This is a genomic window from Pseudomonas sp. MPR-R2A5 (assembly GCF_058793055.1).
Genome location: NZ_JBXAFK010000025.1, coordinates 20442 through 76759 on the forward strand (window position 1 = coordinate 20442; position 56318 = coordinate 76759).

53 protein-coding genes and 1 other RNA gene (1 of these 54 only partly in view) are annotated in these 56318 nt (G+C 60.7%); 30 read left to right on the forward strand and 24 right to left on the reverse strand.

Going from position 1 to position 56318, the window contains the following annotated elements:
* Positions 1–569: hypothetical protein (locus AC1Q6I_RS18400; protein ID WP_492618402.1), on the forward strand; the 569-nt coding region annotated here is incomplete at its 5' end.
* Here the strand turns inward: AC1Q6I_RS18400 and AC1Q6I_RS18405 are convergent.
* A complete protein-coding gene (locus tag AC1Q6I_RS18405) occupies positions 566–1033 on the reverse strand; it encodes a TIGR02444 family protein (RefSeq protein ID WP_102624926.1) in 468 nt (155 codons plus the stop codon). The two genes, AC1Q6I_RS18400 and AC1Q6I_RS18405, sit on opposite strands and share 4 nt — an antisense overlap.
* A gap of 50 nt (positions 1034–1083) precedes the next feature.
* Between AC1Q6I_RS18405 and AC1Q6I_RS18410 the strand changes: the two genes are divergently transcribed.
* The 3 genes from AC1Q6I_RS18410 to AC1Q6I_RS18420 all read left to right on the forward strand — a co-directional run bounded on the left by AC1Q6I_RS18410 (position 1084) and on the right by AC1Q6I_RS18420 (position 4365).
* Positions 1084–2994 (forward strand): ATP-binding cassette domain-containing protein, encoded by a 1911-nt coding sequence (locus AC1Q6I_RS18410; RefSeq protein ID WP_024078045.1) that lies wholly within the window; start codon positions 1084–1086, stop codon positions 2992–2994.
* Positions 2994–3560 (forward strand): mechanosensitive ion channel family protein, encoded by a 567-nt coding sequence (locus AC1Q6I_RS18415; RefSeq protein ID WP_024078044.1) that lies wholly within the window; start codon positions 2994–2996, stop codon positions 3558–3560. Before AC1Q6I_RS18410 ends, AC1Q6I_RS18415 begins: the two co-directional genes overlap by 1 nt.
* A gap of 172 nt (positions 3561–3732) precedes the next feature.
* Entirely contained in the window at positions 3733–4365 is a 633-nt protein-coding gene (locus AC1Q6I_RS18420; protein ID WP_024078043.1) for a LysE family transporter, read from the forward strand.
* Positions 4366–4458: 93 nt separating this feature from the next.
* Here AC1Q6I_RS18420 and AC1Q6I_RS18425 read toward each other — a convergent pair whose 3' ends face one another.
* The 4 genes from AC1Q6I_RS18425 to AC1Q6I_RS18440 are packed head-to-tail and all read right to left on the reverse strand — an operon-like array spanning position 4459 to position 7605.
* Positions 4459–5199, reverse strand: a complete 741-nt coding sequence (locus AC1Q6I_RS18425; RefSeq protein ID WP_102624927.1) for a penicillin-binding protein activator LpoB — start codon at positions 5197–5199, stop codon at positions 4459–4461.
* 3 nt (positions 5200–5202) lie between these two features.
* Positions 5203–5790, reverse strand: coding sequence for a penicillin-binding protein activator LpoB (gene lpoB / locus AC1Q6I_RS18430; RefSeq protein WP_024078041.1), 588 nt, complete (start codon positions 5788–5790; stop codon positions 5203–5205).
* A 35-nt stretch (positions 5791–5825) separates the two neighbouring features.
* Entirely contained in the window at positions 5826–6197 is a 372-nt protein-coding gene (locus AC1Q6I_RS18435) for a YcfL family putative periplasmic lipoprotein (RefSeq protein WP_024078040.1), read from the reverse strand.
* Positions 6198–6207: 10 nt separating this feature from the next.
* Positions 6208–7605, reverse strand: a complete 1398-nt coding sequence (locus AC1Q6I_RS18440) for a COG3014 family protein (protein WP_069077257.1) — start codon at positions 7603–7605, stop codon at positions 6208–6210.
* Positions 7606–7921: 316 nt separating this feature from the next.
* Here AC1Q6I_RS18440 and AC1Q6I_RS18445 point away from each other — a divergent pair, with 316 nt between their 5' ends.
* Entirely contained in the window at positions 7922–9817 is a 1896-nt protein-coding gene (locus AC1Q6I_RS18445; RefSeq protein ID WP_102624928.1) for an FTR1 family protein, read from the forward strand.
* A gap of 2 nt (positions 9818–9819) precedes the next feature.
* On the forward strand, positions 9820–10275 hold the full coding sequence (locus AC1Q6I_RS18450) for a YaiI/YqxD family protein (protein WP_024078037.1): 456 nt from the start codon (positions 9820–9822) through the stop codon (positions 10273–10275).
* A 111-nt stretch (positions 10276–10386) separates the two neighbouring features.
* Here the strand turns inward: AC1Q6I_RS18450 and elbB are convergent, their stop codons facing one another.
* Complete coding sequence (elbB, locus tag AC1Q6I_RS18455) at positions 10387–11052, reverse strand: isoprenoid biosynthesis glyoxalase ElbB (RefSeq protein ID WP_041161052.1); 666 nt, start codon at positions 11050–11052, stop codon at positions 10387–10389.
* Positions 11053–11168: 116 nt separating this feature from the next.
* Here elbB and AC1Q6I_RS18460 point away from each other — a divergent pair, with 116 nt between their 5' ends.
* Positions 11169–12404: a sterol desaturase family protein gene (locus AC1Q6I_RS18460; RefSeq protein ID WP_069077255.1), complete on the forward strand. Its 1236-nt coding sequence runs from the start codon at positions 11169–11171 to the stop codon at positions 12402–12404.
* Here the strand turns inward: AC1Q6I_RS18460 and AC1Q6I_RS18465 are convergent.
* On the reverse strand, positions 12385–13032 hold the full coding sequence (locus AC1Q6I_RS18465; RefSeq protein ID WP_024078034.1) for a DedA family protein: 648 nt from the start codon (positions 13030–13032) through the stop codon (positions 12385–12387). The two genes, AC1Q6I_RS18460 and AC1Q6I_RS18465, sit on opposite strands and share 20 nt — an antisense overlap.
* A gap of 207 nt (positions 13033–13239) precedes the next feature.
* On the opposite strand from AC1Q6I_RS18465, the gene hemB reads away from it, so the two are divergent.
* Positions 13240–14253, forward strand: a complete 1014-nt coding sequence (hemB, locus tag AC1Q6I_RS18470) for a porphobilinogen synthase (RefSeq protein WP_069077254.1) — start codon at positions 13240–13242, stop codon at positions 14251–14253.
* An 18-nt stretch (positions 14254–14271) separates the two neighbouring features.
* A complete protein-coding gene (gene ppk1, locus AC1Q6I_RS18475; protein WP_024078032.1) occupies positions 14272–16500 on the forward strand; it encodes a polyphosphate kinase 1 in 2229 nt (742 codons plus the stop codon).
* A gap of 997 nt (positions 16501–17497) precedes the next feature.
* Here ppk1 and AC1Q6I_RS18480 read toward each other — a convergent pair.
* Together AC1Q6I_RS18480 and ppx are read right to left on the reverse strand one after the other, a co-directional pair.
* On the reverse strand, positions 17498–18739 hold the full coding sequence (locus tag AC1Q6I_RS18480; RefSeq protein ID WP_024078031.1) for a hypothetical protein: 1242 nt from the start codon (positions 18737–18739) through the stop codon (positions 17498–17500).
* Between the two features lie 228 nt (positions 18740–18967).
* Positions 18968–20470, reverse strand: a complete 1503-nt coding sequence (ppx, locus tag AC1Q6I_RS18485) for an exopolyphosphatase (protein WP_069077252.1) — start codon at positions 20468–20470, stop codon at positions 18968–18970.
* A 499-nt stretch (positions 20471–20969) separates the two neighbouring features.
* Between ppx and AC1Q6I_RS18490 the strand changes: the two genes are divergently transcribed.
* The 5 genes from AC1Q6I_RS18490 (at position 20970) to AC1Q6I_RS18510 (ending at position 26262) form a co-directional block, all read left to right on the forward strand.
* On the forward strand, positions 20970–21623 hold the full coding sequence (locus tag AC1Q6I_RS18490) for a DUF1120 domain-containing protein (protein WP_024078029.1): 654 nt from the start codon (positions 20970–20972) through the stop codon (positions 21621–21623).
* Positions 21624–21762: 139 nt separating this feature from the next.
* On the forward strand, positions 21763–22407 hold the full coding sequence (locus tag AC1Q6I_RS18495; RefSeq protein ID WP_102668432.1) for a DUF1120 domain-containing protein: 645 nt from the start codon (positions 21763–21765) through the stop codon (positions 22405–22407).
* A 98-nt stretch (positions 22408–22505) separates the two neighbouring features.
* On the forward strand, positions 22506–23222 hold the full coding sequence (locus AC1Q6I_RS18500; RefSeq protein ID WP_024078027.1) for a fimbria/pilus chaperone family protein: 717 nt from the start codon (positions 22506–22508) through the stop codon (positions 23220–23222).
* Positions 23223–23228: 6 nt separating this feature from the next.
* Positions 23229–25736, forward strand: a complete 2508-nt coding sequence (locus tag AC1Q6I_RS18505) for a fimbria/pilus outer membrane usher protein (RefSeq protein WP_256581275.1) — start codon at positions 23229–23231, stop codon at positions 25734–25736.
* 10 nt (positions 25737–25746) lie between these two features.
* Entirely contained in the window at positions 25747–26262 is a 516-nt protein-coding gene (locus tag AC1Q6I_RS18510; protein ID WP_158244166.1) for a DUF1120 domain-containing protein, read from the forward strand.
* A 4-nt stretch (positions 26263–26266) separates the two neighbouring features.
* Here the strand turns inward: AC1Q6I_RS18510 and AC1Q6I_RS18515 are convergent, their stop codons facing one another.
* From AC1Q6I_RS18515 to AC1Q6I_RS18530, 4 genes are read right to left on the reverse strand one after another with little or no spacing between them, the layout of a single operon-like run.
* Entirely contained in the window at positions 26267–27004 is a 738-nt protein-coding gene (locus AC1Q6I_RS18515) for an amino acid ABC transporter ATP-binding protein (protein WP_102625520.1), read from the reverse strand.
* Positions 26991–27641 (reverse strand): amino acid ABC transporter permease, encoded by a 651-nt coding sequence (locus AC1Q6I_RS18520; RefSeq protein ID WP_024078023.1) that lies wholly within the window; start codon positions 27639–27641, stop codon positions 26991–26993. The genes AC1Q6I_RS18515 and AC1Q6I_RS18520 overlap by 14 nt, the downstream gene beginning before the upstream one ends.
* Positions 27638–28306, reverse strand: coding sequence for an amino acid ABC transporter permease (locus tag AC1Q6I_RS18525; RefSeq protein ID WP_024078022.1), 669 nt, complete (start codon positions 28304–28306; stop codon positions 27638–27640). Before AC1Q6I_RS18525 ends, AC1Q6I_RS18520 begins: the two co-directional genes overlap by 4 nt.
* Positions 28307–28320: 14 nt before the next feature.
* On the reverse strand, positions 28321–29106 hold the full coding sequence (locus AC1Q6I_RS18530) for a transporter substrate-binding domain-containing protein (protein WP_024078021.1): 786 nt from the start codon (positions 29104–29106) through the stop codon (positions 28321–28323).
* Positions 29107–29361: 255 nt separating this feature from the next.
* Between AC1Q6I_RS18530 and AC1Q6I_RS18535 the strand changes: the two genes are divergently transcribed.
* The 6 genes from AC1Q6I_RS18535 (at position 29362) to AC1Q6I_RS18560 (ending at position 36635) form a co-directional block, all read left to right on the forward strand.
* Complete coding sequence (locus tag AC1Q6I_RS18535) at positions 29362–30057, forward strand: FadR/GntR family transcriptional regulator (RefSeq protein WP_024078020.1); 696 nt, start codon at positions 29362–29364, stop codon at positions 30055–30057.
* 122 nt (positions 30058–30179) lie between these two features.
* A complete protein-coding gene (gene trxA / locus AC1Q6I_RS18540; RefSeq protein WP_024078019.1) occupies positions 30180–30509 on the forward strand; it encodes a thioredoxin TrxA in 330 nt (109 codons plus the stop codon).
* Between the two features lie 233 nt (positions 30510–30742).
* Entirely contained in the window at positions 30743–32002 is a 1260-nt protein-coding gene (gene rho / locus AC1Q6I_RS18545) for a transcription termination factor Rho (protein WP_017845130.1), read from the forward strand.
* Between the two features lie 156 nt (positions 32003–32158).
* A complete protein-coding gene (locus AC1Q6I_RS18550; RefSeq protein WP_102625519.1) occupies positions 32159–34141 on the forward strand; it encodes an acyltransferase family protein in 1983 nt (660 codons plus the stop codon).
* A gap of 59 nt (positions 34142–34200) precedes the next feature.
* Entirely contained in the window at positions 34201–35667 is a 1467-nt protein-coding gene (gene ubiD / locus AC1Q6I_RS18555) for a 4-hydroxy-3-polyprenylbenzoate decarboxylase (RefSeq protein WP_024078017.1), read from the forward strand.
* The gene (locus AC1Q6I_RS18560) at positions 35667–36635 is read left to right on the forward strand and encodes a CDP-6-deoxy-delta-3,4-glucoseen reductase (protein WP_024078016.1); all 969 of its coding nucleotides are present in this window, start codon (positions 35667–35669) and stop codon (positions 36633–36635) included. The genes ubiD and AC1Q6I_RS18560 overlap by 1 nt, the downstream gene beginning before the upstream one ends.
* Positions 36636–36763: 128 nt before the next feature.
* Here AC1Q6I_RS18560 and AC1Q6I_RS18565 read toward each other — a convergent pair whose 3' ends face one another.
* The gene (locus AC1Q6I_RS18565; RefSeq protein WP_102625518.1) at positions 36764–37246 is read right to left on the reverse strand and encodes a sn-glycerol-3-phosphate transporter; all 483 of its coding nucleotides are present in this window, start codon (positions 37244–37246) and stop codon (positions 36764–36766) included.
* Between the two features lie 329 nt (positions 37247–37575).
* Here AC1Q6I_RS18565 and AC1Q6I_RS18570 point away from each other — a divergent pair, with 329 nt between their 5' ends.
* A complete protein-coding gene (locus AC1Q6I_RS18570) occupies positions 37576–39963 on the forward strand; it encodes a TonB-dependent receptor plug domain-containing protein (RefSeq protein ID WP_024078014.1) in 2388 nt (795 codons plus the stop codon).
* A 40-nt stretch (positions 39964–40003) separates the two neighbouring features.
* Complete coding sequence (locus AC1Q6I_RS18575) at positions 40004–40657, forward strand: gamma-glutamylcyclotransferase (RefSeq protein WP_024078013.1); 654 nt, start codon at positions 40004–40006, stop codon at positions 40655–40657.
* Here the strand turns inward: AC1Q6I_RS18575 and glpT are convergent.
* The gene (glpT, locus tag AC1Q6I_RS18580; RefSeq protein ID WP_024078012.1) at positions 40654–41991 is read right to left on the reverse strand and encodes a glycerol-3-phosphate transporter; all 1338 of its coding nucleotides are present in this window, start codon (positions 41989–41991) and stop codon (positions 40654–40656) included. The two genes, AC1Q6I_RS18575 and glpT, sit on opposite strands and share 4 nt — an antisense overlap.
* 295 nt (positions 41992–42286) lie before the next feature.
* The gene (locus AC1Q6I_RS18585) at positions 42287–43264 is read right to left on the reverse strand and encodes an NADPH:quinone oxidoreductase family protein (protein ID WP_069077247.1); all 978 of its coding nucleotides are present in this window, start codon (positions 43262–43264) and stop codon (positions 42287–42289) included.
* A gap of 150 nt (positions 43265–43414) precedes the next feature.
* Between AC1Q6I_RS18585 and AC1Q6I_RS18590 the strand changes: the two genes are divergently transcribed.
* Entirely contained in the window at positions 43415–43822 is a 408-nt protein-coding gene (locus tag AC1Q6I_RS18590) for a flagellar basal body-associated protein FliL (protein ID WP_024078010.1), read from the forward strand.
* 248 nt (positions 43823–44070) lie between these two features.
* Here the strand turns inward: AC1Q6I_RS18590 and AC1Q6I_RS18595 are convergent, their stop codons facing one another.
* The 4 genes from AC1Q6I_RS18595 to AC1Q6I_RS18610 form a co-directional block, all read right to left on the reverse strand.
* Positions 44071–45189, reverse strand: coding sequence for an ABC transporter permease (locus tag AC1Q6I_RS18595; protein WP_024078009.1), 1119 nt, complete (start codon positions 45187–45189; stop codon positions 44071–44073).
* Entirely contained in the window at positions 45189–47906 is a 2718-nt protein-coding gene (rbbA, locus tag AC1Q6I_RS18600; protein ID WP_102625019.1) for a ribosome-associated ATPase/putative transporter RbbA, read from the reverse strand. Before rbbA ends, AC1Q6I_RS18595 begins: the two co-directional genes overlap by 1 nt.
* Complete coding sequence (locus tag AC1Q6I_RS18605; protein ID WP_024078007.1) at positions 47903–48868, reverse strand: HlyD family secretion protein; 966 nt, start codon at positions 48866–48868, stop codon at positions 47903–47905. Before AC1Q6I_RS18605 ends, rbbA begins: the two co-directional genes overlap by 4 nt.
* A gap of 176 nt (positions 48869–49044) precedes the next feature.
* Positions 49045–49494, reverse strand: coding sequence for an EVE domain-containing protein (locus AC1Q6I_RS18610; RefSeq protein ID WP_102625018.1), 450 nt, complete (start codon positions 49492–49494; stop codon positions 49045–49047).
* 195 nt (positions 49495–49689) lie between these two features.
* On the opposite strand from AC1Q6I_RS18610, the gene AC1Q6I_RS18615 reads away from it, so the two are divergent.
* Positions 49690–49839 carry a hypothetical protein gene (locus tag AC1Q6I_RS18615; protein ID WP_102625017.1) on the forward strand — a complete coding sequence of 50 codons (150 nt, stop codon included), beginning with the start codon at positions 49690–49692 and terminating at the stop codon, positions 49837–49839.
* 7 nt (positions 49840–49846) lie between these two features.
* Here the strand turns inward: AC1Q6I_RS18615 and AC1Q6I_RS18620 are convergent, their stop codons facing one another.
* The 4 genes from AC1Q6I_RS18620 to AC1Q6I_RS18635 all read right to left on the reverse strand — a co-directional run bounded on the left by AC1Q6I_RS18620 (position 49847) and on the right by AC1Q6I_RS18635 (position 51266).
* Positions 49847–50476 carry a 5-formyltetrahydrofolate cyclo-ligase gene (locus tag AC1Q6I_RS18620; protein WP_102625016.1) on the reverse strand — a complete coding sequence of 210 codons (630 nt, stop codon included), beginning with the start codon at positions 50474–50476 and terminating at the stop codon, positions 49847–49849.
* A gap of 57 nt (positions 50477–50533) precedes the next feature.
* Positions 50534–50712: non-coding RNA, 6S RNA (gene ssrS / locus AC1Q6I_RS18625), on the reverse strand.
* Between the two features lie 30 nt (positions 50713–50742).
* Positions 50743–51060: a cell division protein ZapA gene (locus AC1Q6I_RS18630; RefSeq protein WP_010207385.1), complete on the reverse strand. Its 318-nt coding sequence runs from the start codon at positions 51058–51060 to the stop codon at positions 50743–50745.
* A complete protein-coding gene (locus tag AC1Q6I_RS18635; RefSeq protein WP_003177365.1) occupies positions 51057–51266 on the reverse strand; it encodes a TIGR02449 family protein in 210 nt (69 codons plus the stop codon). The genes AC1Q6I_RS18630 and AC1Q6I_RS18635 overlap by 4 nt, the downstream gene beginning before the upstream one ends.
* Before the next feature lie 138 nt (positions 51267–51404).
* Between AC1Q6I_RS18635 and AC1Q6I_RS18640 the strand changes: the two genes are divergently transcribed.
* The 6 genes from AC1Q6I_RS18640 to AC1Q6I_RS18665 all read left to right on the forward strand — a co-directional run.
* Positions 51405–51962 carry a YecA/YgfB family protein gene (locus AC1Q6I_RS18640; RefSeq protein ID WP_021492630.1) on the forward strand — a complete coding sequence of 186 codons (558 nt, stop codon included), beginning with the start codon at positions 51405–51407 and terminating at the stop codon, positions 51960–51962.
* Between the two features lie 20 nt (positions 51963–51982).
* Positions 51983–53305: a Xaa-Pro aminopeptidase gene (pepP, locus tag AC1Q6I_RS18645; RefSeq protein WP_024078003.1), complete on the forward strand. Its 1323-nt coding sequence runs from the start codon at positions 51983–51985 to the stop codon at positions 53303–53305.
* Complete coding sequence (gene ubiH, locus AC1Q6I_RS18650; RefSeq protein WP_024078002.1) at positions 53302–54489, forward strand: 2-octaprenyl-6-methoxyphenyl hydroxylase; 1188 nt, start codon at positions 53302–53304, stop codon at positions 54487–54489. The genes pepP and ubiH overlap by 4 nt, the downstream gene beginning before the upstream one ends.
* Positions 54482–54967, forward strand: a complete 486-nt coding sequence (locus tag AC1Q6I_RS18655; RefSeq protein WP_024078001.1) for a DUF4442 domain-containing protein — start codon at positions 54482–54484, stop codon at positions 54965–54967. The genes ubiH and AC1Q6I_RS18655 overlap by 8 nt, the downstream gene beginning before the upstream one ends.
* A 9-nt stretch (positions 54968–54976) precedes the next feature.
* Positions 54977–56194 (forward strand): 2-octaprenyl-3-methyl-6-methoxy-1,4-benzoquinol hydroxylase, encoded by a 1218-nt coding sequence (locus AC1Q6I_RS18660; RefSeq protein ID WP_168233073.1) that lies wholly within the window; start codon positions 54977–54979, stop codon positions 56192–56194.
* 105 nt (positions 56195–56299) lie between these two features.
* Positions 56300–56318 carry the 5' end (the start) of an extracellular solute-binding protein gene (locus AC1Q6I_RS18665; RefSeq protein ID WP_024077999.1) on the forward strand. It continues 986 nt past the right edge of the window, so the window shows 19 of its 1005 coding nt (coding positions 1–19); it begins with the start codon at positions 56300–56302; its stop codon lies beyond the right edge, outside the window.

Consider the following 56318-nt stretch of genomic DNA (forward strand, 5'->3'; position numbering starts at 1 on the left):
CCAAGCCAGCTGCCAAAACCGTTGCTGCAAAACCAGCCGCCAAGCCAGCTGCTAAAACTGCTGCTGCAAAACCAGCCGCCAAGCCAGCTGCTAAAACCGCTGCTGCAAAACCAGCCGCTAAGCCAGCTGTTAAAGCCACTGCTGCAAAACCAGCCGCCAAGCCAGCTGCCAAAACCGTTGCTGCAAAACCAGCCGCCAAGCCAGCTGCTAAAACTGCTGCTGCAAAACCAGCCGCTAAGCCAGCTGCTAAAGCCACTGCTGCAAAACCAGCCGCCAAGCCAGTCGCTAAAGCCGCTGCGGCAAAACCAGCTGCCAAGCCAGTCGCTAAAGCCGCTGCTGCGAAACCAGCCGCCAAGCCGGCCGTTAAAGCCGCTGCCGCGAAACCAGCCGCCAAGCCAGTGGTTAAAGCCGCTGCTGCGAAACCCGCTGCTGCCAAGCCTGCACCGGCCAAGCCAACGGCTCCAGCAGCGCCTGCTGCTAGCCCGGCAGCGACCACCGCTCCAACCGCATCGGCCAGCAGCACCCCTGCACCGGTAGCGCCAAGCACCACCCCAACCAGCGCTTCCTAAGTGCCGGTGACTTCGACGCGCAGCTGCTGCAGCGCGTCGGGGTCAAGGTTGGCGGCATCCTCAGTCGCCAGTCTTTCCAACCAATGCGGTTGACCCACGCCATCACCCGCCTGCCATCCCAGAACCAACGCCTCCAGGCGTGCCAGCAACTGTCGCTCGGCATCCAGCTCCAGGGCCTTGACCCGTTCCCGCAATGCCGCCAATGATTCATCCTGCTGTGCCAACTCTCGCCATTGCACCCGCACCCGACGCAAGGGTTCGATGACCTGCATCTGCCAAGGCCGGGCAATTTGTTGCAGTGCCTGCACGCGCTCGGGTACACACCCTACACCTCGTTGTTCCAGCCAGGCCCCGCAGAGCAACAGGCACACATCCGCTCCTTGTTCCTGGAGGCGCAGGCACGCGGCCTCCACGCCCGGGCGGGTGTAAGTCGAGAGGGCAAAGCTCCACAGGTCAGCACACATATTCACACCCAAGCCAGCGGCCTGCGAAGCTGGTAGACTCCGCCGCCATTATGATCCGACTTCAAAGCCTAACATTACAGCGTGGCCCGCAACGTCTTCTCGAAGACGCCGAGCTGACCCTGCACGCCGGTCACAAAGCCGGCCTGATCGGTGCCAACGGCGCCGGCAAATCCACGTTGTTCGCCCTGTTGCTGGGTGAGCTGACCCCGGATTCCGGGGACTGCCTGCTGCCGGCCGACTGGCGCATCGCCCATATGCGCCAGGAGATCGACACCCTGGACCGCATTGCGATCGACTACGTGCTCGATGGCGACCTGCGCCTGCGCCAGGTTCAGCACGACCTGGCCGAGGCCGAGAAAGCCCAGGACGGTGCCGCCCAGGCGCGCCTGCACTCGGAACTCGACAGCGCCGACGGTTACACCGCCGACGCCCGCGCGCGCAAGATGCTGGCCGGCCTTGGCTTTACCAACGAGCAGATGGACCGCCCGGTCGCTGACTTTTCCGGCGGCTGGCGCATGCGCCTGAACCTGGCCCAGGCGCTGATGTGCCCCTCGGACCTGTTGCTGCTCGATGAGCCGACCAACCACTTGGACCTCGATGCAATCCTGTGGCTGGAGGACTTCCTCAAGAACTACCAAGGCACCTTGCTGCTGATTTCCCACGACCGGGATTTCCTCGACGCCGTGGTCGACAACATCGCCCACGTCGAACAGAAGAAAATCACCCTTTACCGGGGTGGCTACACCGCGTTCGAACGCGCCCGTGCCGAGCGCTTGGCCCAGCAGCAACAAGCCTACGAGAAGCAGCAGGCGCAGCGTGCGCACATGGAAAGCTACATCGCCCGGTTCAAGGCCCAGGCCACCAAGGCCCGCCAGGCCCAGAGCCGGATCAAGGCACTGGAGCGCATGGAAGAGCTGTCGGCGGCCCACGTCGATTCGCCCTTTGATTTTGTGTTCCGCGAATCGGTGAAAATCTCCAGCCCACTGCTCGACCTCTCGGATGCGCGCCTGGGCTATGGCGACAAAACCATCCTCGAGAAGGTCAAGCTGCAGCTCACGCCGGGCGCACGCATCGGTTTGCTCGGGCCTAACGGCGCGGGCAAGTCGACGCTGATCAAGAACCTCTCGGGTGAGCTGCAGCCCCTGGCCGGCCGCCTGACCCGTGGCGAGAACCTGGTAGTGGGCTACTTCGCCCAGCATCAGTTGGACTCCCTCGATGCCAAGGCCAGCCCGTTGCTGCACCTGCAGCGCCTGGCACCGACCGAGCGCGAGCAGACCTTGCGCGATTTCCTCGGCGGGTTCGACTTCCGTGGCGCACGGATCGATGAGCCCGTGTTGAACTTCTCCGGTGGCGAAAAGGCTCGCCTGGCCCTGGCGTTGATCGCTTGGGACCGACCGAACCTGTTGTTGCTCGACGAACCCACCAACCACCTGGATCTGGAGATGCGCCTGGCGTTGACCATGGCCCTGCAGGAATTCAGCGGTGCGGTACTGGTGGTGTCTCACGATCGCCACTTGCTCAAGAGCACCACGGACAACTTCCTGCTGGTGGCCGATGGCAAAGTCGAAGAGTTCGATGGCGACCTGGACGACTATGCGCGCTGGCTGACGGATTACCGCCTGCGCAACGCACCGGTCAGCAACACCCCGGTCAACCCGGACAAGACCGACAAGAAAGCCCAGCGCCAGGCCGCTGCCGCGCTGCGCCAGCAGTTGGCGCCGCACAAACGCGAGGCCGACAAGCTGGAAGCCGAGCTGGGCAAGGTCCATGAACGCCTGGCCAAAATCGAAGCCAGCCTGGGCGACAGTGCCGTGTATGAAGCGGCCCGCAAGGACGAACTGCGCGACCTGCTGGCCGAGCAGGCCAAGCTCAAGGTCCGTGAAGGGCAACTGGAGGAAAGCTGGATGGAAGCCCTCGAACTGCTCGAAAGCCTGCAAGCGGAGCTGGAGGCGCTGTCCTGATGGATGCGTTGCAGCTGCCGTTCCCGGCGCAATGGGTCGAGCCGGTGTGGATCGGTGTGCAAATCCTGCTGATCCTGCTGGCCGGCTACCTTGCCCAGCGCTTTGTCGCAAAAGGCCTGACCCGCCTGGGTGAGCGTTACCCGTTCCCGCCACAATTGCTGATGCCGCTGCGCGGCGGCTTGCGCTGGCTGATCATGGGCAGCGCGCTGATCTTTGTGTTGGAGCGCCTGGGCGTTTCCGCCACGGTGTTGTGGACGGCACTGTCGGGGTTTGTGGCGGTGGCGGCGGTGGCGTTCTTTGCCATGTGGTCGGTGTTGTCCAACCTGCTGTGCGCGATCCTGATTTTCACGGTCGGGCCGTTTCGTCTCGGTGATATCGTCGAGCTGGTAGACACCGTCGACAAGCCCGGCGTGAAAGGCCGGGTGGTGGCGATCAACCTGCTCTACACCACGCTGATCGAGGTCGAGGAAGCAGGGACCGGCAGCGCAGTGGTGCAGGTGCCCAACAGCTTGTTCTTCCAGCGTTCGGTACGACGTTGGCGCGATACAAGCGTCTCACCTCTGTAGGAGCGAGCTTGCTCGCGAAGAACGTGAACGATACCGCGGGGAGCCTGACGCCCAGCGGCGCCTCTTGGCTTTTCGCGAGCAAGCTCGCTCCTGCAAGAAATCTATAGCCATTCCTTGGTCGTCGGAGTTAGCTTAAGGCACAACAATCGCTGACTCTTTCCTGAGGTGTGTAATGGCACTCGACACATGGCTGGCCTTTTTCCTGGCCAGTTGGATCATCTCCCTTTCCCCTGGCGCTGGCGCCATCGCCTCAATGTCCAGCGGCCTGCAATACGGTTTCCTGCGCGGTTACTGGAATGCCATTGGCCTGCAACTGGGCCTGGCGATGCAGATTGCGGTCGTTGCTTGCGGCCTGGGTGCCATTCTGGCGACATCTTCCACCGCCTTCTATGCGATCAAATGGTTTGGCGTGGCGTACCTGGTGTACCTGGCCGTCAAGCAATGGCGTGCGCTGCCCATGGACATGACCGATGACGCGGCGGTGCGCCCGATCGGCAAGCCGATGGCGATGATGTTCCGGGGTTTTCTGGTTAACGCCAGCAACCCCAAGGCGCTGGTGTTCATGCTCGCGGTGCTGCCGCAATTCGTGAACCCGCAGGCGCCGCTGTTGATCCAGTACCTGATCCTGGGTGCGACGATGATCAGCGTCGATATGATCGTGATGGCGGGGTATACGGGGTTGGCGTCGAAGGTGTTGCGGTTGTTGCGCACGCCTAAGCAGCAGAAGCGTATGAACCGCACGTTTGCCGGGTTGTTCGTAGGGGCTGCCGGCTTCCTCGCCAGCCTTCACCGCGCCACGGCATAACTGACGAAACCGAATCAAAACTGTGGGAGGGGGCAAGTCGAATCGTCGCACCGCCCCTCCCACATTAGTTTTGCGGTGTGTGTGAATAGGGCGTCAGCGCAGGATCTTCGGCGCTTCATCCCTTGGCAGGTTGTTGCGCAACACCGGCTGACCGGGGTCTTGATACCCTCCGCCCAGTTGCTCCGCCAACTGTCGCGCCACATCTTCACCCAGCGCTTTCGACACCTCCTTCACCACACGCGGCCGGTTCAGGCTTACGCGCACATCACGGCTGTTCACCAGCTTGGTGTCCTGGCCCTCACCCATGGCGGTGAACGCCGAGGTGATTTCGAAAGTGCGGGTGTTGATCAGGCTGAAATCCGCCACCAGTGTCAGCCCCAGCACCGCCGAGTAACTGTTGGTGTGGTCCAGGGCGTTGATGTCCTGGGTGAAGTCGATGTCTGACAGCGTGCCGAACAGCACGTAGTCCGCACCCTTGAAGTTGCCGGCCTTGATGCGTTTGATCACATCGTAGACGTCACCCTTGGCGTCGGCCGTGTAAGGCGTGCCCTGCACCAGCTGGAACTGGCGCGACTTGAGGATCTCGCCCTTGATGTCACCGCTGAATTTACGCAGCTCGGTCTGTTCGATGTAGCGGGTGCGGCTTTCGTACTCGCTGTAGTTCGACGCGCCACTGGCGTGGTAAGCGCCGGCCTGGAAGTTGTTGCTGGCCGAGACCTGGTGAATGTACTCCTCGACCTGCGCCTCATAGGCCAGGTCGGTCACCGCGATCTTCGGCGCGGCCGAGGCGCCAAAGGCGCACAGCAGGCCGATCATGCCGATCCATGCACGCATTGCTTAGCGCTCCGTGGTCTTGCGGATTTCTTTTTCGTCCATCCATTCGGCCAGGCCGCTCTCGACGTCGATCAGTTGCAGGCTGAACTTGTAGAACACGTCCTTGTAGTCCGAGCTGCGCTTGACGATGGAGCTGATCGAGCCTTCCAGGCGGTACTTGGCGGCGACCATATTGCCGGTCTTGCTCACGGTGGATTTCTTGTACAGGCCGCTCTGGTTCTGCAGCTTGAGTTGGTCGACCTGGCTTTGCATATCGGTGTTGTCGCTGGCGAACCGCGCGGTGCCGGTCTTCATCAGCTGGGTCTTGATCGACGTAGTGATCTCGCGGGTATCGATGTACTCGCTGGTCTTGTTCTTCACGTCATACACCTGCACTACCGGGCGCCCCTGGAGGATGCCGGACTGGGCCAGGGAGCGGGTCATGCTCTCGGCGATCATCTGCAGGTCGGTGGAACCGAATTCGTTGGTCACCAGTTCCACAGCCTTGGTATCGCCGTAGCTGATATTTTTGCCGCCCAATACCGGTGAAGTATTGGCGCAGCCGCTGGCCAGGACGGCGACCACGGCGAGCATCGAGAAGCGTGCAAACATGGGGATATCTCTCTGTAAGCGGAGGGAGGAGGGCTTCAAGGCGTCTTCACTTCAAGACGGAAGTCCGCCGCCTGGGGCAAATTGGCGATGGCCGGCAGGAACGTGGCCTGGTTGGCGTACAGATTCAGCACCTTCCAGGTCTCTTCATCGCCTACCGGGAAACCGTCGGCGCCCAGCCAGGCGAAGCGGTAATACATCATCTGGTTGCTGCTGGTGATGTTGCTCAACTGCACCTTGGCCGTTAGAAAACCGTTCTCGCGGGCGACGCGGATGGCACCGACGGCGATGCCCTTGAACTTGCCCATCACCACGATCTTGCTGGCGGCACTGCCGGGTGCCGGGGGCGGCGGGGTCGCGCAGCCGGCGAGCAGGACCAGCGCCAAGGCGCCGAGGATGAAATGACGCATAGCGCGCTCCTTAGGGTTGTTTGAGGGTGGCGATAGCCTGGGGTTGAGTGCTCGGGACCACATGGGCCGCGAGGCCGCCGGCGAACACCTGGTTGCCGACTACGCGCAGGGTGATCACCTGGTAGCGCTGATCGGCCTTGATCGTCACCAGCGTGCCGCCCAGGGCGTTGGGCAGGCTGACCTGGTGCTCGCCATGCTTGAGGCGCAGGCGCGTGACTTGGGTCATATCCGGCAAGGTGCGCCAGGTCCGGGTGTCGGCGCCTTCGGCCACGGCCGAAGCAATACCCAGCACCAGGCCCGCCATGGGGTTGGTCTTGTTCAGGTTGTTTTGCGCCACGCCACGGCTGATCGCGCGCACGGTGGTGCGCAGGATGATCCCCGGCATGTCGTCACGCAGTGCGCGACGGGACATCGCGGTGGTGCTGTTGAGCGCGGTGAGGTTCTGCTGCCGCCCGTCGACACCGATTTGGGCGAAGGCCGGAGTGGAGGTGTCTGCCTTGATCACCGGGAACGACAGTGGGGTGATCACCAGGTTGCCGTTGATCGGTATCGGCAAGGGCAGGCGGATCGAATCGCGGGCCGGTGCCAGGCCGCTTTGGACCACGATCAGCACGTCGGTTTCATCGGCGCCGACCTTGGATTTATCCAGGTCCAGCAAGGCCTGTTCCAGCAGCGGGGTATTGGGGCGCAACTCGGCCGCCTTGCGATAACCCGGTGCGGCCAGGTCTTTTTCACCCAGGGCTTCGTAGACGAACCCGGCGAGGTAATGGCTGAACGCACTCTGGTAGCTGTTCTTCAGGCCGACCACTTCGGGAGCGTCCAGGGCTTGCACCGGATAGCCGCGCAGGTCCTTGATCTGGGTGGTCACGCCCTGGCGCTCGGCTTCGTCTTCGCGCTTGAGGTACTCCTTGTCGCGCAGGTCGGCGATCACGGCTTCGCGTTCGTGGGTCTTCTTGATCTCGGTGCGCGCGCCGTCGAAGTCATTCAGGGCCAGCAGGTTCAGGGCCATCTGGGTGGTCAGCATGACTTTTTCGTAGTCATAGCCTTCATAGCGACGCACTTTGTCGTTGACCAGGAAACTGCCGAATTGGGAAAGGTACTTTTCGCTGTCGAACTTGACCGACTCTTCCCATTTGTAGACTTGCAGGTCGGCGCTGCGCCAGGCGGTCTGGCTGCCAGTCAGGTCGCCCCTGGCCCGCAGCAATTCCCCTTTTTCAAAGAAATAGAGCAGGTCCTTGTCTTCGCCGGTGTTGTTCTTTTCCAGCAGGGTCAGGGCGGCGTCGACATTGCCCGTGGCCAACTGCTGATTGGTGGCTTGCAGCTCGGAATCGTAGCTACGAAACATCGAGCAACCGGACAACACGGTGACCGCCGCGAGCGCTAGCGGGGTTAAGGCGCGAAATGCCATGACAAGCTTCTTCCCTGAACGTAATCAGCCGAGGTGCTGGTCGGCTCGAATCACCAATCGCAGGATGCACGGCGCGTCCTACTAATTCCTCATAAAAACGAGGAGCAAAATTCCCTTTCGCGATAACAGGGCGCGGCATTATAGGCGTCATTAATGGCAAAACAATGGCTTTTTGCTGTGATCTAATCGACAAAAAGCCATCATGGCTTTTCAAAAGGCTCGGTTCTTCTTCTGCTCTGCGAATCACATACGCCTTGAGTCAAAGCGCATAAACCTCAACAATGTGTTACTTCGTATTTCCCCTTGAGATTCATTCATGACTGCCCCCTTCCGTGTTCTCGCCTGGCTGGTGTTGCCGGCGTTGATGTCGTGCAGCTTCAACCTGTTGGCCGCGAGTCCTGAAGGCGCGCAAAAAGCCCTGCATTTGCTGGATTACATTGGCGCGGACTACCCCCCGACAGTGGCGGCGGGCAAAGTCGTTGATGAGTCGGAATACCGTGAGCAGGTGGAGTTTCTTGGGGTTTTGCAGGGCCTGGTCGCGGACTTGCCGTCGAAACCCGAGCACGCCGAGCTGGTAAAGGGTGTGGATGAATTACAGGCGGCCGTGACGGCTCGTCAGGATGGCGCGACCGTGGCCCGCCAGGCCCGTCAGTTGGGCGCCAAGCTCGCGGTGGCGTATGAAGTCAGCCAGGCCCCGGCAATCACCCCTGACCCAACGCGAGGTGCACCGCTCTATGCACAGCATTGTTCGGTCTGCCACGGCACGGCGGGTACCGGTGATGGCCCGGCGAGTGTGGGCATGACGCCACCTCCGGCGAACCTGCGAAATGCTGTACGCCTGGACCGCCTGAGCCTGTATGCGATCTACAACACCCTTGGCCTGGGCGTCGAAGGCACGGACATGCCGTCCTTCGCCGACCAACTGGACGATCGCCAGCGTTGGGACCTGGCCACTTACATCGCAGGCTTTACAGCCGATCCGGCCGCAGCCAAAAGCGAACACCCCTTCAACCTTGCCGACCTCGCCCGTCAGACACCCAATGAAGTGCTGGCCAGTGCCGGTCCGGCCGCTGCCGCGACGTTCCGGGCCCAGCGCGCGCAACCGCCGCAGGTCAAGCGTGGCCCGGCGCAGTTGCTCGACTACACCGCCGCGACCTTGGACAAGAGCCTTGCCGCGTTCCGCAACGGTGATCGTGAACAGGCCTACGACTTGTCGGTCGCGGCGTACCTGGAAGGCTTCGAGCTGGTGGAAAGCTCCCTGGATAACGTCAACGCCACTGTACGCAAGGACACCGAAAAAGCCCTGATGGCCTATCGGCAGTCGTTGCAGGATGGCTTGCCGATCGAACAGGTGCAGCAGCGTCTGGACATGGCCAAGGGCAAGCTCACCGAGTCTGCCGGTTTACTGGGCGGCGACGGTTTGAGTTGGTCGCTGAGCTTTATTTCCGGGCTGTTGATCCTGTTGCGCGAAGGGTTGGAAGCGATTCTGGTGCTGGCGGCGATCCTCGCCTTCCTGCGCAATACCGGCCAGCAATCGGCGGTGCGCAGCGTCAATATTGGCTGGGGCCTGGCGTTGTTGGCCGGCCTCGCGACCTGGGCGTTGGCGGCGTATGTGATTGACGTCAGCGGCGCACAGCGCGAATTGCTCGAAGGCTGCACGGCGCTGTTCGCCAGCGTCATGGTGCTGTGGCTTGGCGTGTGGATGCACGACCGGCGCCACGCGGCAGCCTGGCAGGACTACATCAAGAGCAGCCTGGTGGGCGGCGGTGGGCGGTTTGGCTTTGCGGTGCTGGCGTTCTTCTCGGTGTACCGCGAACTGTTCGAGGTGATCCTGTTCTACGAAACCCTGTGGCTGCAAGCCGGCCCGGCCGGGCACAACGCTGTGCTGGCGGGTGGTGCCACGGCGCTGGTGCTGCTGGTGGGCCTGGCGTGGGTGATCCTGCGCGGTTCGGCGAAGCTGCCATTGGCGCTGTTCTTCGGTATCAATGCCGCCTTGTTGTGCGCGCTGTCGGTGGTGTTTGCCGGGCATGGCGTGAAGGCGTTGCAGGAAGCGGGCATTTTCGGCACGCGGCCAGTGGCGTTCTTTGACTTCGATTGGCTGGGTATCCACGCCGATGCCTACTCGCTGAGTGCACAGGTGGTGGCGATCCTGGCAATTGTGGTGCTGTACAGCCGCAGCCGTGTGGCTGACAAGCGCCGATTGGCGGCCTGACCATGCGCGTGTGGATCGATGCCGATGCCTGCCCTCGGGCCGCCAAGGATCAGGTGGTGAAATTTGCCCTCAAGCGTCAGTTCGAGGTGGTGCTGGTGGCGGGGCAGAGCCAGATCAAGCCGAGCTTTGCCTGCGTGAAGCTGATCGTGGTACCCAGCGGCCCGGACGCGGCGGATGATTACCTGGTGGAGCACGCAGTGCCCGGCGAATTGGTGATCTGTAGCGATGTCCCCCTGGCTGATCGCCTGGTGAAGAAGGGGGTTACAGCCCTTGATCCACGGGGCAAGGAATTCAGCCCGCAAAACATGAGTGAACGGTTGGCGGTACGCAACCTGTTCACCGATCTGCGCGAGCAGGGCCAGATGGGCGGCGGCCCGCCGCCCCATGGGGAAAAGGACAAGCAGGCGTTTGCCAACGCACTCGACAGGATACTGACGCGGTTGATGCGCCAGACCTGATCCTGTGGAGATTGAGCGTTGTGGAGAAGGCGCTTGCTGGGGAGAGAGCTTGCTGTCGAGAGTGAGCTTGTTGTGGCAAGGGGGCTTGCCACAGAAGCCTATTCATCGCGACTAATCGTTTTCGTGCGTCAGCTCCAGCACTCGGTCCACCAGCTTGTTGATGCCTGACGCGACCTCGCTGATGTTCTTGCCGAGCATGTAGGCCGGGGTGCTCACCAGCTTGCGCGCCTTGTCCTCGACAATGTCTTCAACCCCGCATTCCTGGTGGGTGGCGCCCATCTTGTCCATGGCGGCCGCGGTGTCGGCATCGTTGCCGATGGTGCAGGTGACGCCCGGGCCATAGATCTTCGCCGCCAGGGCCGGCGAGATGCAGATCAAACCTATCGGCTTGCCCGCTTCGGCAAAGGCTTCGGCGAGTGCCAATACCTGCGGGTTGATACTGCAACCGGCACCTTCGACGGCGAAGTTCGACAGGTTTTTCGCCGCGCCAAACCCGCCAGGCACGATCAACGCGTCGAAGTCTTCGGCGTTGGCGTCACGGATGTCCTTCACGTTGCCCCGGGCAATGCGTGCCGACTCCACCAGCACATTGCGCGATTCAGGCATCTCTTCGCCCGTCAGGTGATTGATCACATGCAGTTGCGCAATATCCGGGGCAAAACATTGGACCTGAGCACCGCGCTGGTCCAGGCGCAGCAAGGTGATCACGCTTTCGTGAATCTCTGCGCCGTCATACACGCCGCAGCCGGAAAGGATCACTGCAATCTTTTTGCTCATGGGCATTTCTCCTGGGGTCTTGGCGTTAAATGTCTACTAATTTGTCATCTGTTGCCAATGGGAACTCTCGCCGCAGCACCTAATCTTGATGTAACAAAAATAGACCGGACTAGCCCATGGACTTCGTGCCTTACGCGGTACCGTTTTTCATCGCCTTGATCGTGGTTGAGTTGCTGGCCGATCGTTGGCGCAGCCAGCGTAACTACCGGGTGGCGGATGCCATCAACAGCCTCAGCACCGGCGTGCTGTCTACCACCACGGGCTTGTTGACCAAGGGCGTGGGGCTGCTGACCTATGCGTTCGCCCTCAAGCACCTGGCACTTATCGAGTTGCCTGCCCAGAGTGCCTGGACCTGGGTGTTCGCTTTTGTGTTCTACGACTTCTGCTACTACTGGCTGCACCGCATGGGGCATGAACGCAATATCCTGTGGGCCGCCCATTCGGTGCATCACCAGAGCGAGGACTACAACCTCAGCACCGCCCTGCGCCAGACCAGCACCGGCTTTCTGCTGAGCTGGATCTTCTACCTGCCCCTGGCCGTGCTTGGCGTGCCGCTGGTGGTGTTTATCAGCGTGGCTTCGCTCAACCTGTTGTACCAATTCTGGGTTCACACCCGCCATGTGCCCAAGCTTGGCTGGTTCGAGTGGTTCTTCGTCACGCCATCCAATCATCGGGCCCACCATGCACAGAACGCTCTCTACATGGATCGCAACTACGGCGGGGTGTTCATTATTTGGGACCGGCTGTTCGGCACCTTCCAGGAAGAAGACGACAACGAGCCGGTGATTTTCGGCGTGACCACGCCTTTGGCCAGTTGGAATCCGCTGTGGGCCAACCTGCAGTTCTATGCGCAGTTGTGGAGTGATGCGCGACGCACCGAACGCTGGTGGGACAAGCTGCGCATCTGGTTCATGCGTACCGGCTGGCGCCCGGCGGACGTGAAGGCCAAATACCCGTTGGCCAAGCCAGACCTGAGCCAGTTTCGTAAATTCGACGTGCCGCTGGACGCGCGCCAGCAGGTCTATATCGCCCTGCAATTTGCGGCGTATGTGGGGTTTGGCAGCTACTTGATGAATTTCGGCGAAGGTTTGCCCACGGCTGCGCTGATCCTGGGCTGGAGTGCAATGGCGCTGGGCCTGTTTACGTTGGGCGTGGCCCTGGAGAATCGCCCATGGGCGTTGAAGGCGGAGCTGGTGCGCCTGGCGCTGAACGTGCCCTTGGTGTGGCTGGCGCCGCTGCTGGGGCTATGGCCGGCCAGCTACCTGGGCTGGCTGGGGCTGCTCAGTTACAGCTTGCTCAGTGTGATCGGCCTCTACTGCTGCAGAGGCCGGCTTACTCGATTGGCGTCTTAGGCGCATCGACTTTAGCGGGCTCGGCCTGTTGCTGTTCGGCCAGTCGGGCCTTGGCGTCGGCGCACGCCTGGCGGGTGATGCGTGCGTTCTTGAAGCGGCGGCGCAGCCACAGGCCGAGGCCCAACAGCAATAATGCGCCCAGCACCCACAGCTCGTACTTCTTGACGCTACCCAGCATGCCTTCCAGCACCGCGCCGAAGTGATAGGCTGCGGCCCCGAGCGCGGCGGCCCAGACGGCTGCGCCTATCCCATTGAGGATCAGGTAGCGGGCCGGCGGGTAGCCTGACAAGCCAATCGCCACCGGCATCACCGTACGCAAGCCGTAGACGAACCGGAAGCTCAGCACCCAGATGTCCGGGTGCTTGCGGATATGTTCCAGGGCCTTGTCGCCCATCAATTGCCAGCGCGGCTTGCGCGCCAACAGTTTGCGGCCGTGCTTGCGCCCCAGGAAGTACCACAGCTGGTCGCCGGCGTAGCTGCCAAAAAAGGCAACGACGACCACCAGGTTGATATCCATGTATCCACGGAACGCCAGGAAGCCTGCGAGTACCAGGATGGTCTCACCTTCGAAGAACGTGCCTAGGAACAGGGCAAAGTAGCCGAAGTCATGCAGAAATTGTTGAAGCATGGTCTGGGTGCTGGCGAAATGAACGCGCAGCCTACGCCTTCGTGATCATTCATGAAAGTATCGAGATGTGTCACGAAGTGAACATTTCCTACAGAAACGACGAATGCGACTACAGGTCGCATCGATAAGCACAACTGTCATTCCTTCGTCATAATGGCCGCTTATAACTGCAACGCTCGCCCGTAAACACGGGCTCAGGAGTCTGTCGTGAGCTTTACCCCTGCCAATCGCCTGTTCCCTGCCACTCGTCTGCGTCGCAATCGCCGTGATGATTTCTCTCGCCGCCTGGTTCGTGAAAACGTGCTGACGACGAACGATCTGATCCTGCCGGTGTTCGTGCTCGACGGTGAGAATCGTCGGGAAGCGGTGGCATCGATGCCTGGGGTAGAGCGCTTGACCATTGATCTGCTGCTCGAAGAAGCCGCGAACTGGGTGGCGCTGGGTATTCCGGCGTTGGCGCTGTTCCCGGTGACCCCCTCTGAACTCAAGTCCCTCGACGCTGCCGAAGCCTGGAACCCGGACGGTATTGCCCAGCGCGCCACCCGCGCCTTGCGCAAACGGTTCCCGGAGCTGGGGGTGATCACCGACGTGGCCCTGGACCCGTTCACCACCCACGGGCAGGATGGCATCCTCGATGAAGACGGCTATGTTCAGAACGACATCACCGTTGACGCGCTGGTCAAGCAGGCCTTGTCCCACGCCGCCGCCGGTGCCCAGGTGGTCGCCCCGTCGGACATGATGGACGGTCGCATCCAGGCGATTCGCGAAGCCCTGGAACTGGCCGGCCACGTCAATGTACGGATCATGGCCTACTCGGCCAAATATGCCAGTGCCTACTATGGCCCGTTCCGCGATGCGGTGGGCTCGGCACTGAACCTGGGCAAGGCGAACAAAGCCTCGTACCAGATGGACCCGGCCAACAGCCATGAGGCCCTGCACGAAGTGGCGGCCGACCTGGCCGAAGGGGCCGACATGGTGATGGTCAAGCCCGGGATGCCCTACCTGGACATCCTTTACCGGGTCAAAGAGGAATTCAAGGTGCCGACCTTTGTCTATCAGGTCAGCGGTGAATACGCCATGCACATGGCCGCGATCCAGAATGGTTGGTTGAGCGAAGGGGTGATCCTCGAATCCCTGACTGCCTTTAAACGTGCGGGTGCTGATGGCATCCTGACCTACTTCGCTGCCCGCGCTGCCCAATTGCTTAGAGAGCAACAATAGCCCTCACAGGAACACTCGATGAATACCGAAGGACTCTCCGAAGTTGCCGTAAAAGACGCTCACCCGGTGGTTGAACAAATCGCCGAGACCCCGCCGGAGCTGGAGCCGGCCCCGCCCGTTGCGGTCGCCGAAGCGCCCGTGCCCGCGCCGGCACCGGTGGCGGTGGTGACCAACCTGGATGACAGCAGCCTGTACATCCACCGTGAGCTGTCACAACTGCAATTCAACATCCGCGTGCTGGAGCAGGCGCTGGATGAGTCCTACCCATTGTTGGAACGGCTGAAATTCCTGCTGATCTTCTCCAGCAACCTGGACGAGTTCTTCGAAATCCGCGTCGCCGGCCTCAAGAAGCAGATCACCTTCGCCCGTGAACAAGCCGGTGCCGACGGCCTGCAGCCACACCAGGCGCTGGCGCGCATCAGTGAGCTGGTGCACGGGCATGTCGATCGCCAGTACGCGATCCTCAACGACATCCTGCTGCCGGAACTGGAAAAACATCAGGTCCGCTTTATCCGTCGTCGTCACTGGACCACCAAGATCAAGACCTGGGTGCGCCGCTACTTCCGTGACGAAATCGCACCGATCATCACGCCCATCGGCCTCGACCCGACGCACCCGTTCCCGTTGCTGGTGAACAAGAGCCTGAACTTCATCGTTGAGCTTGAAGGTATCGACGCGTTCGGTCGCGATTCCGGCCTGGCGATCATCCCGGCACCGCGCCTGTTGCCACGGATCATCAAGGTACCGGAAGAGGTAGGGGGCGCTGGCGATAACTATGTGTTCCTGTCGTCGATGATCCACGCCCACGCCGATGACCTGTTCCAGGGCATGAAGGTCAAGGGCTGCTACCAGTTCCGCCTGACCCGCAACGCCGACCTGGCTCTGGATTCCGAAGACGTCGAAGACTTGGCCCGTGCCCTGCGCGGTGAGTTGTTCTCGCGGCGCTACGGCGATGCGGTGCGCCTGGAAGTGGCCGACACCTGTCCGAAGCACCTCTCGGACTACTTGCTCAAACAGTTCAACCTGGGCGAGAGCGAGCTGTACCAGGTCAACGGCCCGGTCAACCTGACGCGCCTGTTCAGCATCACTGGCCTGGACAGCCATCCAGAGCTGCAATACACGCCGTTCACGCCGCAGATCCCGAAACTGCTGCAAAACAGCGAGAACATCTTCAGCGTCGTGAGCAAGCAGGACATCCTGCTGCTGCACCCGTTCGAGTCCTTCACCCCGGTGGTCGACCTGCTGCGCCAGGCCGCCAAGGACCCGCATGTATTGGCCGTACGCCAGACCCTGTACCGCAGCGGCGCCAACTCGGAAATCGTCGATGCGCTGGTCGATGCGGCGCGTAACGGCAAGGAGGTCACGGCAGTGATCGAGCTGCGTGCGCGGTTCGACGAAGAGTCCAACCTGCAACTGGCCAGCCGCCTGCAAGCGGCCGGTGCGGTGGTGATCTACGGCGTGGTGGGCTTCAAGACCCACGCCAAGATGATGCTGATCCTGCGCCGCGAAGCCGGCGAGATCGTGCGTTACGCGCACCTGGGTACCGGTAACTACCATGCCGGCAACGCCAAACTCTACACCGACTACAGCTTGCTGACCTCCGATGACGCCCTGTGTGAGGACGTCGGCAAGTTGTTCAGCCAGTTGATCGGCATGGGCAAGACTTTGCGCATGAAGAAGCTGCTGCACGCGCCGTTCACCCTGAAGAAGGGCATGCTCGACATGATTGCCCGCGAGACCCAGTTCGCCCTCGAAGGCAAGCCGGCGCATATCATCGCCAAGTTCAACTCGCTGACCGATCCGAAGATCATCCGCGCGCTGTACAAGGCCAGCCAGTCCGGCGTGCGCATCGACCTGGTGGTGCGTGGCATGTGCTGCCTGCGCCCAGGCATTGCCGGCGTCTCGCACAATATCCATGTGCGCTCGATCATCGGCCGCTTCCTGGAGCACACGCGGGTGTTCTACTTCCTCAACGGCGGCGAAGAGCAGATGTTCCTCTCCAGCGCCGACTGGATGGAGCGCAACCTCGACAAGCGCGTGGAGACCTGCTTCCCGGTGGAAGGCAAGAAGTTGATTATGCGGGTCAAGAAAGAGTTGGAAAGCTATCTGACCGACAACACCCACAGCTGGAGCCTGCAGTCGGACGGGCGCTATGTGCGCAATACGCCAACCGGCAACCAGAACCCGCGCAGCGCGCAGGCGACATTGCTGGAGAGGTTGGGTAGCCCGATTCTGTCGGTGAACTGAGGCGGTATTCGGGCTTAGGGAATGCCCTCAAACAGTGAAGATAGAAGACGGGGGCGAAAGCCCCCGCTTTTTTTTCGATGTTGTTGGCGAGCTGTCAGTCGCCCGCCCTTACAGGCCGCAGGGTTATTTGCGTTGGGCTCAATGTCCAAAGGGGCACGCTCAGGTCGCTTCTCCAAACACTACCCCATTGACGGGAATTCAATTCTCCTCCCGTATTGAGTCCACCGCCGTGCCAACTCCCGGCTTCAGCAGATGGCGGCATTGTGATTTGACTGACGGCCCATAGACACAGGAGGCCGCTGACAACCATTCTGCATTTCATAAGTGCAACTCCTTCTTTCGGTGCATGCAGCGCCGCGATGGCTATTGATGTCCCGTAACTGCAGTCGGACGGGCGCTATGTGCGTAATACGCCAACTGGCAACCAGAACCCACGCAGCGCGCAGGCGACGTTGTTGGAGAGGTTGGGTAGCCCGATTCTGTCGGTGAACTGAGGCGGTACTCGGGCTTAGGGAATGCCCTCAAACAGCGAAGATGGAAGACGGGGGCGAAAGGCCCCGCGGTTTTTTCGATGTTGTTGGCTAGCTGTCAGTCGCCCTCGATGCTTTGGTTAAGGACTTAGCAATAGATTTTTGTGATGAAGTCGTCAGGGGTTACTCGCCCCCATCGGTATCCACCCTTACAGACGGCAGGGTTAGGTGCGGTGTGCTCAGTGACCGAAGTGCCAGGCCCTGGGTTCGAGTCTCCTGCTATGTTCGAGTCACTATTCCCTGGAGGGAATAGAGGGATATACCATCCTCCTCCTACATAGCCTCCTTTTGCATAGTATCTACCGAAGAACCAACGCCCGGCTTCAGCAGATGGCGGCATTGTGATTTGACTGACGGCCCATAGACACAGGAGGCCGCTGACAACCATTCTGCATTTCATAAGTGCAACTCCTTCTTTCAGTGCATGCAGCGCCGCGATGGCTATTGATGTCCCGCAAACCTGCTTTTCAGGGGAGCCGCGTCGTTACAGCAACAACGGTTTGTGTGCTGTCCATGACCACTCCGGCTATGTACGTTCCATTTTTGGAAATGACCGTCACCTGGTTGTTTTTGCCGCCGCCAATCGACGGCAGGCATACCGTTCCTGCCGTCGGTGTCCAGGTGCAACCCTGTGAGTATTGGTCGCTGGTAAGGATGTTCAACCCAACGACAGTACTGCTGGAAATCGCACCGGCTTCGCCCCATACGCTTCCACTCGGAAGAGGGATGATCGTGATGACCGGGATAGGGAGCACGGAGGGTACCCAGGTCATGTACTGGTATCGCCCATCTGCGGTGTTCTGGGACACCAGCACCAGGCCTTCCTCGTTGATATCGATGGCCATGTTTTTTGAGCCCGAGGACAAGTTCAGTACCAGGGGCATGGCATTCTTGCTGCTCCAGAAGGCACTTTTCGCCACGTTTACTGACGAGTTTGGATAAATGCATGTCCCCACAAACCTTGCAGTGTTAGTGGCGCTGCTGACCGTACAGTAACTAGCCCCAGTGGGCAGGGCCAAGTCAGTCAGGTTGTAGGATAGTCCGGTTTTTTCCGCGACTCGCGGGGTGGTATTACCTGCATTGTTCGGGCAATTGAGCGCGATTTGCGGGGTGCCGGTGGTGGGCCGGTTGATATCTGCGACGGTGCAATTGTCCCCCCAGCCGGACACGCGTTCAGGTGTCCCGCTGCCGGAGGCATAAAACACTACGGTTCCCCGGCTATCGGCATCGAAGCTTGAACCCGCCACGTCGCCTTGGTCATTGATCGCAACGCTTTCGGTAGCGACATCTTTGGGGCGTAGCAGGGGGATTAACAATGTAGCGGGTAGCGAATCCAGCTTGGTGGGCGCCGTTCCGGGAGACGCGGCGTCCCACACCACTGCAAAGTGGGAATTGCTGGCGTCCCTGCAATTGCCCGCCACTTTCCCATTGTTGGACACTACCCAAACGCTGCAGGGTTGCCCGCTCGCCAGAGGGGGCAGTGCCGTTTGGGGGCCGTGTGCGGAGCCGTCGGCCACCCATGGGATGTTGTTGGCGGTGGCGCTGGCCGGCTTGCAGTTGCCCACGGTCGTGCCACTATCGTTGATGTCGACCGGCGCGCATTGTGCACCTACGGTTGCGGAGAAAGGTGTCCATGTGGCTGCATGAGCAATGCTCAGGCCAGCAGTCCAGAGGCCTAGGCCTGTAAGCGTGATCGCTGATAATTTCATAGTGTGCCCTTCCCTGGAACGAGACGGTCTGTTGGCCCTTGGCGTTACTGCCTGTTACGCGAGGGGGTGAGCGTGAGTAAAAACTGATCGGCAGGCGTGCGCAACTGTCATATTTGACAGGTCTGTACGAGTGGTGACGGGGGGAAGAGCGAGGTGTCTTACGCGAGCCAATCTGGGAGGGGCGGTGTGCCCCTCCCAGATTTGGTTTGCGGTGTGTCTTGGATCGGCTCAGCGCAGGTTCAGGCTGAAACCCACCCGTGTCAGCCATTCCGCTTCCTGGGCGAAGTCCGCCTGGGTCAGCTGGTTTTCGTCCAGCCAGCCTTTCGGGAACACCACGTCCAGGCTGTCGCCGTTGGCGCGCAGGGTCACCTGGGGCATTTCCTGGGTGCCACGGATGTGGTGGAACAGGATTGCAAAACGCAGCAGCACACACAGGCGAATCAGCTTGATGCCTTCATCGCCGAACTCGGCGAATTTGTCCTTGGGGATATTGCGGCGATGGCCGCGCACCAGCAGCGCAAGCATCTGCTGGTCTTCCCGGGAGAAGCCGGCCAGGTCGGAGTGCTCGATCAAGTAGGCGCCGTGCTTATGGTAATGGTAGTGGGCAATGTCCAGGCCCACCTCATGCACCTTGGCCGCCCAGCCGAGCAGCTCGCGCCATACACCGTCTTCCAGATCCCAGTCCTCGGCCACCTGGTCGAAGGCATGCAGGGCCTTGCGCTCCACGCGTGCCGCTTGTTCAAGGTCGACGTGATAACGCTCCATCAACGAACTGAGGGTGCGCTCACGCACGTCCTCATGGTGATGACGGCCCAGCAGGTCGTACAGCACGCCTTCGCGCAGAGCGCCGTCACAGTGGTCCATGCGTTGCAGTTCGAGGGCGTCGAAGATCGCTTCGAGGATCGCCAGGCCGGCGGGGAAGATGGTGCGACGGTCCGGCTTGATGCCATCGAAGTCGATTTTCTCGGCATCCCCCAGCTTGAACAGCTTGCGCTTGAGCCAGGCCAGGCCCTCGGCATTGACCTCGCCGGTACCATGGCCACCGGCCTTCAAGGCCAGGCCGATGGCGCGAATGGTGCCTGAAGAGCCGATAGCCTCATCCCAGGTCAAGCGGTGCAGGGCGTGCTCGATGCTCATGATTTCCAGGCGTGCCGCCGTGTAGGCCTGGGCATAGCGCGCCGGGGTAATCTTGCCGTCCTTGAAATAACGCTGGGTATAACTGACGCAGCCCATCTGCAGGCTTTCGCGCAGCAACGGTTCGAAGCGCTGGCCGATGATGAATTCGGTACTGCCGCCGCCGATGTCGGCCACCAGGCGCTTGCCAGGGGTATCGGCCAGGGTGTGGGACACGCCGAGGTAGATCAGGCGGGCTTCCTCACGGCCGGAGATGACTTCTACAGGGTGCCCGAGGATCTCCTCGGCGCGGCGGATGAATTCGCCACGGTTGCGTGCTTCGCGCAAAGCGTTGGTGCCGACGATGCGCACGGCGCCCTGGGGCATGCCGTTGATCAGTTGGGCAAAACGCTTGAGGCAGTCGAGGCCGCGTTGCATGGATTCTTCATTGAGCTGGCGCTCATCGTCGATCCCGGCTGCCAGTTGTACTTTCTCGCCGAGCCGCTCAAGGATGCGGATCTCGCCGTTCTGGGCCTTGGCCACGACCATGTGAAAACTGTTGGAGCCCAGGTCGATGGCGGCGATCAGGGACAGATTCTTGGCTTGGGATTGCGGCATGGTTTGGGGGTCTCGGTCGATAACCTGACCATCGTGCCACGATCGACCGCTGGAGCCAACGCGTAGTGCCAGGGGATTTTTGCTGCGTGCTCGGTAGGGCAATTGAGTAAAGGATGTAAGAAATGTTCATAAATATTGTATTGCAAGGCGGATAGCCGCTGTAAGACATGTTCCGCTACCCGTGAATTTACTGATTTATTGGCTAAGTCCTACTTGATTTATCTTTGTACCTTATTGGTGGCGCTTTTATTCGTACGGCTCTGGTTGAAGGTTTCGCGTTACGCGGCTGATGGTTCTTACGGAAATTGATATTTTTTCCGGCTTTATCGCCGATGTGAAGCGTTGATACTTCCGACCGGCGATTGTGCCGTGGTGTTATTGATCTATCGGTCAGCGTTTCAGGAAGAAGATATTGGTAGGCGTCGTCGCCGGGCGCGCATGAGGAGCTTTTTGATCTTTATTGATACACCCTCTAATTCTTGATTAAGGTGCGCTTTAGATGAAGAAGAATATAGCAATATTCGCAGGTGTATTTTTGGCTGTTGCTGGCTTGACAGCTCAAGCGGCAGATCTACGCGTAAAAGGATCCATTGCTCCTCCCAGCTGCAGCTTTACTATTACTAACTCGGTTATTGATTATGGCAGTATTGATCCGAATACACTGAGTGCAACAAATTACACCAAGCTCGCAAAGAAAAGCACGCCGTATGCAATAAGGTGCGGATCTCACGCCAAGGCCAAAGTGGGCATCAAGGCAGTCGATAACCGTGCCAGTACCCGCATCCCTAACTTGATGGTGTCTCAGTTCGGTAGTAGCTACACGGATACTTACAACTACGGCCTGGGCGTTAATTCCAAAAATCAGAAGGTTGGCGGCTATGTTGTTCACCTGCGCAATTCGGTAGCGGATGGTAAAGCGGTCGGCGTTCTGACCTCCACCAATAATGGTGCAAGTTGGTCGGCGGGTGGCCAAGCCTTGGGGCTCGTTTCCAATGTTGCCTCGTGGTACTCGGGCACCGCTACCCCTATTCAACTCAATACCCTTTCCGGAAACCTGGAAGTCCAGGCCGTCATCAATAAAACGTCCGAGCTCGACTTGAGTAGCCGGGTAAGCCTGGATGGTCAGGCCACACTGGAGCTGCGCTACCTCTAAGACGTGTGCCCACCTGCTACAGGTTCCTGTCTCGTGAACGTTCCCTTTAACAGTATTGGATTTCATTACCTGTCAGAGAGGCGTGATTGGGGCAGGACTACAAAACCTGCAACAGACAGTCTTATGAGCGGTAAATTGTATGAAAAAAATAGTTGCAGTGATGACGGGCATATTTCTGGTTGTCGCAGGTTTTAATGCCCAGGCTATTGATGTGCGTGTAAAGGGCTTTATTGTGCCTGCAAGTTGCAGCTTCACATTGGTCAATGCGGTCATCGATTATGGCACCATTGACCCTCAACTATTAAGCGCTACAAACTACACCACGCTGGAAGCGAAAAGTACGCCTTATAACATTAAGTGCTCTTCTGGAACCCAGTTGGCTGTGACCGCTGTAGATAATCGCGCCGCCAGTAAAATTCCGGACATGATGAGACGTCAGTTCGATCATCCGGTTACTGATCGCTTCAATTTCGGGCTTGGGTTGACCGCGGCGAATCAAAAGATTGGTGGTTACATAATGCAATTGCTTAATTCCACCGCTGACGGAAGGCCTGTTTTGCCTCTTTATGGGGACGGTCAAGGACGCTGGGTGGGGGGTGAGGGTGCGCTGGGGCAGGGGGGACATTTAACCAGCTGGTATTCAGGAACAATGGCGCCTGTGCGGCTTACTGTTATTTCTGGATATCTACAGTTTCAAGCCGTCATCAATAAAACCTCCGAATTGAATTTTAAGGATGTGGCCAGGTTGGACGGTCTCGCGACTTTGGAGTTGCGCTATCTCTAAGGGGTAGTGGGTGTGGTCAGGGCAAATCAGTGCTCTTGCGTGGCGTGCTGGAAGTTGCACCAATCGTTTTGATGCTCGTTAAATGAAGGGAAGAACAAATGATAATAGTGTCAAAGGCAAAGGCTCTCCTTTCGTTGTTTGTATGCTTCAACTTTCTTTTATGCAGCGTGGCGGTGGGCGATGGCATGCAACCTGAAACCACTGTCGTCGTTTTGAATGAGGCCGATGGGGAGGCCAGCATCAATGTGACAAATACGGATGCCCGACCCGCGTTGCTGCATTCGACCATCGAGGATATTCCAGAAGATCTTGAGCCCCTGGTGGTGTTGACCCCGCCGGTTGCACGGGTCGATGGTGGTGAGCGGCAAATGGTGAGGTTCCTGATAACCGCCAAGGAACCGCTCAAGACCCAGCGGTTGAAGCGCGTTTCCTTCGAAGGCATTCCCCAGGCTCAACCCGGTTCGGGTGCAACCATCGGTATCAGCCTTCGACAGAATCTGCCGCTGATCCTGCATCCGAAGGGACTGCCGCGGCACGAGGCACCCTGGGAGTTGCTGGCATGGCAACTCCGGAACAAAACCTTGAGTGTGCGTAACGACAGCCCCTATGTGGTTCGTTTGGCGGCTGAAGTACGGCTCAATCCACAGAAAATCAGCACCAGCCTTCCCCGTACCTACATCCTGCCGGGCGAAGTATTGAGCGTGGAGTTGAAGACAGCGGCACCAGGGGCGACCTCCGTCACCCTCGAGCCTGCCACCGTGTATGGTTTTTCCGTCGATAGCTACGAAGCGTTGCTCGTAGCGAACGCACCGTAATCCGCCATGAGTGATATCAACGGAGTCACCGGCACGGTTCGTAGTCGTTCACGTGAAAAACAAACACCCCAGCCGCTGTTCAGCGTCAATGGCCTGAGCCTGTCGGTGTGTGTAGTGATGATGTCGGGGGTGGCGACGGGGTCTTATGCGGCACCGACATCGACCATCGCGGGTTTTGATCTGGCGACGTTGCAGGCGCGTGGCATCAGCCCTTCGGTTGCCCAGTATTTCCGTAGCGCCCCGCGTTTTAGCGAGGGCCTGAGGGTCGTAGACCTGACCGTGAATGGTGAACGTATTGGCTTGACGGATGCACGCTTCGATAGCGAGGGCGAATTGTGTTTTACCCGTGCCTTGCTGGAGCGCGCAGGCCTGCGTGTGCCTTCCTCGGTGATTGACAAGGGGGCCGACGCTGATCACGCCTGCCATGATTTTCGGGCCGAGTACCCCAAGACGGTCACGACCCTGCGTCCTGGAAGTGAAGAAGTGGCGTTAGTGGTGCCCACGGACGCGCTGCACGATGGTCAGCGAGGTTCCGGCAGCTACGCTCGGGGGGGCACCGCCGCACTGCTCAATTACGACATTCAGGCAGTCAATAGTCACTCGCGAGCAGACACCAACCGTTATATGTCCGCCTCCACCGAGGTGGGTTTCAACCTGGGCGACTGGATTGCCCGCAGTCGCCAGCTCTACATCGCCAACGACCGTAACACCACGTCCGAGCATCTGTACGCCTATGCACAGCGCGACTTTGCGCCGCTGGCTTCTACATTCCAAGTCGGACAGGTTTCTGGAACCAGTCCTGTGTTTGGTGGCGTGCAACTGATGGGGGCACAGCTGTTCCCTGACGGTATAGAAAACCGTGCGGCCAACGCAGGCGTCCTGGTGGAAGGGCAGGCTCTTAGCCAATCACGGGTCGAGGTGAGGCAGTCCGGTGCCCTGATCTACACAACAGTGGTGCCAGAGGGGCCTTTCGCCTTGAAGAACCTGCCCTTGCTCAATGGCACCAGCGATCTTAACGTCACCGTCATCGACACTCGCGGTGGCCAGCGCAGCTTTGTGGTACCCGCCGCCTCGTTTCGTGCGGCAGTGCCCGTCAAGTCGGGCTACGCCGCGTCGGTGGGCAAGATTCGCGATGTCGAGCGGCGAGGCGCCAGGGAGCCCTTGATGGCCATGGGGAGTGGCACTTGGGCGGTGGGCAGGAACAGCGCGCTCAGCGCAGGTGTGCAGGCCACTGAAGGCTATAACTCGTTGGGATGGGCGCTGGACAGTAATTTCTCCCAGCGCTTTTCCGTCGGGGTGCGTAATAACCTGTCTCGAGACCATTCGAAAAAAGTACAGGGCGCCCGAAGCAGTATTTCCGTAGGCGCTGCATTGCCCTGGGATGTGCAGATGGCGTTGAGCGCCACGACCCAGACGCAGGGTTACCGGGACGTACTCGATGCCGTATCCCGTGAAGGGCATGAAGGCTCGCGCTTCAAGAACCAGTACACCGCGGGTTTCAGCTGGGCGGACCCGCTATTCGGTGGCTTCTCTATCGGCTATACGCGTGGATCGCATTTCAACAGCCGCACTTCCGAGCACGTCTATGGCTCATGGAACAAGAACTTCTTGTACGCCAACGTGGGCGTGACGGTGGACTCGCAAGTAGGCCAATCCAGCCAGGCAAAGGACAAGGGCCGAAACGACGACGGCGTAGGTGTGCGCTTGCAGGTCAGCGTGCCCTTGGGTGGCGATCGTTCCCTGAGTACGTATGCCCGCCGCCAGGGCCTGCGATCCAGCATCGGTACCGCCTATGACGAGCGCGTCGATGAAACGCTGAACTACCAGGTCCGCAGTGATCATGAGCTGGGTGAGCCTGCTGGAAACACACTGGGCGCAACGCTCAATACGACATCCCGCTATGCCCAGGTGGGCCTGGGAATCAACCGCGATTCTTACAACACCAGCTACAGCGGACAGGTGCAAGGCGGTGTGGTTGCTCACTCGGAAGGCGTCACGCTATCGCCTTACCCTGTCGAGGACACGTTTGGCGTGGTCTCGGTCGGCGATATCCCTGGCGCACGGATTACCACGCCGCAAGGCCCCGTATGGACCGACCCATGGGGCAATGCGGTCATTGCCGCCTTGCCGGCCTATCAAACCAGCCAGTTGGAAGTCGAAGGCAAAAGCTTGCCGAAACAAGTGGATATCAAGAATGGCACCAGGACCCTGGAGGCAGGGCGAGGTTCGTTCAGTCAGGTCAACTTCGATGTGGTGAAGGTGCGACGAGTGCTGCTGCGTGCCACCGACTCGGGGGGTAACCCTTTGCCCCAGGGCGCTGCGGTCCTGGGAGCTGACAATACTTTCCTGACCACCGTAGTGGGTGACGGCATGATTTTCCTGAGTAATGCCGATGCGTTGAAAACCCTGAAAGTATCCTCGTCGAATGCGACTTCTTGCGTACTGAAACTCGACCTCGCGGAGCAAACGAATGATGGCCAATTTTATGAAGCCGCTTCGGCGACCTGCCGCTAGGGCTGGCGCCTTGAAGCGTGCTGGTGTGCTGCTGGCGGGGCTGTTGCTGGCGGGTGAGGCCAGTGCGGCTTGTCGTTTGTCCTTGAGCCAGCCGCTGGTTGACTATGGCCTGCTGCGAAGTGACGGGCAGTCGGCCAGCCAGGCCGTTTCCATGGGCAAGCGCACAGTGCGTTTGAATGTGGTGTGCCCTGGGGCAACCGTGATTGCGCTGCGTTTTGACGGTACGCCCGCCAACGCTGAGGGCTACAGGTTTGGTCGGCAAGACTATTTCAACCTGACCCTCCAGCATCCCCTGCTGGATGGGAAGCCCGTGGAGCTGGCGCAGTTGTACAACCACGCCGAGCGAGGCGGGGCCCTGCGCCCAGGGCAGGTGCTGGTTGTGTTGGCAGGTGGGTTGCCTGCCACCGGGCGTACCTTTTCAGCGCAGGTGCAGGTCGACACCTGGCTGTCGAGTGCGGCCATTGCCGTTCGCGATAAAACCACGCTGGAGGGCAATGGACGATTCGAGCTGGTGCCAGGAGGCTGACGGGTCAGGCGGAGGCCTCGGTAGTGCCGATGAAATTCGCGAGCTCGGCAGTCTGAGGGTTTGCAAACAGCCCCTTGGGATCACCGACTTCATGCACCTTGCCCTGGTGCATGAACACCAGCTTATCCCCGACTTCCCGGGCAAAGCGCATTTCGTGGGTCACCATGATCAGGGTCATGCCGTCCTTGGCCAACTGGCGAACCACACTGAGGACTTCATTGACCAGTTCCGGGTCCAGCGCCGAAGTGATTTCATCGCACAGCAGCACCTTGGGCGACATCGCCAGCGCACGAGCGATGGCAACGCGTTGCTGCTGGCCGCCTGAAAGGCGATCGGGAAAGGCGTCGAACTTCTCGCCCAGGCCAACGCGTTCCAGCATCTGTCGCGCCAATTGTGTCGCCTTGGCCTTGGGCACTTTTTGTACGACCTGTGGCGCAAGCATGACGTTTTCGCCCACCGTAAGGTGCGGGAACAGGTTGAACTGCTGGAACACCATGCCCACTTTCTGCCGAAGGCTGCGCAGGTCGGCACGGGCGGCGTCGAGGTATTCGCCGTCAACTTCAATCACGCCGTCGTTGATCGATTCCAGGCCATTGAGGGTTCGCAGTAAAGTGGATTTACCCGAGCCGCTGCGGCCGATGATCGCCACCACCTGGCCTTCTTCAACCGTCAGGTCGATGCCCTTGAGTACGTGGTGATCGCCGTAATACTTATGCAGGGCGGAAATTCTAAGCAGAGGCATGCAGTCTCCTTTCCAGGTAGCGCGCACTGAGGGACAAGGGGTAGCAGAGCAGGAAGTAACCGAGGGCCACCAGGCCGTAGACCATAAAGGGCTCGAAAGTGGCATTGGCGAGCATGCCGCCGGTCTTGGTCAATTCGGTGAAGCCGATGATCGAGGTCACTGCGGTGCCTTTGACCACCTGCACCGAGAAGCCCACGGTGGGCGCCACGGCAATTCGCAGGGCCTGGGGCAGGATCACGTAGCGCAGTTGCTCAAATGGGTTGAGGGCCAGGCTGGCCGAGGCTTCCCACTGCCCGTGGGCGATGGAGTCGACGCAGCCACGCCAGATTTCGGCGAGGTAGGCGCTGGTGAACAGCGTCAAGGCAATCGCCGCGGCCAGCCAGGGCGAGATATCCACGCCAAGCAGGGCGATGCCGAAAAACACCAGGAACAGTTGCATCAACAGCGGCGTGCCCTGGAACAGTTCGATGTAGGTGCGCGCGACATTACGCGGGAAAGCCTTGCGGCTGATGCGCATCGTCATCACCAGCAAGCCGATCAGGCCACCGCCGACAAACGCCACCAACGACAACAACAATGTCCACTGCAGGCCGGTGGCCAGGTTGCGAACGATGTCCCAGAAGGAAAAATCACTCATCGACTGTTCCTCATCACGAAGCGGCGGCCAATCCAGTTGAGGAACTGGCGAATCATCAACGCCATGCACAGGTACACCAGGGTGGTCAGGGCATAGGTTTCAAACGCGCGGAAGTTACGCGACTGGATAAAGTTGGCGGCAAAGCTCAGTTCCTCGGTGGCGATCTGCGAACACACCGCCGAGCCGAGCATCACAATGATGATCTGGCTGCTCAAGGCCGGCCACACCTTGCCCAGCGCCGGTAGCAGCACCACATGGCGGAATGCTTCGAAGCGTGTCATCGCCAGCGCTGCGGCGGCCTCCAGTTGCCCGCGCGGGATGGCCTGGATACCGGCGCGGATGATTTCGGTGGAGTAGGCCCCCAGGTTGATCACCATCGCCAGCACGGCGGCTTGCCACTCGGTAATCTTCAGCCCCAGGGACGGCAGGCCGAAGAAGATAAAGAACAACTGCACCAGGAACGGCGTGTTGCGGATCAACTCGACATACACCCCAAAGAACCAGGCGAATGGCTGGATTTTCCACGCCCGCACCACGGCCCCCACGGTGCCCAGGGCGACCCCCAGGATCGCGCCGATAGCGGTCAGCTCAAGGGTGAACAGGGCACCGCGCAACAGCAGGTCGGTATTGGCCAGCACCGGCACAAAGTCGAATTGATAGGCCATCAATCAGCTCCGCTTCAGAGGTCAGCAGGCAGTGGTTCTTTGAGCCACTGCATCGCGTTCTTTTCCAGGCTGCCGTCCGCCTTGGCCGCGACCAGGATCTGGTTGACCTTCTCCAGCAACGCCGGCTCGTTCTTGTTCACGCCCACGTACACCGGCGAATCCTTGAGCTTCACTTTCAGCGCGGGCACGCGTTTCGGGTTGCGCTCGCTGATCGCTACCATCACCACGTTGCCGCTTGCGATCAGGTCGACTTGGCCGGCCAGGTAGGCGGCGATGGTCGAGTTGTTATCTTCGAAGCGCTTGATGGTTGCCTCTTTGGGGGCGACGGCGGTCAGCTCGATGTCTTCGATGGCGCCACGAGTCACGCTGATGGTCTTGCCCTTGAGGTCGTCAGTGCTGGCGATGGGGGCGTCAGGCGGGCCGAACACCGCCAGGTAGAAGGGGGCGTAGGCCTTGGAGAAGTCGATGACCTTTTCACGCTCGGGGTTCTTGCCCAGGCTGGAGATCACCAAGTCGACCTTGCCGGTGGTGAGGAACGGAATGCGGTTGGTGCTGTTGACCGGCGTCAGTTCCAGCTTGACCTTGAGTTGGTCGGCCAGCAGCTTGGCGGTGTCGATATCCAGGCCGCGTGGTTTCATGTCGGGGCCGACCGAACCGAATGGCGGGAAGTCCTGGGGCACGGCGACCTTGAGGGTGCCACGGGCGACGATGTCGTCCAGACCGTTGGCCTGGGCGGGTGCCTGGCTCAGCATCAGGCTGGCAAACAGGGCAGTGAGCAGGGCGCTGTAGCGCTTGGTCATGGCAACTCTCCGAGAAGGGCGAAGGGAATTTCTGGATTTGCCCAGTGCACAGCCCATGCCATGACCGTCGCAATGGCCTGCAACGCTCGGATTTGTTGAGTTTAAGTGGTCTTACTGGTCTGAACAGTTGGCAGGCATTTCGCACCCTTTTCGGGCGTCGACAAAACCTGGCGAGCCCCTTTGGGGCGTAGCTTGCCGCCGGCTGCGAATAGCTTTACAACTAGCCGCTCAGTTGTCTGGAACCTTGAGTTTTTTATGAATTCCATCGCCCAAGCCGTACCGGAAGCGGCCCTGCAGGCCATCCGTAAACTGATCAAGGAGCAGGGCTTCGGGCCGGGTGATGCATTGCCATCCCAGCGCGACTTGGCAGTGCAGTTGGGCGTGAGCCGGGCGTCTTTGCGCGAGGCATTGTCGTCCCTCAGTGCTTTGGGCGTAGTCAGTGTGCAGCCAGGCAAGGGCGTGTTTGTGCAGGAGGTACAAGAGTCGCCGGGATTTGCCTGGCCCTTCGCGGCCCAGGCCACGCCGCTGGATATCTTCCAGTTGCGCTACGCGCTGGAGGGGTTTGCGGCGGGTTTGGCGGCAGTGACATTGACCCTCGATGAGCTGGATAGCCTTGAAGACAATGTCGAGGCCATGCGCAAAGTGCTCAAGGCCGGTGACTTCGAAGCTGCCGCCCGACTGGACTTCGAATTTCACCAGCGCATCCTCCTGGCCAGCGGCAATCAGGCGATGGTGAGCATACTCAGCGCCAGCGCCGAGGTGTTTCTGGAGAGCCAGAAACTACCGTTCATCCGGCCGGAGCGGGCCATGGAAACCTGGCAGGAGCACCGTCGAATCCTGCGTGCCCTGGCACGTCGCGCCAGTGCAGCGGCACAAAAAACCATGCAGGAACACGTGCGCAACGCGGCATTGCGTACTGGCATTGCCTTTGTGACTCCCGTAACGCCCTGAGTTGGGCCCATACCCAAACTCATGCACCACCATAGCAAGACTCAATCAGAGACGGCTTCCTGAACGGGGGAAGGGCAGCTATGATGGGCAACGTTTTTTTTGCTTACAATCCGGAGACATCCATGAGCAGCGATCTTATCAAGCACGTCACCGACGCGACCTTTGAGGCCGAAGTACTCAAGGCTGCTGGCCCGGTGCTGGTTGACTACTGGGCTGAATGGTGCGGCCCTTGCAAAATGATCGCTCCAGTCCTGGACGACATTGCGACCACCTACGAAGGCAAGCTGACCATTGCCAAGCTGAACATCGACGACAACCAGGAAACCCCGGCCAAGCACGGCGTGCGTGGTATCCCGACCCTGATGCTGTTCAAGGACGGCAACATCGAAGCGACCAAAGTAGGCGCGCTGTCGAAGTCCCAGTTGCAAGCTTTCCTCGACGCGCACATCTAAGCGTCAGCAAAAAGCCCCGCAAATCGCGGGGCTTTTTCGTGAAACAGGGCTAGACGCTCCGAAACTCAGGTGGTACATTCGGCCCCGCACTGGTTTCTCCACTGCCCCCTGCAAGCCGTCGCCGACGCATTCCTTTCGATTAGTACGCGATCCTGTCGCCTTCTCTGCGGCGCGGCCTCATTAAGCCAAAAGCTTAATTTCCCCCCCTCCATAAATGATTACGTCATTCCTATATGAATCTGACTGAACTCAAGCAAAAGCCGATTACCGAACTGCTCGAATTGGCCGAACAGATGGGCATAGAAAATATGGCCCGTTCGCGCAAGCAGGACGTGATTTTCTCCCTGCTGAAAAAGCACGCGAAAAGCGGCGAGGAAATCTCCGGTGATGGCGTGCTGGAGATTCTCCAGGACGGCTTCGGCTTCCTCCGCTCTGCAGACGCCTCCTATCTCGCCGGCCCAGACGATATCTATGTCTCGCCGAGCCAGATCCGTCGCTTCAACTTGCGCACCGGTGACACCATCGTTGGCAAGATCCGCCCTCCGAAGGAAGGCGAGCGTTATTTCGCCCTGCTCAAGGTCGACACGATCAACTTCGATCGTCCCGAGAACGCGAAAAACAAGATTCTCTTCGAGAACCTGACCCCGCTGTTCCCGACCGTGCGCATGAAGATGGAAGCCGGCAACGGTTCCACCGAAGACCTGACCGGTCGAGTCATCGACCTGTGCGCTCCCATCGGCAAGGGCCAGCGTGGCCTGATCGTCGCACCGCCGAAAGCCGGTAAGACCATCATGCTGCAGAACATTGCAGCGAACATCGCACGTAACAACCCTGAAGTTCACCTGATCGTATTGCTGATCGATGAGCGTCCGGAAGAAGTTACCGAAATGCAGCGCACCGTGCGCGGCGAAGTGGTTGCCTCGACGTTCGATGAGCCGCCAACCCGCCACGTGCAGGTTGCCGAAATGGTGATCGAGAAGGCCAAGCGCCTGGTCGAACACAAGAAGGACGTGGTGATCCTGCTCGACTCCATCACCCGTCTGGCTCGCGCCTACAACACCGTGATCCCGAGCTCCGGCAAGGTATTGACCGGTGGTGTCGATGCCCACGCCCTGGAGAAACCGAAGCGTTTCTTCGGCGCCGCGCGGAACATCGAAGAAGGCGGCTCGCTGACCATTATCGCCACCGCGCTGGTTGAAACCGGCTCGAAGATGGATGAAGTGATCTACGAAGAGTTCAAGGGTACCGGCAACATGGAATTGCCCCTGGACCGTCGCATCGCGGAAAAACGCGTGTTCCCGGCGATCAACATCAACCGCTCCGGCACCCGCCGCGAAGAGTTGCTGACCGCCGACGACGAACTGCAGCGCATGTGGATCCTGCGCAAGCTGCTGCACCCAATGGACGAAGTTGCGGCCATTGAGTTCTTGATCGACAAGCTGAAAACCACCAAGACCAACGACGAGTTCTTCCTGTCGATGAAACGTAAGTAATACGACGTTTCAGGTCCGAAAGAATGGCGCCCTCCGGGGCGCCATTTTTTTTGTGTCGAAAAAGGGAGGTTTGAGCGCGTCAAGTGTCAGTTAAGAAACAAAAAAGGTGAGCGAGGCTACGCTCATCCCCATTCGTATCTGGCTGACTCTAGATTTATGACCTCTCTTGCTTACCGAAGAGACATTGATGGCCTACGTGCTGTCGCTGTCCTTGCAGTCGTACTGTTCCACTTTGGCGTTCCAGGCGTTACTGGCGGCTTTGTGGGGGTAGACGTTTTTTTTGTGATTTCCGGCTTTTTGATTACTTCGATCATCTGGCGCGAACGCCAGGCCGGGCGTTTCAGTTTCGTCGACTTCTGGGCTCGCCGCGCCCGGCGTATCCTGCCGGCGTTGTTCATGATGATGGCCGCGACACTGGCAGTGGGTTGGTTCCTGTTGGCACCCAAGGACTACGAAGAGCTGGGACGGTCGGCGCACTACCAGGCGATCTTCACCTCCAACCTGCTATTTTCACGCCAGCACGGTTATTTCGACGCCTCCTCTGACATCAAGCCATTGCTGCACACCTGGTCGCTGGCGGTGGAGGAGCAGTTCTACATCCTCTTCCCGTTGTTGCTGACCCTGCTTTCCAGCCGCTTGAAACACTGGCGCCTGGCCTTGTTCGTGGTGTTGCTGGTGTCGTTTGGCCTGAGCGTCTGGGCCGTCGACCACCAACCGCAAAAAGCCTTCTTCCTGCTACACCTCAGGGCCTGGGAACTGCTGGCGGGTGCGATGCTGGCGGTGATGCCCAAGCGTGACTGGCGCGCTTCACCGGCACTCGCCCAGGGGGTCAGTCTGGTGTCCATGGCGTTGATCCTGATTGCCATATTCGCTTTCGATGCGTCCACGCCATTCCCCGGTGCCGCTGCTTTGCTGCCGGTGCTGGGTGTGGTTGGTTTGATCTGGGCCAATGGGCAGCGGCAAACCTGGGTCGGGCGGTTGCTCAGTTCGCGGTTGATGGTGGGCCTGGGGCTGATTTCTTATTCCTGGTACCTGTGGCATTGGCCGGTGTTCGTGTACGCCAACTATGCCGCGGTTGATGGCTTGGGCACGCTTGATCTGACCGGGTTGTTATTGCTGAGCCTGGTGCTGGGTTATGTGTCCTGGCGCTTCGTGGAGGCGCCGTTTCGGGAAAAGCGCTTGCTGGCTGGGCGCAAGGCGATCCTGGCCGCTGCCGGGGCTGGCATCCTGTGCCTGGGCTTGACGGGCCTTGCGGTGCGCGAAGCCGATGGCGTGCCTTCACGCTTGTCCGAACAGGCGTTGCGGTATGCCCAGGCTAAGAAATGGAGCCCGGAACTCATGGCCTGCCTGGCGGACAAGGACACGCCCGATGAGCGACTGTTCTGCCACTTTGGCCCCAAAAGTCTGTCGGTGTCCGCGCTGGTGTGGGGCGATAGCCATGCCACCGCGTTGATTCCGGCGCTTGAGGATGGGGCCAAGCGCCACGACATCAGCCTGGTACAGGCCAGCTTCGCCGGTTGCGTGCCCTTGGACGGTCTGGAGAATATTTCTCGGTGTGCGCATTTCAATCGCCGCGTCGAGAAGGCCTTGGCCGGTCAGTCGTTCAGTGATGTGGTACTGGCGGCGCGCTGGAGCCTTTACCTCTATGGGCAAATGTCGGGCGACAAGGAGCACGCGCTCAAGGACCCGAGCACCGGTGAGTACGTGCGCGCCGTGGCCGAACAACGCTTCGCCGAGGGCCTGCGCGAGCGCATCAAGGGGTTGCGCGCCGCCGGGCATCGCGTGTGGTTGGTCAAGGAAGTCCCGCTGCAGCAAATCATCGTGCCTTACCGCCTCAGTCGCCTGGCCATGATGCACCGCCCGGTGGAGGGAGAAGGGCTTGCGGTGGAGGAGCATGAGCGGCGCCAGGCTTTTATCACCCAGCTATTCGACGAGTTGGCGGCTGCCGACAGTGGCGTGGCGGTACTGGACCCGGCGCCCCTGCTGTGTGGCGTCGACGGTCTATGTCGGGTCGAACTCAATGGTCGCGCGCTGTACACCGATGATAATCACCTCTCCGAGGTCGGTGCGCGGCACATCGAAGCCTTTCTGGAGCCACTGTTCAGTTCGCTGCAATCACGGGGGCTGACGGCCAATTAAGCTGCCAGCCGCGGTCAGAGCAGGTAGGATGTACGCCTATTTTACGGGTGGCATGGTTAATGAAATTCAAGGATCTTCGGGATTTCGTGCAGCAACTTGAGCAGCGCGGAGAGTTGAAACGTATCCAGGTACCGGTTTCCCCGGTGCTGGAAATGACTGAGATTTGCGACCGTACCCTGCGTAACAAGGGCCCGGCGCTGCTGTTCGAGAACCCGACCGGCTTTGATATCCCGGTGCTCGGCAACCTGTTCGGCACCCCCGACCGCGTGGCCTTTGGCATGGGCGCCGAATCGGTCAGCGAATTGCGCGAGATCGGCAAGCTGCTGGCATTCCTCAAGGAGCCCGAGCCTCCCAAGGGCTTGAAGGATGCCTGGTCGAAGCTGCCGATTTTCCGCAAGATCATTGCCATGGCGCCCAAGGTGGTCAAGGACGCGGTGTGCCAGGAAGTGGTCATCGAGGGTGATGACGTCGACCTGGGCATGTTGCCGGTGCAGACCTGCTGGCCCGGCGACGTCGGCCCGCTGATCACCTGGGGTCTGACCGTCACTAAGGGCCCGAACAAGGATCGCCAGAACCTCGGTATCTACCGTCAGCAAGTGATCGGCCGCAACAAAGTGATCATGCGTTGGCTGAGCCACCGCGGCGGTGCCCTCGATTTCCGTGAGTGGTGTGAAAAGCACCCGGGCAAGCCGTTCCCGGTTTCCGTGGCGCTGGGTGCCGACCCGGCGACCATCCTCGGCGCCGTGACGCCGGTACCGGACAGCCTGTCCGAATACGCATTCGCCGGCCTGCTGCGCGGCAACCGCACTGAGCTGGTGAAGTGCCGTGGCAACGACCTGCAAGTACCGGCCACCGCCGAAATCATCCTCGAAGGCGTGATTCACCCCGGTGAAATGGCCGATGAGGGCCCTTACGGTGACCACACCGGTTACTACAACGAAGTCGACAGCTTCCCGGTGTTTACCGTTGAACGCATTACCCATCGAATCAAGCCGATCTACCACAGCACCTACACTGGCCGACCACCGGATGAGCCGGCGATCCTCGGCGTGGCGCTCAACGAAGTGTTCGTGCCGATCCTGCAAAAGCAATTCCCGGAGATCACCGACTTCTACCTGCCGCCGGAAGGCTGTTCGTACCGCATGGCCATTGTGACCATGAAGAAGTCGTACCCAGGCCATGCCAAGCGGGTCATGCTGGGTGTGTGGTCGTTTTTGCGACAGTTCATGTACACCAAGTTCGTTATTGTCACCGACGACGACATCAACGCCCGTGACTGGAACGACGTGATCTGGGCCATCACCACGCGCATGGACCCCAAGCGCGATACGGTGATGATCGACAATACGCCGATCGACTACCTTGATTTCGCCTCGCCGGTGTCGGGGCTGGGGTCGAAGATGGGCCTGGATGCCACCCATAAGTGGCCGGGTGAAACCACCCGCGAGTGGGGGCGGGTGATCGTCAAGGATGAAGCCGTGACGGCGCGTGTCGATGCGATCTGGAAAGAATTGGGAATAGATTGATGCGTGTAACCCTGCAACCTTCCGGTGCGGTACTGGAGTTGGTCCCTGGCGAGCGAATTCTCGAAGGCGCCCGCCGCCTGGGCTACGAGTGCCCGCAAGCCTGTCGCAACGGCGTGTGCCACGTGTGTGCGGCGCTCCTGGTGGAAGGCCGCGTGCAGCAGGCCGGCGAGGTGCGCGACCATGGTGAGTTCTATACCTGCATCGCCGAGCCACTGGAAGATTGTGTGGTGTTGTGGGATGGCGTGCTGGCACCGGGTGAGTTACCGCTGCGCAAGTTGGCGTGCCAGTTGAGCGAGTGCGTGGAGGTCGGTGGCGATGTGTGGCGCGTGCGCCTGCGCGCCCCGGCCGGCAAGGCAGTGCGTTACCACGCTGGGCAATACCTGATGATCGAGCGGGAGAACGGCGAGAAGTCGGCGTTTTCCCTGGCCTCCGCGCCCCATGCCGGGCGCGACCTGGAATTGCACGTGCTGGCCCGTGAGGACAGCGCGCGCAACCTGCTGGAGCAGTTGCAGCGCAACCGGATGGCTCGCATTGAGCTGCCGTTTGGCGACACCCACCTGGCTGAGCTGCCAGACGGGCCGCTGGTATTGATCGCCGCCGGCACCGGCATGGCGCAGATGCACAGCCTGATCGAGCATTGCCGCGCCTCGGGCTTCAAGCACCCGGTGCACCTGTATTGGGGCGTGCGTCGTCCAGAAGACTTCTACGAGATCGAGCATTGGGATCAATGGGCTCAACTGCCCAACCTGTTCCTGCACAAAGTCGTCAGCGACCTGTGTGGCTGGCAGGGTCGCTGCGGGCTGTTGCATGAGGCTGTGTGCGAGGACATTGCCGACCTGAAGGCGGTGCATGTCTACGCCAGCGGTTCGCCGGCGATGATCTACGGGACCTTGGACGCACTGGTGGAGGCCGGCATGGATGCGCACCAGATGCGCGCCGACGTATTCGCCTACGCCCCGCGGCCCTGACGCGATCAAACGGTGGGAGGGGCGGTGCGACGATTCGCCTTGCTCCCATAGCGGTGTATCAGTCCAAATGAGCTGGCTGGCACTTCCCTATCGGGAGCAAGCCACCCGCCACAATGGTTTGTGCCGGCTCAGAATCGTACTCCGGTCGTCACCATCGCCGCATTGAACCCCAGCAATACCAGTTCCGCCGCCACCGGCCCGTAATGGGCGCCCACGGACGGAATGATCACCGGCGCCACGCCAAAACGGTTCAACGGGATCTTGTCGCGATATTCGCCGCGATAACCCTGGATCGCCCCGCCTGTCAGTTTCACATACACCGGATAGTCAGCCATGTCATAGCGCTTGCCCGCGTAGACGTAGTACGAGCGCTGGCTGAACGAGTTGCGAAACGTCGCGCCGCCATATACCAGGCCTGACGGCTCATTGCGTTCCAGCCCGATCAAGTCTTGCTGGTTATTGTGGTCCGGGTCCGGCGCGAAATGGCGGGTGTAGACACTGGTCTGCGCATACCAGAAGCCATCGTCGTCATTGGCGGGCGGCGCTTCGGCAGCGAGGGCCGTGGCGGCCTGGGCCAGGAACAGCAGGCCGGGCAGTCGATATTTTTTCATGGAGGCGACCTCGATAGTCGGTGTGAGAGGCGGCTAAGTGGGTCGTGATGTGCACGCTATTTTGACGGCTTGACGTGCGCCCAGGCTGAACCAGGGCTGAAAGTAGCGGGATTGCTGCCCTGAATCCTGACGAAAGGGCGGGGGGGCTTATACTTTTGCTTATTCTTTTAAGGTATTTAATTTATTTGATAAATATCTTTAAGCTATATATCAACGGACTACCGAACGACAGACACTAACCAATCACTGACCGCCACCGCCCGCCAGCCGGATCGATCGTACGCACTCAGCGCAATGAAGTTCTGAGTGTTGATTCCAAGGGGAGCGGTATGGGGAGCTACAAGAAACACGCGTTGTACTCAGCGATTTTGTCGGCCAATTTGCTGACCGCAGTGGGATTCAATCCAGTCCAGGCGGCTGAAACGCCTGCCGCCGATGTACCCAAACTCGACACGGTGATCGTCACCGGTACCCGTGCCCAGGAGCGCACGGCCAGCGCTTCACTGTCGCCTATCGATGTGATTTCCGGTGAGACCCTACGCAGTACCGGCTCCGATGAGCTGGGGGCGGTGCTGGCGCGCCTGATTCCGTCGATCAACTTCCCTCGCCCAAGCCTGGTGGACGGTGCCGAGCTGGTACGACCTGCACAGTTGCGCGGCCTGTCGCCGGACCAGGTGCTGGTGCTGGTCAACGGCAAGCGCCGCCACACCAGTGCGTTCGTCAACCTGGGCGGTGCGGTAGGGCGTGGTTCGGCCCCGGCGGATTTGAATGCGATCCCGCTGTCGGCGGTGGATCATATCGAAGTGCTGCGTGACGGCGCTTCCGCGCGCTACGGCTCCGATGCCATCGCGGGTGTGATCAACGTGATCCTCAAGCACGCTGACCATGGCGGCTCGATCTCCACCAAGTTTGGCGAATACAAGAAGGGCGATGGCATCCAGCGCAATATCAGCGGCAACACTGGCCTGGCTTTGGGTGACAACGGCTTTATCAACCTCTCGGCCGAAGGTGCCGACAACGACTACACCAACCGCGCCGGGGATGATTTCCGGCCGGGTAGCGTGGGTTCCACCACCTACGGCCAGCGCGTGTTCCGACAAGGCGAGCCGGCGACCAATGAAGGCAAATTGCAGTTCAACTCCGAATATTCCTTCAACGATGCGGCCGAGTTCTACTCTTTCGGCGGTTACAGCAAGCGACGCGGCGAGACGGCAGCGTTCTACCGGGCGAGCAATGCGTCCAACAACATCCCGGCGCTCAACCCCAACGGCTACCTGCCGCTGATCAAAGGCGACCTGGAGGACACCTCACTGGTGGTGGGCCTGCGCGGCTTGCTGGCCTACGACTGGCATTACGACTTCTCGGCCAATTACGGCAAGAACCAGTACGCGCTGAGCACCGAAACCATCAACACCTCCCTGGGCCTGGCCACGCCGCGCAAGTTCGATAACGGCACGTTGAGCAACGACCAGAAGCAAATCAGCCTGGACCTGTCTCGCGAGTTCGACGTGGGTTGGCTGCCTTACCCGGTGTCCGTGGCGTTTGGTGGTGAATACTTGCACCAGGGGTATGAAATCGAGGCGGGAGAGCCCGCCTCTTATTACCAGACCGGCAGCTCGGGGTTAGGTGGCTTTCGTGATGCTGATGCGGGCACCAGCACACGGCATAACTGGGCACAGTACCTGGACCTGGAAACCAACTTCACCGAAAAACTCAGTGCCTCGGCCGCCGTGCGCCATGAGGACTACAGCGACTTTGGCTCCAATGTCAGCGGCTCGCTGTCAGCGCGTTACGACTTCACCCCGCAAGTCGCGGTGCGCGGCAGTATTTCCAATGGTTTCCGCGCACCGTCCCTGGCCCAGCAGAACTTTGCCTACACCTCCTCGCAGTTGATCGGCAGTACGATCCAGGAAGCCGGCACCTTCCCGGCCAACAGCCAGGTGGCCCGTCTGCTCGGTGCCGAAGACCTCAAGGCCGAGAAATCGCGCAACTACAGCCTCGGCCTGGTACTGGAACCGGCCGATGACTTGACCGTGACGCTGGACGTGTACCGCATCGATATCCGTGACCGCATCAGCCTTTCGTCCAACCTGAACCTCAACCCGGCGGCGATTGCTTACCTGCAGGCCAATGGCGTGGGCAATATCAACTACACCAGTGCGCGGTACTTCACCAATGCCACCGACACCAGCACCGACGGCGTCGACCTGGTGGCCAACTATCGCTATCAACTCGATAACGGCATCCGCTGGAACAGCACCGTGGGCTACAACTACAACCACACCAAGGTCACCGACGTGAAAGCCAACCCGGCCGTCCTCGATAGCCTGGGGGTGAACCTGCTGCGGGTGGACCGTCGCGAGCGCATCGGTTTGCTCGGCGACACCACGCCCCAGCACAAACTGAGCCTGGGTAACGACTTCACCTTCGGCCGGTGGGCGTTGCACAGCAACCTGGTGCGCTATGGTGAATTCACCAGTTACCAGGCCGACAAGGTCAACGACCAGACCTTCAAGGCGGCCTGGGTGCTCGACCTGTCGGTGGACTACAAGCTGAAGAACTGGACCTTCACCCTGGGCGGCGACAACGTTACGGATAAATACCCGGAGAAGGTCAACGCCTTCGCCAGCAGTGGTGGCAATTTGGCCTATAGCACTTTTTCGCCATACGGTTACAGCGGCGCGTTCTATTACGGTAAAGTTGCTTACAACTGGTAACAGCTTTTCGCAGCAACACAGGAGACCTAAGCGATCCGCCATGACCGTTATTGAAACCGATCTTTTGCAATTGGCTTACCCTCCGCGGCTCGATCTGGGGCCGCAACTCACTCACGAACAGTTGATGAGCTCAATGCAGGCCACCATGGCCAGGCATAAGGGTGGGCCGGTCTGGTTATTCGCTTATGGTTCGCTGATCTGGCGCCCTGAGTGCTCCTCGACCGAGCGCGTGCGGGCACGGGTCCACGGTTATCACCGGGGCCTGTACCTGTGGTCCCACGAGCATCGGGGTACACCGGAACTACCAGGGTTGGTGTTCGGGCTGGATCGGGGCGGTTCGTGCAGCGGGTTTGCCTATCGCCTGCCGGAAGATCAGCTGGAGGCCTCGCTTTATGCCCTGTGGCAGCGCGAGATGCCATACCCCTCCTACCGGCCGCACTGGCTCAGTTGCCGTCTGGAAGATGGCAGCCAGGTACAGGCGTTAGGGTTTGTCTTGGAGCGGCATTTACCCAGCTACGCCGGCAACTTGCCCGATATCGTGCTCAATCACGTATTGCAAAGCGCTTGCGGGCGTTACGGCACTACGCGCGATTATGTCGAGCAGACCGTCAACGCCCTGCGTAGCCACGCCATGCCAGACAAGAATCTGGAGGCGCGGCTCAAGCGTTGTGCAAAGGATTGCTCAGGTGATTAACGCGCCGAGCTGACACTGTTGGTGTGCCATAAGGTTGGGATCAGGAAGGCGATGGCCAGCAGGCACGCGCCGATCAACAGCACAAAGCCACCGTCCCAGCCGAAATGGTCCACCGTGTAGCCCATGGCCGCGCTCGCCGCCACCGAACCGCCCAGGTAACCGAACAGGCCGGTGAAGCCCGCTGCCGTACCGGCGGCTTTCTTCGGCGCCAGTTCCAGCGCCTGCAGGCCGATCAGCATCACCGGGCCGTAGATCAGGAAGCCGATGGAGAACAGCGCGATCATATCGACCATCGGGTTGCCCGGCGGGTTGAGCCAGTAGACCAGGGTGGCCAAGGTTACCAACGTCATGAACACGATGCCGGTCAGGCCTCGGTTACCGCGGAAAATCTTGTCCGACATCCAGCCGCACAACAGCGTGCCTGGAATACCGGCCCATTCGTAGAAGAAGTACGCCCAGGACGACTTGTCGACCGTGAAGTGCTTGGCTTCTTTCAAGTAGGTTGGCGCCCAGTCCAGTACGCCATAGCGCAGCAGGTAGACGAACACGTTGGCGAAGGCGATGTACCACAGCATTTTGTTGCGCAGCACGTACTTGACGAAGATTTCCTTGGCGCTGAATTCGTCTTCGTGGCTGGCGTCGTAGCCTTCCGGGTAGTCGTTCTTGTACTGCTCGATCGGCGGCAGGCCAACCGATTGCGGGGTGTCGCGCATGGTGATGAAGGCAAACGCCGCCACCAGCAACGCTACGGTTGCCGGCACATAGAACGCCGCATGCCAGTCGTTGAACCAGGCCATGCCCAACAGGAACAGCGGGCCGATCAGGCCTCCGCCGACGTTATGCGCGACGTTCCAGACCGAGACTACGCGGCCGCGTTCTTTTTGCGACCACCAGTGCACCATGGTGCGTCCGCTTGGCGGCCAGCCCATGCCCTGGGCCCAGCCATTGATGAACAGCAGAATGAACATCATGGTCACGCTGGACGTTGCCCAAGGTGCGAAACCGAAAATGAACATCACCCCCGCCGATACCAGCAGGCCGAAGGGCAGGAAGTAGCGCGGGTTGGAGCGGTCGGACACCAGGCCCATCAGGAACTTGGACAAGCCGTAGGCAATCGCGATGGCCGACATTGCCAGGCCCAGTTCGCCACGGGTGTAACCCTCGTCGATCAGGTAAGGCATGGCCAGGGAGAAGTTCTTGCGCAGCAGGTAGTACCCGGCGTATCCGAAGAAAATACCGGCGAAGATCTGCCAGCGCAGTCGTCGGTAGGTACTGTCTATTTTTTCTTCAGGCAGGGGTGCCTGGTGCGCGGCAGGACGAAAAAAAGCAAACATTCAAGAGCTCCAGATTTCTTGTTTTGACTGCGGATGCGAATGTTACAGTTTCGTTACCGAAAATAGCATCGCGTCTTATGTGCAAACACAAGAAAACAGAGCAAGCGCGTGTTCTCTTACGAACATGTCGATAATCGATACGTGGTGGTCGTTTAGCGCTTCTCAGACCAATGCAGAGCAAATGTGGGAGGGGGGCTTGCCCCCGATGGCGGTGACTCAGTCAACAGTTGCATCAACTGACCCACAGCAATCGGGGGCAAGCCCCCTCCCACACTGATCGCATTTCACGTGGCTATCAGCGGGTCTGGACGACGACCTTGCCGACCGCCTTGCGCTGGCCGAGATCATTGATCGCCTGTGCGGCTTGTTCCAGCGGATACACCTGCGACACCAGCGGCTTGAGCTTGCCCTCGGCGTACCAGGCAAACAACTGGTGGAAGTTCGCCGCATTATCCTGCGGCTGGCGCTGGGCGAACGAGCCCCAGAACACCCCGACCACCGCCGCACCTTTGAGCAGCGCCAGGTTCACCGGTAGCTCCGGAATGCGCCCACTGGCAAACCCCACGACCAGCAGGCGGCCGTTCCAGGCGATTGCGCGGATGGCCTGGTCAAACAGGTCGCCACCCACCGGGTCGTAGATCACATCGGCGCCGTTGCCATCGGTCAGGCGCTTGATCTCGTCTTTCAGGCTGGCTTCGCTGTAATTGATCAGTTCATCGGCGCCGGCCGCCTTGGCCACCGCGAGCTTGTCGGCGCTGCTGGCGGCGGCGATCACGCGCGCGCCCATGGCCTTGCCAATTTCCACGGCGGCCAGGCCCACGCCACCGGAGGCGCCGAGCACCAGCAGGGTTTCGCCAGGTTGCAGGTTGGCCCGTTGTTTCAGGGCGTGCATCGACGTGCCGTAGGTCATGCTGAACGCGGCTGCGGTGTTGAAGTCCATGCTCGGCGGGATCGGCAGCACGTTATAGCCGGGTACGGCGACCTGTTCGGCAAAGCTGCCCCAGCCTGTCAGCGCCATGACCCGGTCGCCGACCTTCAGGTGGCTGACCTTTTCGCCCACTTCACTGACCACCCCCGCCGCTTCGCCGCCCGGCGAGAACGGGAAAGGCGGCTTGAACTGGTACTTGCCCTCAATGATCAAGGTATCCGGGAAGTTGACCCCGGCCGCGTGCACGTCCAGCAGGATTTCGTTCTTCTTGATCGCCGGGCTGGGGATCTCTTCCAGCACCAGGGTTTCGGCAGGGCCGAAGGCTTTGCACAGCACAGCTTTCATCGGACTATTCCTTTTGGCGTCGTGGCCGATAAGTGTAGGAGGGTACGCCCGGGGGTCAACGAGCATGCCCTGGCCTGATAAGTCGCCATAAGCTTGTGCTCAGCCTTGCTAGCGTTATGCTACCTGGCAATCGAATGTGAGGAATGAACTGTGAAAGCGTGGATCCCGTTGATGCTGGCCCTGACCTTGCCGATGGCAGCCCAGGCCGAAGAAGCCAAAGAAGGTGAGGCACCGAAGGTCAGCTATATCAGCCTGACTCCGCCGTTCGTGGGCAACTATGGCCTGGATGGCACGGCAAAGCTCAAGGTGTACAAGGCCGACATCGCCCTGCGCGTCACCGGCCCCGAAGCGGCGGCGCTGGTCAAATCCAACGATGCATTGATTCGCAACCAGTTGGTGGCACTGTTCACCCAGCAGACCAACGAGACCATGAGCAGTGTCGAAGGCAAGGAAAAGCTGCGCCAGGAAGCACTCAAGCAAACCCAGCAAGTGATGAGCGACGAAACCGGCAAACCGGTGGTGGAAGACCTGCTGTTCAATAACCTCATCATCCAGTAACTGTGGCGATCGCGCTTACTGTGGCGAGCCGGCTTGTTGTGGCGAGCGGGCTTGTTGTGGTGAGCCGGCTTGTTGTGGTGAGCGGGCTTGCCCCGCGTTGGGCTGCGCAGCAGCCCCCTCCAATTCCACCCGATTTCTTCAGGCGTACCGAGGCGTATGATTTTGGGGCGGCTTCGCCACCCAACGCGGGGCAAGCCCGCTCGCCACAACAAGCCGGCTGACCACAACAACAAGCCCGCTCGCCACGCTCAGGAGGCCAGGCTTTTCCTGAACCGCGCCAACGCCACGGCAAAGAACAGCAGGCCGATCCCTGCCAGCGCCAGCAGGTCCGGCCACACCACGCTAGCGCCCGCATCGCGGAACAGGATCGCTGCGCTCAGGCTCACAAAGTGCGTCGACGGCGAAGCCTGCATCACCCACTGCAACCACTCGGGCATGCTGTCCAGCGGGGTACTGCCGCCGGAAAGCAGCAGCATCGGGATGATCACCGGGATCGCCAGCAAGCCGAACTGAGGCGTCGAGCGGGCGAGGGTGGCGAGGAAGATGCCCAGGGCCGTGCTGGCAAACAGGTACAGCGCGGTCACGAACAGAAATAACGCCAGCGAGCCGGCCAGCGGTACGCCGAGCAAGCCCTTGACCACCACTTCCAGGGATAGCCAGGTACACAGCACGACCACCAGCATGTTGCTCCAGATTTTCGCCAGCATGATTTCCAGTGCTGTCAGCGGCAGTACCAGCAAGTGGTCGAGGGTGCCGTGTTCACGCTCGCGCAGCAGGGCGGTGCCGGTGAGCACGATGGCGAGGATGGTGATGTTGTTGACGATCTGGATCACCGCCAGGAACCAGCCACCCTCCAGGTTGGTATTGAACAGCGCCCGGGTGGTCAGTTGCGCTGGCGCTTTCGCGGCGCTATCCGCCTGGCCGCTGTAGGTGAGCAACTCGCGCTGGAAAATCCGGCCGATGTAGCCGGCGCCCATAAAGGCCTGGCTCATCGCCGTGGCGTCGACGTTCACCTGTACGGCGGGCTGTCGACCGGCCAACAGGTCGGCCTGGAAGTTCGCCGGTACGTTGATCACGAAGGTGTACTGGCCGCTGTCCATGACCTTGTCCAACTGGTCGTACGCCAACGGTGCGGGTGGCTGGAACTCGGGCGGTTGCAGCGCTTCGGCCATCTGTCGCGAGAGCGGGCTGTGGTCTTCGTCGACAAATGCCACGCTGGCATGGTGCACCCCAATCACCGAGCCCGCGGCGGGCATATAGATCGCCACCGTGAAGGCGTAGAACAGAAACAGCAGCAACACACTGTCGTGGCGCAGGCTGGTCAGCTCCTTGATCCCCAGGCGCAGGATATGCGCAAACTTGTGCATCAGGCCTCCTGCTTCTTGAGCATGATCAGGCTCAGTCCGGTAAAACCGAGGAAAAATCCGAACAGCGCCAGGCACTGTGGCCACAACTGGCGCAAGTCCAGGGCCTTGGTGAAGGTGCCCACCGCAATATCGAGAAAGTGCCCCGCCGGAAACAGCATGCCCATCACCGCCGCCGCGCCCTCCAGGGACGAGCGCGGCACGATCAGCCCGGAGAACTGGATGGTCGGCAGGCTGGTGATGATCATGGTGCCAAGGATCGCCGCGATCTGGGTGCGCGTGAATGCGGAAATCAGCAGGCCCATGCTGGTGGTGGCGAGCACGTACAGCAGGCCGCCAAACGCCAGGGTCAGGGCGCTGCCCTTGAACGGCACGCCGAACAGCCAGCGGTTCATCGCCACCAGTACAGCCAGGTTCACCAGGCTCACTGCCAGGTAGGGCGCCTGTTTGCCCAGCAAAAACTCCAGGCGGGTCAGGGGCGTGGCATAGAAGTTGGTGATCGAGCCCAGCTCCTTCTCGCGCACGATGCCCAGGGCCGTCAGCATGGCCGGTATAAAGGCCAGGATCAGCGCCATGACGCCCGGGCCGATGGCATTTACGCTGACCACGTCCTGGTTATAGCGGAAGCGGGTTTCCAACTTGGCGGCAGCTTGTGTGTTCGAGGGCGAGCTGCTCAGTTCGGCCAGTTGTTCGAGGTTGCCCTGGTGCACTGCCTCGACATAGTTGCGGCTGGTTTCCGCGCGAAACGGCATGCCGCCGTCGAGCCACGCGGCCACGGTGGGCTGGCGACCGGCGTAAAGATCACGACCAAAGCCCGGCGGGATTTCCAGCGCCAGTTTGATTTCCGAGCGTTGCAGGCGCCGGTGCAGTTCGTTGGCATCCTGGATTGGCGTTTGCTCGGCGAAATAGCGCGAGCTGCGAAAGGCTTCCAGGTAGGCACGGCTTTGCGGGGTCTGGTCCTGGTCGTAGACGGCGAAGGCGAGGTTTTCCACATCCAGGGAAATGCCGTAGCCGAAGATCACCATCATGAACATCGCCCCGAGCAGGGCGAAGGCCATGCGCACCTTGTCGCGCAAGAGTTCCTTGCCTTCGCGACTGGCCACGTCCAGTAGGCGCGCCAGGCTGAACCCGCGCTTGCTCACAGGCGGTGCAGTGGTTTCGCTGACGGTGGCGGTAGGCGCCGTCGGTTCCGGTTCGCCCTGGGCTTGCTCCAGGCACGTGACAAACGCGGCTTCAAGGGTGTCGCCGTGGAACTGCTGTTGCAGCGCGTCGGGCGTGTCGCAAGCCAGCACCTTGCCCGCATGCATCAGGGAGATGCGGTCGCAGCGCTGGGCTTCGTTCATAAAGTGAGTGGACAGGAAGATCGTCACCCCCTGTTCGCGCGATAGCTCGATCAGCAACCGCCAGAAATCATCCCGTGCCGCTGGGTCTACGCCTGAGGTCGGTTCATCGAGGATCAGCACCTCGGGGCGATGCAGCACCGCCACGGCCAGCGACAACCGTTGGCGCAGGCCAAGGGGCAGTTCACCGGACGGCTGCTCGGCGACTTCGCCCAGGTCGAAACGCTGGATCAGTTCGTCGATCCGCGGGCCACTGTCGGCCTTGGGCAAGTCGAACAACTGCGCATGCAACACCAGGTTCTGGCGCACGCTGAGTTCGCCATACAGTGAGAAGCTCTGCGACATGAAGCCCACGCGCTTGCGGGTGGCCAGGTCCTTGGCGTTCACCGGGTTGCCCAGCAACGTAGCACGGCCTTCGGTGGCCGGCATCAGGCCGGTGAGGACCTTCATGGTGGTGGTCTTGCCGCAACCGTTTGAACCGAGGAAACCGAAGATCTCGCCCCGGCCAATAGCGAAGCTGACCTTGTTGACTGCCGTGAAGTCGCCGAAGCGCAGGGTCAGGTCGTGGGCTTCGATGGCGATATCGGTGTTGGCGCTTGCCCTGGGCGGGATCACCAGTGGCTGGTTGTTGTGGGCGCTGTCGCCCTGGAAGTGGGTAAAGGCTTCATCCAGTTTTCCGCTGGGTGTGGCCGCCGCCAGTTCGCTGCTAAGCCCGTTGGCGATCAGTTTGCCGCGATCGAGCATCAGGCAATGTTCGAACTGCTCGGCCTCTTCCATGTAGGCCGTGGCCACCAGCAGGGTCAGTTGCGGGCGCTCGGCACGTACGGTATCGACCAGTTCCCAGAAGCGTCTACGCGACAGCGGGTCGACGCCAGTGGTGGGCTCGTCAAGGATCAGCAGGTCCGGGTCGTGGATCAGTGCGCAGCACAGGCCGAGCTTCTGTTTCATCCCGCCCGAGAGTTTGCCGGCCGGGCGCTCGGCGAAACGGGCGAGGTCGGTGGCCAGCAGCAGGTTGTGCATGCGCTGGTCGCAGTCGGCTTTCGACAGGCCAAACAGCGTGGCGAAGAAGCGGATGTTTTCGCTGATGGACAACTCGGGATACAGGTTGCCGCCCAGGCCCTGGGGCATAAAGGCGATGCGCGGGTACAGGCTGTTGCGATGGCGGCGGTCGGCGATGGAGCCGCCGAGCACCTCCAGTTGGCCTTCCTGGAGGTGTTTAACCCCGGCGATCAAGCCCAGCAGGCTCGACTTGCCTGCGCCATCCGGGCCTATCAGCCCGCAGCGCGTACCGGCGGGCAGGCCGAAGGCGATGTCGATCAACGCCTGTTGCTTGCCATAGCGGTGCTGAACACCTGTGGCGTGCAGCGCCAGGTCGGTCATTTCAGGTTGGCCGGCCAGTCGATGTCAGCCGTACGCACATAGCCGGCACCGGGCATGCCGGGCTTGGCCTGCGGCACGGCGCTGGGTTGGGTCAGGCGCAGTTTGACGCGGAATACCAGTTTCTGGCGTTCGTCGCGGGTTTCCACTTCCTTGGGCGTGAATTGCGATTTGGCCGCGACAAAGCTGATTTTGGCCGGCAGCGGTTGGTCGGGGAGTGCATCGAGGAGGATGCGTGCATCGCTGCCGACGGTCAGGCGGCCGGTCACAGAGGCGGGCAAGTAGAGGTTCATGTATTGATCTTGGGGGTCGATCAGCAGCAACACGCGCCCACCGGCGGCGAGCACTTCGCCCGGTTCAGCCAGGCGTAGCTGGATAATGCCGTCGATGGGCGCGCGCAGGCTGCTGTCATCGATTTCGCTGGTGAGTTGCGCCACCTGGGCTTCGGCGGCGCCGATGGCCGCCTTGACCGAATTGACCTGGGCTTGGGCCGCGACTACGGCCGCATTGCCGGTATTCTGGCGAGCCTGCTGCTGGTCGATCAGCTGGCTGCTGGCAAAGCCACGCGCGTATAGCTCCTGCGTACGCTTGAGCTCCTGATGGGCCAACAGTTGCTCGCTTTGGCGCAGTTGCACATTGGCTTCGGCAGCGGCGAAGTTTTCCTTGGCGCGCAGCACCTCGGCTTCAGCCTGGGCGCGCTGGGCCTCCAGGGTGCGGGTGTCCATGCGCGCCAGCAGTTGGCCCTTGAGCACCTTGTCGCCTTCATCCACGCGCACTTCGGCGAGGCGCCCGGGTATCTTGGCGGCAATCTGCACCTCAGTGGATTCCAGGCGACCATTGCCCATGCTCAAGCCTTCGGGCAGGCGGTCCTGGGTGGATTTCCAGTAACCGAAGCCGCCGGCGGCGAGCAGCAACACAATCAGGAGCGAGGCAAACAGCTGGGAGGTGCGATGGTTCGTCGACATGAATGCATCCTGCGGCGTTAGCGTCCTAGTTTGACCGGCCTTGCCTCAGAAGGCGTTGATACCGATCAAATGAACTGAAGGAGCGAGCTGGCTCGCGAAAAATGTAAACGATAACGCGACCAGCCTGGAAGGTCGCGGTGAAGCTGCGCTCTTCGCGAGCAAGCTGGCTCCTGCCGTCAGCGTAGCGCCAAGACCGCGGCCCATTGCTCGGCGGTAACCGGCATCACCGAGAGACGGCTGCCTTTTTGCACCAGAGGCAGCTCGGCAAGGGCGGCTTGCTGCTTCAGGTACCCCAGGCCCAGTACGCTGGGGAACGTCTCGACATGGGCCACGTTGATCGCGCTCCATGGATTTTTCTCCGGGCTGGCCTTGGCGTCGAAATAGTGGCTGTCCGGCTCCAGTGCGGTCGGGTCCGGGTAGGCGGCCTCGACGATGGTGCCGATGCCGGCAATACCAGGCTCGGGGCAGCTGGAGTGATAGAAGAAAAATTGGTCACCCACCGCCATCGCCCTCAGGAAGTTGCGCGCCTGATAGTTACGCACCCCATCCCAGCGGGCTTCGCCAAGCGTTTCCAGGCCTTTGATGGAGAGTTCGTCGGGCTCGGATTTCATCAGCCAATAGGCCATTTGGGGGCTCCTGAAAAAGGCGTTGGGCAAGTTGTCAGGCAATTCCATGACAAACCGACAGTCGGTTGACGCCAAGGTTTGCGTGTTGGTTCACGTTAACGCAGAATGCCGGGATTTTAAGCTTGACGCAGCTGCAACGGACTACTTTGGAACGTTGTTGTCATCGTGTACGAGATGCCTGAAGGGGGGCAATCGATGCAACGTAAACCGGATTTACTATGGATATTGGTGATTTTGTTTGGTCTGGGCGTCGTGACCACCGGGTATGCGCAAAGCATGTGGTCGAACAAGACCGATGCACCCGTTGAACTGGCTCAGCAGCAGCCTAAACCGTTCAAGCGCTGACCCTTATTCAAGGCGCCGCTGACTCCAGTGGCGTCTCTGCGATATACCAATACTTGTCAGTGACCGTGCCCGCCAGCGGCACATCCCAACTCGCCTGCGCCAACCGATCGACCTTCTGACACTCATGGGCCAGCCCCAGCAGCGTCGGCTTGCGCCAGCTTTGGCGGCGAGCGAGGTAGGCCAGGCTGCGGTCATAAAACCCACCGCCCATGCCCAGGCGCCCCCCCGCGTCGTCGAACCCCACCAGCGGGAGCAACACCAGGTCCAGCGCCCACACCTTGCGCTGGCGGCAGGCGTTTATCCGGGGTTCGAGAATGCGAAACCGATTGGGCAGCAGTTTTTCCCCTGAGTCCACGCGTTGGAAGACCATCTTGGTTCTCGGCCAGGCGCTGAGTACTGGCAGGTAGGTGGCCTTGCCCCGGCGCTGGGCCGCGCGCAGCAGCAGGCGCGGATCGATTTCACCGTCCGTCGGCAGGTATAGAGAAATATGTTTGGCCCGGCGAAACAGCGGGTGCTGTGCCAGTTGCCGATACAAGCCAAGGGCCGCCCGGCGCTGCTCGCTGGGTGTGAGCGCACGGCGGGCCTTGCGCAACATGCGTCGAAGGTGCGGACGGGAAAGCGGCGCAGGTTCGGTCATGGTTTTCGGCTCATAAAACAATGCCAGTCCTTAAGACTGGCATTGAGTTTGGAAATCAGGCTCCCCGACAGAACCGCTGTCGACTAAGCCCTTGAACCCGAAAGTTCAAGGTGGAAGAAGCAGTAGGCTTTAAGGCTTTCCGTCTAGCGGACATGCACACCAGCCCAACGTGCAACTTCCAGGGTAGTGCGAATCGGCTCCGGGACATCGCCGACTGGCAAGCACGCCAGGGAGTGGGGCGAGTATACCTTAAACAGTCGCGGCAATCAGCCCTTGGGTGCGTCTGAGTCGCTGGAGAGCACCAGATCAACGCGTTCGAGCAGGTCACGCACCTGTTCGCGCGTTGAGCCGCTGGCCTGTACGTCAGGACGTTCCTGCTTGTGCAGCAGATCGTGGGTAATGTTCAGCGCGGCCATCACGGCGATGCGGTCGGCGCCGATGACTTTGCCGCTGCTGCGGATTTCACGCATCTTGCCATCCAGGTAGCGGGCAGCGCTCACCAGGTTGCTGCGTTCTTCCTGGGGGCAAATGATCGAATACTCTTTGTCGAGGATCTGCACGGTAACGCTATTGCTTGAACTCATGAGTCTTGCTCCAGGGCCTTCAGGCGCGAAATCATCGATTCGACCTTACGCCGGGCGATTTCGTTTTTTTCAATGAGGTGAGCGCGTTCCTCGCGCCAGGTCTTTTCCTGAGCTAATAGGAGTCCGTTTTGGCTCTTTAGTTGCTCGACCCGATCAATTAGCAATTCGAGTCTGGCCATCAGCGCTTGCAGGTCGGTGTCTTCCATTGGGTTCCACTGGATTTGTCTGATGAATGGCAACTGCAGGATAAACGATCTGACGCCCTCGATAGTCTTGGTACGTCTGCCGGTGCTAGGATACAGCGCTCCATTCTAGACATTGCGCCGTCTGGCGCCTAGCTCACCATGCCCATTCAGAACTCCCCGTACGATGCTTTTTCCAAACTGCTGAGCACCAGCGGTCATCCTTGCTCGCCTGCCGAACTGCACGGCGTGTTGCTCGGCCGCAGTTGCACCGGCGTTGGCTTTGATGCCGACAACTGGCTGGCCGATGTGGCCGAGCTGCTGGAAACCGAACCGACCGACAACGTGCGTAACGCGCTGATCGGCCTGCAAGAGATGGTCAAGGGCGAGCTGACCGGTGATGACGTCACCGTGGTCCTGCTGCTGCCGACCGACGATGCACCGCTCGCCGAACGCGCCGCCGCACTGGGCCAATGGTGCCAGGGCTTCCTCCACGGTTTCGGCGTGAACGCCGGTGGCCTGGAGCTGAGCACCGATGCCAAGGAAGTGTTGCAGGACCTGGCGGCCATCTCCCAGGTGCAAGACGCCCTGGAAGAGTCCGAAGACGGCGAAGGCGACTACATGGAAGTCATGGAATACCTGCGCGTCGCACCGTTGCTGCTGTTCACCGAGACCAAGAAGTCCGCTGAGCCGGCTGCCCCCAAGCCTTCGCTGCACTGAGAAAGGAAGCCCATCTGCCCATGATCCATATCCCCAAAGCGGAATACACCCGGCGCCGCAAGGCGCTCATGGCGCAGATGGAACCCAACAGCATCGCGATCCTGCCGGCCGCCGCCGTGGCGATCCGCAACCGTGATGTCGAGCACGTCTATCGCCAGGACAGCGACTTCCAGTACCTGAGCGGTTTCCCCGAGCCACAGGCGGTGATCGTGCTGATGCCCGGTCGCCAGCACGGCGAGTACGTGCTGTTCTGCCGCGAGCGCAATGCCGAACGCGAACTGTGGGACGGCCTGCGCGCCGGTACCGAGGGCGCGATCCGCGATTTTGGCGCCGACGATGCCTTCCCCATCACCGATATCGACGACATCCTGCCCGGCTTGATCGAAGGTCGCGACCGGGTGTATTCGGCCATGGGCAGCAACGCTGAATTCGATCGGCACCTGATGGAGTGGATCAACGTCATCCGCTCTAAAGCGCACCTCGGTGCCCAGCCCCCGAACGAATTCGTTGCCCTGGATCATTTGCTCCACGACATGCGCCTGTATAAATCGGCGGCGGAAGTGAAGGTGATGCGCGAGGCTGCGCGAATTTCCTGCGCGGCCCATGTGAAGGCGATGCAGGCCAGCCGCGCCGGCTTGCATGAGTTCAGCCTGGAAGCCGAACTGGATTACGAGTTCCGCAAGGGCGGCGCGAAAATGCCGGCCTATGGCTCCATCGTCGCCGCCGGGCGCAACAGCTGCATCCTGCATTACCAGCAGAATGACGCCGTGCTCAAGGACGGCGACCTGGTGTTGATCGATGCCGGTTGCGAGATCGACTGCTACGCCAGCGACATCACCCGCACCTGGCCGGTCAATGGCAAGTTCTCGCCGGAGCAGAAGGCGATCTATGAAATCGTGCTGGCCTCCCAGGAAGCCGCCTTTGCCGAGATAGCGCCGAACAAGCATTGGAACCAGGCCCACGAGGCAACCGTGCAGGTCATCACCGCCGGGCTGGTCAAACTGGGCTTGCTGCAGGGTGATGTGGACGAGTTGATTGCCAGCGAAGCCTACCGGGCTTTCTACATGCACCGAGCCGGCCACTGGCTGGGCATGGATGTGCACGATGTGGGCGAGTACAAAGTGGGCGGTGAATGGCGTGTGCTGGAGGTCGGCATGGCATTGACCGTGGAACCGGGGATCTACATATCGCCGGACAACCAGAATGTGGCAAAGAAATGGCGTGGCATTGGCGTGCGCATCGAGGACGACGTGGTAGTGACCAAGCAAGGCTGTGAAATCCTGACCGTCGGCGTGCCCAAGACCGTCGCCGACATTGAAGCCCTGATGGCGGCTGCCCGATGAGCCGGGTCAACCTGGCGATCATCGGTGGCGGCCTGGTGGGCGCCAGCCTGGCGCTGGCATTGCAAGCGGGGGCAAAGGCCCGAGGCTGGAAGATCGTGCTGATCGAACCCTTTGCACCGGGTGACAGCTACCAGCCTAGCTACGATGCACGCTCCTCGGCGCTGTCGTTTGGCGCTCGGCAGATTTACCAGCGCCTGGGGCTCTGGCAGCACATCTCCCGCCGCGCAGAACCGATCAAGCAGATTCATGTGTCGGACCGCGGGCGTTTCTCCACCGCGCGGTTATCCGCCATGGAGGAGGGCGTTCCTGCCCTTGGCTATGTGGTGGAAAACGCCTGGCTCGGCCAGTGCCTGTGGCAAGGCTTGGATAAAGAGGTGGTCAGTTGGCGCTGCCCGGCGGAAGTCACGCGCATGGAACCGCTGCCGGATGGCTACCGCCTGACCCTCAACGATGAAACCGTACTGGAATGCGACCTCGCGGTGCTCGCGGATGGTGGCCGCTCCGGTTTGCGTGAGCAACTGGGCATCGGCGTGAAAACCCGCCCCTACAACCAGAGCGCGCTGATCGCCAATATCACCCCGAGCGAAGCCCATAACGGCGAAGCCTTCGAGCGCTTTACCGATGAGGGGCCGATGGCCTTGCTGCCGCTGCCGGACAACCGTTGCGCGCTGGTGTGGACCCGCATCGGCATGGACGCCCAGCGCTTGGCCAGCCTGGATGAACGCAGTTTCTTGAGTGAGTTGCAGGGCGTGTTTGGTTACCGCCTAGGCACCCTGAAGCAAGTGGGGGCTCGTCACCTGTACCCGCTGACCCTGGTGGAAGCCGAAGAACAAGTCCGCTCCCACCTGGCGATCCTCGGCAATGCTGCCCACAGTCTGCACCCGATTGCCGGGCAGGGTTTCAACCTGTCCCTGCGTGATGCCAATGCCTTGGCCGAGGCCCTGTTGGCCGGGCCGACGGTGCCGGGCGACCTGGCCACCTTGCAGGCCTATCGCGAGCGTCAGCGGCTGGATCAGAAGCTGACCGTGGGCTTCTCCGACCAGGTCACGCGCCTGTTCGGCAGTGCACAGCCGCTGGTCGCCCTGGGGCGCAACATGGGCTTGCTGGGCCTGGACCTGCTGCCACCGGCCAAACGCTGGTTCGCCCGGCAGGCCATGGGCCTGGGTACGCGTCCCGATGCGTAAGTGGCTGGTCGCTCGCCTGGGTAAAGCGCGTTTATTGCGTTGGGTCATGACCCTTTACCCGCCGTATCTGGGCGCGGGGATCAGCGTGCAGCACATGAGCGCCGATTTTCGCCACGTCAAAGTGCGCATGGGCCTGGGGTGGTACAACCGTAACTACGTGGGTACGCAGTTCGGCGGCAGCCTCTATTCGATGGTCGACCCGTTCTACATGCTGATGCTGATGGAGAACCTGGGCCGCGACTACATTGTGTGGGACAAGGCGGCCAGCATCGACTTCGTCTCGCCGGGCAAAGGCCCGGTGTATGCCGAGTTTTCCATCGACGACGCCTTGCTGGATGAGGTGCGTCGACAGACCGCAGGCGGCGAGAAGTATTTGCCCCGCCTCAAGGTCCAGATTCATGACGGCTCCGGCACCCTGGTGGCGCGAGTCGACAAAACCCTTTACGTGCGGCGCAAGCCGCCAGCGAGACAGGCTTAAAGCATGGACATGCGCGCAGATGTGCTGATTGTCGGGGCCGGAATGGTCGGAAGCGCCCTGGCGCTGGCGTTGCAGGGCAGTGGCCTGCAGGTGCTGCTACTGGACGGCAGCCCGTTGAGCGTCAAGCCGTTCGAACGTGACGCCGCCTTCGAGCCGCGGGTCAGCGCCTTGTCGGCCGCCAGCCAGCGCATCCTCGAGCGCCTGGGCGTGTGGGACGGCATCGTCGACCGCCGCGCCAGCCCTTACGCAGAGATGCAGGTGTGGGACGGCAGCGGTACCGGGCAGGTCCACTTTTCGGCGGCCAGCGTGCATGCCGAAGTGCTCGGGCATATCGTCGAAAACCGTGTGGTCCAGGATGCCCTGCTTGATCGCCTGCATGACTGTGACCTCGGCCTGCTGGCCAATGCACGCCTGGAGCAAATGCGCCGCTCCGGCGATGACTGGCTGCTGACCCTGGCCGATGGCCGCAAATTGCGCGCGCCGCTGGTGGTGGCCGCCGATGGCGCCAATTCCGCCGTACGCCGCCTGACTGGCACCGCGACCCGCGAGTGGGATTACCTGCATAACGCGATTGTCACCAGCGTGCGCAGCAGCCAGCCGCACCAGCGCACCGCCTGGCAGCGCTTTACCGATACCGGTCCGCTGGCCTTCTTGCCATTGGTGCGCGATGGTCAGGAAGACTGGTGCTCGATCGTCTGGTCGACCACGCCAGCTGAATCCGCACGCCTGATGGCGCTTGAGGATGAAAGCTTTTGCCGTGAGTTGGAACGCGCCTTTGAAGGCCGACTGGGCACGGTGCTCAGCGCTGATCCGCGTGTCTGTGTGCCATTGCGCCAACGCCATGCCAAGCGCTATGTGGCCGAAGGCCTGGCGTTGATCGGCGACGCCGCACACGTCATCCACCCGTTGGCCGGGCAGGGCGTGAACCTGGGCTTCCTCGACGCGGCGGTACTGGCCGAGGTGCTGTTGTCGGCGACTGAACGTGGCGAACGCCTGGCGGATGTGAAAGTGCTGAGCCGTTACGAGCGTCGGCGCATGCCGCACAACCTGGCGTTGATGGCGGCGATGGAAGGCTTCGAGCGCTTGTTCCAGGCCGATCAACTGCCGTTGCGCTGGTTGCGTAATGCCGGGTTGAAAATGGTTGATCAAATGCCGGAAGCCAAGGCGGTATTCGTGCGTCAGGCCCTTGGCCTGACTGGGGATCTACCAGAGTTGGCACGGCCCTGAAGGCGCCGTGCAACATCTGGTAACGCCTCCGCTGAGTGTTTGATTGAGCTGCCAAATGTGAGTCCCTATCATTTGCTTTCAATTTGCATATGAGAGACCGCACCCATGTTGGCACCCAAGCGCC

Coding starts and splice junctions, on each gene's coding strand:
- AC1Q6I_RS18405 (WP_102624926.1), bottom strand. CDS start 1,033: ATGTGTGCTGACCTGTGGAGCTTTGCCCTCTCGACTTACACCCGCCCG.
- AC1Q6I_RS18410 (WP_024078045.1), top strand. CDS start 1,084: ATGATCCGACTTCAAAGCCTAACATTACAGCGTGGCCCGCAACGTCTT.
- AC1Q6I_RS18415 (WP_024078044.1), top strand. CDS start 2,994: ATGGATGCGTTGCAGCTGCCGTTCCCGGCGCAATGGGTCGAGCCGGTG.
- AC1Q6I_RS18420 (WP_024078043.1), top strand. CDS start 3,733: ATGGCACTCGACACATGGCTGGCCTTTTTCCTGGCCAGTTGGATCATC.
- AC1Q6I_RS18425 (WP_102624927.1), bottom strand. CDS start 5,199: ATGCGTGCATGGATCGGCATGATCGGCCTGCTGTGCGCCTTTGGCGCC.
- lpoB (WP_024078041.1), bottom strand. CDS start 5,790: ATGTTTGCACGCTTCTCGATGCTCGCCGTGGTCGCCGTCCTGGCCAGC.
- AC1Q6I_RS18435 (WP_024078040.1), bottom strand. CDS start 6,197: ATGCGTCATTTCATCCTCGGCGCCTTGGCGCTGGTCCTGCTCGCCGGC.
- AC1Q6I_RS18440 (WP_069077257.1), bottom strand. CDS start 7,605: ATGGCATTTCGCGCCTTAACCCCGCTAGCGCTCGCGGCGGTCACCGTG.
- AC1Q6I_RS18445 (WP_102624928.1), top strand. CDS start 7,922: ATGACTGCCCCCTTCCGTGTTCTCGCCTGGCTGGTGTTGCCGGCGTTG.
- AC1Q6I_RS18450 (WP_024078037.1), top strand. CDS start 9,820: ATGCGCGTGTGGATCGATGCCGATGCCTGCCCTCGGGCCGCCAAGGAT.
- elbB (WP_041161052.1), bottom strand. CDS start 11,052: ATGAGCAAAAAGATTGCAGTGATCCTTTCCGGCTGCGGCGTGTATGAC.
- AC1Q6I_RS18460 (WP_069077255.1), top strand. CDS start 11,169: ATGGACTTCGTGCCTTACGCGGTACCGTTTTTCATCGCCTTGATCGTG.
- AC1Q6I_RS18465 (WP_024078034.1), bottom strand. CDS start 13,032: ATGCTTCAACAATTTCTGCATGACTTCGGCTACTTTGCCCTGTTCCTA.
- ppk1 (WP_024078032.1), top strand. CDS start 14,272: ATGAATACCGAAGGACTCTCCGAAGTTGCCGTAAAAGACGCTCACCCG.
- AC1Q6I_RS18480 (WP_024078031.1), bottom strand. CDS start 18,739: ATGAAATTATCAGCGATCACGCTTACAGGCCTAGGCCTCTGGACTGCT.
- ppx (WP_069077252.1), bottom strand. CDS start 20,470: ATGCCGCAATCCCAAGCCAAGAATCTGTCCCTGATCGCCGCCATCGAC.
- AC1Q6I_RS18490 (WP_024078029.1), top strand. CDS start 20,970: ATGAAGAAGAATATAGCAATATTCGCAGGTGTATTTTTGGCTGTTGCT.
- AC1Q6I_RS18495 (WP_102668432.1), top strand. CDS start 21,763: ATGAAAAAAATAGTTGCAGTGATGACGGGCATATTTCTGGTTGTCGCA.
- AC1Q6I_RS18500 (WP_024078027.1), top strand. CDS start 22,506: ATGATAATAGTGTCAAAGGCAAAGGCTCTCCTTTCGTTGTTTGTATGC.
- AC1Q6I_RS18505 (WP_256581275.1), top strand. CDS start 23,229: ATGAGTGATATCAACGGAGTCACCGGCACGGTTCGTAGTCGTTCACGT.
- AC1Q6I_RS18515 (WP_102625520.1), bottom strand. CDS start 27,004: ATGCCTCTGCTTAGAATTTCCGCCCTGCATAAGTATTACGGCGATCAC.
- AC1Q6I_RS18520 (WP_024078023.1), bottom strand. CDS start 27,641: ATGAGTGATTTTTCCTTCTGGGACATCGTTCGCAACCTGGCCACCGGC.
- AC1Q6I_RS18525 (WP_024078022.1), bottom strand. CDS start 28,306: ATGGCCTATCAATTCGACTTTGTGCCGGTGCTGGCCAATACCGACCTG.
- AC1Q6I_RS18530 (WP_024078021.1), bottom strand. CDS start 29,106: ATGACCAAGCGCTACAGCGCCCTGCTCACTGCCCTGTTTGCCAGCCTG.
- AC1Q6I_RS18535 (WP_024078020.1), top strand. CDS start 29,362: ATGAATTCCATCGCCCAAGCCGTACCGGAAGCGGCCCTGCAGGCCATC.
- trxA (WP_024078019.1), top strand. CDS start 30,180: ATGAGCAGCGATCTTATCAAGCACGTCACCGACGCGACCTTTGAGGCC.
- rho (WP_017845130.1), top strand. CDS start 30,743: ATGAATCTGACTGAACTCAAGCAAAAGCCGATTACCGAACTGCTCGAA.
- AC1Q6I_RS18550 (WP_102625519.1), top strand. CDS start 32,159: ATGACCTCTCTTGCTTACCGAAGAGACATTGATGGCCTACGTGCTGTC.
- ubiD (WP_024078017.1), top strand. CDS start 34,201: ATGAAATTCAAGGATCTTCGGGATTTCGTGCAGCAACTTGAGCAGCGC.
- AC1Q6I_RS18560 (WP_024078016.1), top strand. CDS start 35,667: ATGCGTGTAACCCTGCAACCTTCCGGTGCGGTACTGGAGTTGGTCCCT.
- AC1Q6I_RS18565 (WP_102625518.1), bottom strand. CDS start 37,246: ATGAAAAAATATCGACTGCCCGGCCTGCTGTTCCTGGCCCAGGCCGCC.
- AC1Q6I_RS18570 (WP_024078014.1), top strand. CDS start 37,576: ATGGGGAGCTACAAGAAACACGCGTTGTACTCAGCGATTTTGTCGGCC.
- AC1Q6I_RS18575 (WP_024078013.1), top strand. CDS start 40,004: ATGACCGTTATTGAAACCGATCTTTTGCAATTGGCTTACCCTCCGCGG.
- glpT (WP_024078012.1), bottom strand. CDS start 41,991: ATGTTTGCTTTTTTTCGTCCTGCCGCGCACCAGGCACCCCTGCCTGAA.
- AC1Q6I_RS18585 (WP_069077247.1), bottom strand. CDS start 43,264: ATGAAAGCTGTGCTGTGCAAAGCCTTCGGCCCTGCCGAAACCCTGGTG.
- AC1Q6I_RS18595 (WP_024078009.1), bottom strand. CDS start 45,189: ATGCACAAGTTTGCGCATATCCTGCGCCTGGGGATCAAGGAGCTGACC.
- rbbA (WP_102625019.1), bottom strand. CDS start 47,906: ATGACCGACCTGGCGCTGCACGCCACAGGTGTTCAGCACCGCTATGGC.
- AC1Q6I_RS18605 (WP_024078007.1), bottom strand. CDS start 48,868: ATGTCGACGAACCATCGCACCTCCCAGCTGTTTGCCTCGCTCCTGATT.
- AC1Q6I_RS18610 (WP_102625018.1), bottom strand. CDS start 49,494: ATGGCCTATTGGCTGATGAAATCCGAGCCCGACGAACTCTCCATCAAA.
- AC1Q6I_RS18615 (WP_102625017.1), top strand. CDS start 49,690: ATGCAACGTAAACCGGATTTACTATGGATATTGGTGATTTTGTTTGGT.
- AC1Q6I_RS18620 (WP_102625016.1), bottom strand. CDS start 50,476: ATGACCGAACCTGCGCCGCTTTCCCGTCCGCACCTTCGACGCATGTTG.
- AC1Q6I_RS18630 (WP_010207385.1), bottom strand. CDS start 51,060: ATGAGTTCAAGCAATAGCGTTACCGTGCAGATCCTCGACAAAGAGTAT.
- AC1Q6I_RS18635 (WP_003177365.1), bottom strand. CDS start 51,266: ATGGAAGACACCGACCTGCAAGCGCTGATGGCCAGACTCGAATTGCTA.
- AC1Q6I_RS18640 (WP_021492630.1), top strand. CDS start 51,405: ATGCCCATTCAGAACTCCCCGTACGATGCTTTTTCCAAACTGCTGAGC.
- pepP (WP_024078003.1), top strand. CDS start 51,983: ATGATCCATATCCCCAAAGCGGAATACACCCGGCGCCGCAAGGCGCTC.
- ubiH (WP_024078002.1), top strand. CDS start 53,302: ATGAGCCGGGTCAACCTGGCGATCATCGGTGGCGGCCTGGTGGGCGCC.
- AC1Q6I_RS18655 (WP_024078001.1), top strand. CDS start 54,482: ATGCGTAAGTGGCTGGTCGCTCGCCTGGGTAAAGCGCGTTTATTGCGT.
- AC1Q6I_RS18660 (WP_168233073.1), top strand. CDS start 54,977: ATGCGCGCAGATGTGCTGATTGTCGGGGCCGGAATGGTCGGAAGCGCC.